The organism is Nonomuraea sp. NPDC005730 (genome assembly GCF_040630865.1).
Lineage (GTDB): Bacteria > Actinomycetota > Actinomycetes > Streptosporangiales > Streptosporangiaceae > Nonomuraea.
In genome coordinates this window covers 1-47,644 of the sequence record NZ_JBEXYK010000075.1, presented here as the reverse complement: position 1 = coordinate 47,644, position 47,644 = coordinate 1, and the positions used below count along the sequence as shown (strand labels likewise).

Here is a 47,644-nt window from a genome sequence, read left to right as displayed (position 1 = left end):
CGCTCGGCCTGCGGGTGGTCGCCGACGACGGCAGCCCAGAACGCTTCCGGCAGGCGCTGTTCCGCGGGCTGGCCGGGCTGGTGGAGTTCTGGATGGGCGGGACGCCGCCGGGGGTCGTCACTTCGACAGGTAGAGGGTCTTCCAGGTGCCGGCGTACAGGCAGTTCAGGGACGGCTTGGAGCCTTTGCCCTCGGCGCAGACCTTCAGCTCGACCTGGTAGACGTCGCGGTACTCGAAGGAGAACCGCTTGGCGGAGCTGGAGGAGCAGTTACGGATGCTGCGCTCCTTGTTGGGCAGGTTGCTCCCGTCGCGGTAGGTGATGCGGAACACCGCCCAGCCGCAGGAGGAGTCCTTGCGGGTGCGGTCGGTCAGCTTGCCGGAGATCCGCACCACGTCGGCGGTCGGCAGGTCGGCGTGGTCCTCGCCGGTCGCGCTCAGCGAGCCGGTCGCCTTGGCGGCGTGCCCAGGGGCGTAGTAGGGACCCCACGGAGCGGCCGAGGCGGCCTGGGCGGGGGAGGAGGCGAGCGCGACCAGGGCTGCGGCGGCGACACCGGTCAGGACGGCGGCGGTACGGGAGGCGGTCATCGAGGGGGTTCCTTCCTCTCTGGGATGACCACACAGTGCATTGGCCCGATTTCAACCGGCTTGCGGGGCCGCTTGCAAGCTAGTTGTATTTGTACTGCCGCGTCGCGACCCGGTGCGAGCCGTTGTAGACCGACGCGCGGAACATGCTGATCGACTGGTCGCCGTGCTCGGCCTTGCCGCAGGTGTTGAGGCCGGCGAGCTGGTGGATCTCGTACCGGGCGGTCGGGTCGCCGGCCACGAAGTACTCGGCGCGCGCCTGGTACTCGTCGGCCCTGGTGTCGCAGGCGAAGACGTACGTGTCGCGCTCGTGGAAGCACACGCTCGCCCCGCCCTTGGTGAACGAGCACAACTCCGAACGGCCCCGCGCGGCGGCCGGGGTGACGCCGGTGTCGCGCTTGACCGGGTATTTGGTGAGGTTACGGACGGTCTTCCAGCGGCCCACCTTGACGCGGTGGTTGCCCTCGTACACGGCGGCCCGGAACGTCACGGTCTTGCCGATCTCGCGGTTGCCCCGGATCTCGCCCTTGCCGCCCAGGTTGTGGATGACGTACTTGGTGCCCAGGTACTCGTTCAGGTGGTACTCGACGGCGGCGTGCAGCTTGTCGTTGCGGGTGTCCTCGACCCAGATGCCCGGCCGGTCGCTGCCGTCCGGGCCCACGCACACCTCGGCGCCCTTGACCCGCATGCAGGTGGGCTCGGCGGCGGCGGGGGTGGTGGCGGTCAAGGCGGTGGTGGTCAAGGCGGTGGTGGTCACGGGGGTCGGCTCCCGGACCGTGGCGGCGGCCGGGCGGGCCTCGCCCCGGGCCACGGCTCCTCCCGTGGTGAGCGCGGCGGCCGTCATCACGGCCATGGCAACGAGTTTGCGACCTGACGCCACTTCGGTCTCTCCAGTCTCGTGGATCACACACCGGGCTGTGCATGAGTGTGACGCGGAAAATGCCGGAGTGGTTCGGAAATATGCGATTTGAGCCTTCGGTAGGTTGGACGGATGGCGGACTGGCATGCGTGACGAACGGCTGCGGGAGATCGCGGCGAAGCTGGCCGAGGTGCCCGGCGTGGTGGCCGTCGCGCTCGGCGGGAGCCGGGCGCGCGGCACGCACCGGCCCGACTCCGACATCGATCTGGGCCTGTACTACCGGGGGCCGCTCGCCGTCGGCGACCTGCGCGCCCTCGCCCTGGAGACGACCGGCGAGCCGACCGAGGTGACCGAGCCCGGCGGCTGGGGCCCGTGGGTCGACGGCGGCGGCTGGCTCACCGTCGAGGGGTGGCGGGTGGACTGGATCTACCGCGACCTCGACCGGGTGCGCCGCGTCTGGCACGACTGCCGCGCCGGACGGTACGAGATCGGCATCCAGCCGGGCCACCCGCTGGGCTTCTACTCCCACGCCTACGCGGGCGAGGTCGCGCTGTGCAAGGTGCTGGCCGACCCGTCCGGCGAGCTGGCGGCCCTGCGCGCCGAGACGGCCGCCTACCCGCCCGCGCTGCGCCAGGCGCTGGTCCAGGGGTTGTGGGAGGCCGGCTTCTCGCTGACGACCGCCAGGTACGGCGCCGCCGGGCGGGACCCGGCGTACGCCGCCGGGGCGCTGTTCCGCGCGATCGGCGTCGCCTGCCACGCCCTGCACGCGGCCGACGGCGCCTGGCTGATCAACGAGAAGGGCATGGTCGCCGCCGCCGACCGGCTGCCCTCGGCGCCCGCCGGGTTCGGCGAGCGGGCCCAGGCGCTGCTCGCCTCCGTCGGCGGCACGCCGGAGGAGATCACCCGTACGGTGACCGCCGCCGAACGGCTCGTCGCCGACGTGCGGGCCGCGTGCGGGGTGTGATCAGACGTTCTCCCTGGCCCTGGCGGGGGCCAGGGTGGTCAGCAGCAGGAGGAGCGCGCTCTGGGCGAGCATGCCGGGCGCGAGCGGCGGGGCCGGGCCGACGGACTTGGTCAGCGCGTACCACCATTGGGTGAGGGGCGAGAGGGTCTGCCAGGTGTCGGCGTAGCGCGGGTCGAAGGCGCCCACGTCATGGTTGGCCGAGATGTGCGCGTACACGCCGTAGGCGGAGGCGAGCAGCACCACCAGCGCGATCCCGCGGACGACCTTGAGCGTCGGGGGCGAGGCGTCCAGGGCGAGCAGCACGAGCGCGGCCCCGAGCGCCAGCAGCGCCACCCACGGGACGAACTGCTGCCAGGACTGCCAGTGGCGTTCGAAGGCCAGCTCCAGGCCGGCGCCCAGGATGCCCAGCGCGACCAGCCCGAAGAGTCCCAGGCGTACCGTGACGGCGCCGAGCCGTCCGATCCGAGTTTGCGCGTTCGTTGGAGGCACGGGCACCACGTTGTGCCCCCGGTCTCAGAGACATCTCAGGAATACATGAACGTTCAATGAGAATCGCGGAAGGCCCGTCGTTACCGGACAACTGTGACTTAAGGGATCATAGGGACGTGAGCGTACTCGCGGTCGGCTCCTCGGTGCTCGCCCTCGTCCTGAACGGGCTGATGGCGGGCGTGTTCTTCGCCTTCTCCACCTCGGTCATGCCTGGCCTCGACGCCGTGGGGGAGGAGGGCGCGGCGGCGGCCATGCGCAGCATGAACAAGAAGATCCTGAACCCGGCGTTCCTGTCGACGTTCATGCTCGCGCCCGTGGCCTCGCTGCTCGCCGGCGTGTTCCTGCTGATCGGCGGGGACGGCGGGCCGGCGATGCTCGCGTTCGCGGCGGCCGTCGTCTACTTCCTGGGCTCGATCGCCGTCACGGCCGCGATCAACGTGCCGATGAACAACGCCCTGGAGGCGGGCGAGCTGGCCTGGCAGGCGTACGCGCCGCGCTGGACCCGGTGGAACACGCTGCGCGGCTGGGCCTCGGCGCTGGCCGTGGCACTGCTGGGCGTCGCCCTGTACGTCTGGGTCTGACCCGGCCGGATGCATCCCGATGGACGAGCACCGGGATGCGCATCCGCGCGACGGGATCACATGTTGATCATGTGGCCCGCGAGGCCGTGGATCGCCTCCTTGACCGCTTCGCCGAGCGTCGGGTGCGCGTGCACGTTGCGCGCGACCTCGTGCACGGTCAGGTCCCACTGCTGGGCCAGCGTGAGCTCGGGCAGCAGCTCGGTGACCTCGGGGCCGATCAGGTGGGCGCCGAGCAGCTCGCCGTGGGTGTTGTCACTGATGATCTTGACGAACCCGGCGGTGTCGCCCAGGCCGTGGGCCTTGCCGTTGGCCGTGAAGGGGAACTTGGCCACCTTGACGTCGTAGCCCAGGTCGCGGGCCTGCGCCTCGGTGTAGCCGAAGCTGGCCACCTGCGGCTGGCAGTACGTGGCCCGCGGGATCATCACATAGTCGAGCTCCATGGTCTCGGCGGCGCCGATGGTCTCGGCGGCGATGATGCCCATCGACTCGGCGGCGTGGGCCAGCATGAGCTTGGCGGTGACGTCGCCGATGGCGAAGATGTGGGGCACGTTCGTGCGGCAGCGGCCGTCGACGGCGATCGCGCCGCGCTCGGTGAGCTGCACGCCGGTCTTCTCCAGGCCGTAGCCGTCGACGCGCGGCTGGAAGCCGATGGCCTGCATGACCTTGTCGGCCTCGAGCACCTGGGTCTGGCCGTCGCGGGTGACGGTGACCTTGACCGAGCCGCCGGTGTCCTCGATGCTGTCGACGCGGGTCGAGGTCAGCACCTCGATGCCGAGCCGCTTGTAGCGCTTGGCCAGCTCGGCCGAGACCTCTTCGTCCTCCAGCGGCACGACCCGGTCGAGGAACTCCACGATCGTCACCTTGACGCCGTAGTTGTGCAGCACGTACGCGAACTCCACGCCGATCGCGCCCGCGCCCGCGATGATGATGCTGCGCGGCAGGTTCTCGGTGAGGATCTGCTCCTCGTACGTCACCACCCGCTCCGACAACTGCGTGCCCGGGATCAGCCTGGTGGTGGCCCCGGCCGCGATGATGCAGTGGTCGAACGTGATCGTCTCATCGTTGACCTGCAGGGTGTTGGCGTCGAGGAAGGTGCCGCGCCCGTCGTACTCGGTGATGGCGTTCTTCTTCATCAGGTAGTGAACGCCCTTGACCCGGCCGTCGGCCACCTTGCGGCTGCGCTGGAAGGCCGCGCCGTAGTCGAAGCTCACCTCGCCGCTGATGCCGAACGTCTTGGCCTCGTTGTGGAAGATGTGGGCCAGCTCGGCGTTGCGCAGCAGCGCCTTGGACGGGATGCAGCCCACGTTCAGGCAGACGCCACCCCAGTACTTCTCCTCGACGACCGCGGTACGCAGCCCGAGCTGGGCGGCGCGGACGGCGGCCGTGTATCCTCCCGGACCCGCGCCGAGAACGACGACGTCATAGTGAGTGCTCATGACTCGGACCATACCGCCCGCCCCAGGCCATCCTTGACGCTAGACCTCCACCTTGTACGACAGCGTCAGTTCGTCGGCCGGGACGCCCCGGATCCCCCAGTTCACCTTGGGCATCTCAATGATCGTGATCTCCACGTCCTCGGGGTCGTATCCCGACTTTTCGTAGATCGACCGGATCAGCGCGCGCTTGGCGTCGTCGCTGCGTCCCGTGAAGCACACGACCTCGATGATCAGGTAGTTCGCGCTGCGCCCGGGGCAGACGAAGTCGTCGGCGTCCAGCAGCAGGAACCGGTGGAACCGCTTCTCCTCGGGCACGCCCCACGCGCTCACCAGGCACGACTGCAGCAGGTCCGAGATCTCCCGCTGCCGTCCGCCCCACACGTCACGACGCCCGTAAACCTTCACTTGTGCCATGTCGGCAATATAGAGGGCGTGATCCGCGTACTTCTTGCCGACGACGAGGCCATGATCCGGGCCGGGGTCAAGGCGATCCTCGACTCCGACCCGTCCCTGGAGGTGGTCGCCGAGGCCGGCGACGGCAGACAGGCCGTCGACCTGGCCATCGGCCACCGTCCCGACGTCGCGCTGCTGGACATCCGCATGCCGCGCCTCGACGGCCTGGCCGCCGCGGCCGAGCTGCGCCGCGTCGCGCCCGCCACGGCCGTGGTGATGTTGACCACGTTCGGCGAGGACGACTACATCGCCAGGGCGCTGGAGGTGGGGGCCGCCGGGTTCCTGCTCAAGTCCGGCGACCCGCGCGAGCTGATCGCCGGCATCCACGCGGTCGCCGACGGCGCGGCGTACCTGTCGCCCAAGGTGGCCCAGCGCGTGATCGCCCAGCTCGCCGGCGGCCGGATGGCCCGCGAGGCCGAGGCCCGCGACCGCGTCGGCGCGCTCACCGACCGCGAGCGGGAGGTCCTCGCCCTGCTCGGCGCGGGCCTGTCGAACGCGGAGATCGCCAAGCGGATGCACATCGTGGAGGGCACGGTGAAGGCGTACGTGAGCACGATCCTGACCCGGCTCGACGTGCGCAACCGCGTCCAGGCCGCGATCATCGCCCACGAGGCGGGATTGGTAGCCTGACCCGTGATGTATCGCCTCGTGTTCACGCAGGTCTTGCGGCGTTTCGACGCCGAGGCCGTGCACCGTCTCACCGTTACGGGCCTGGCCGTGCTCGCCCGGCTGCCCCTGCTCAAGCGGCTGCTCCACCGAGCGTTCGCCCCGCACGACCCGGTCCTGCGGGTGACCGCGTTCGGCGTGCACTTCCCCGGTCCGTTCGGGCTGGCCGCCGGGTTCGACAAGGACGCGGCCTGCGCCGAGGCGATCGCCGCGCTCGGCTTCGGCCACGTCGAGGTCGGCACCATCACCGCGCACGCCCAGCCCGGCAACCCGCGACCGCGGCTGTTCCGGCTGGTGGGGCAGCGGGCGGTGATCAACCGGATGGGCTTCAACAACTCCGGGGCCCGCGCCGCCGCCCGGCGGCTGCGTCGTACGCGCGGGGTGCCGGTCGTGGTCGGGGTGAACATCGGCAAGACCAAGGTGGTGCCGGAGTCCGAGGCGGTGGCCGACTACGTGGCCGGCGCCAGGGAGCTGGCCCCGCTGGCCGACTACCTGGTGGTCAACGTCAGCTCGCCCAACACGCCCGGCCTGCGCAACCTCCAGGCGGTCGAGCTGCTGCGCCCGCTGCTGACCGCGGTCAAGGAGGTCGCCGACGCGACGCCGCGCCGTACGCCGCTGCTGGTGAAGATCGCCCCCGACCTGGCCGACGAAGACGTCGACGCGGTCGCCGACCTGGCCGTGGAGCTGGGCCTCGACGGCATCATCGCGACCAACACCACCATCAGGCACGGCGGCGAGACCGGCGGCCTGTCCGGGCGTCCGCTCAAGGGCCGTTCGCTGGAGGTGCTGCGGCGGCTGCGCGCCAAGGTCGGCGACCGCCTCACACTGGTCTCCGTGGGCGGCGTCGAGGACGTCGACGACGTCTGGGAGCGCCTGCTGGCCGGGGCCACCCTGGTCCAGGGGTACACCGGCTGGATCTACGGCGGCCCGCTGTGGGCCGCCCGCATCCACCGGCAGCTCGCCCGCCGGGTGCGCCGCCACGGCCTGTCCTCCGTCACCGAGGCGATCGGCCGCACCGCCTAGGGCTCCCCCCTATCGTGGAATCGTGATCAATGCCGAGGTGAAGCTCACCGACGACGTCGTTATGCGCGCCGTCGCCAGGTCCGACGCACAGGCGCTGGCCGACGCCTACCGCCGCAACCGCGACTTCCTGCGCCCCTGGGAGCCCCGCAGGCCGGCCGACTTCTTCACCGCCGCGGGCCAGGCCGCACGCCTCGAACGACTGGCCGAGGACCGTGCGGCCGGCTTCGTGATGCCGTGGGTGCTCACGGACGGCGACCGCGTCGTGGGCAGGATGAACCTGAACAGCATCATCCGGGGCGCCGCCCAGAGCGCGTCGCTGGGCTACTGGGTGGACGCCGCGTACAACGGGCGGGGGCTGGCCACCAAGGCGGTGCTGGCGGCGTGCCGGGCCGCCGACGAGGACCTGAGCCTGCACCGCGTCGAGGCCGGCACGCTCCTGCACAACAAGGCCTCGCAGGCGGTCCTGCGCAAGGCCGGTTTCGAGCAGTACGGCCTGGCCCCCAGCGCCGTCAGCATCGACGGCGAGTGGCAGGACCACGTGCTGTTCCAGCGCATACTCAACGACCGCCCCGCGCCCATGTGACCACCGGTCAGACGCTCGGCCTGGTCGACTCCGCGTCGTGCGTCATGGCGTCGATGCGCTCCATCACCTCGTTCACCCGCACGCCGCTCGGCCGGTGCGGACGCCGTCGCTGCCACGGGTGCGGGCCCGCCGCCGGCCGGTACTCCACGCCGATCGCGTCGAGCCGCCGCAGGTGCCCCTCCAGCCGCCCGGCGAACCCGTCGCCGCCCGAGCCGGCCCAGGCCACCTCCGCCAGCGCGCACGACCGCGGCCAGAGCCGGTAGTCGACGGTCCGGGGGTCGGGCACGCGCTCGGTCCAGAGCTGGGCCTGCACGCCCATGACGCGCGCCCGCTCCTCGTCCGTCCAGTCGGCGGGGGCCGGGTCGAACGCGGCCACGTCGGCCACCGTGGTGGTGTCGCCGATGGCCATCGGCTCGTCGGCGGAGGCCGCCTCGGCGTAGTCGAAGTAGAGCGGGAACACCGGAGTGGCGACCACGTCGTGGCCGGCCGCGGCGGCGCGCCGCCCGACGCCCATGCCACGCCACGGCATGACCACGGTGTCCTGGCGCAGCCCGCCGCTGACGAACGCCTCGTCCCACACCACGGCCCGAGCGCCGCGCTCGGCGAGGGCGTCGGCCAGCTCGCGCAGGAACCACGCCTGCAGGTCGGGCACCGTGGACAGCCCCAGCGACTCGCGGTAGGCGGTGATCTGCGCCGACTGCGCCCAGTGGTCGAGCACGACCTCGTCGCCGCCGATGTGGAAGAAGGGCACCTCGCCCAGCGCGCCGATGATCTCGTCGAAGACCGTGATCAGGAACTCGACGGTCGGCGGCAGCGGCGACAGGATCGCCGGCGAGATGCCCCACCGGTCGAGCACGTCGTAGGGCTCGCCGGTGGCGCCGAACGCCGGGTAGGCGGCCAGGATCGCCGAGGCGTGCCCCGGCACGTCGATCTCGGGCACCACCGTGACGAACCTGGACCGCGCGTACGCGCCGATCTCGGCCAGGTCCTCCAGCGTGTAGTAGCCGCCGTGCGGGATGTCGTCGTACGCCTCCGGCTCCCGGTAGTAGTTGGTGGCCGTGCGCGGCCGGTGCGAGGACACCTCGTGCAGCAGCGGGTACGCCCGGCTCTCCACCCGCCAGCCCTGGTCGTCGACCAGGTGGAGGTGCAGCCGGTTCAGCTTGTGCACGGCCATCAGGTCGATCAGCCGGAGCACCTCCCGCTTGGGGGAGAAATGCCGGGCCACGTCGAGGTGCAGCCCCCGCCAGGCGAACCGCGGCGCGTCCTCGACCCGCACCCCGGGAACGGGCCACGACGCGCGGGCGGCGAACCGGTAGGAGGCGTCCGGCAGCAACTGGTGCAACGACTGCGCGGCGTAGAACGCGCCCGCCGCCCCGCCGGCGACGATCTCGACCCCACGTGACCCGGTGGTCAGCCGGTAGGCCTCCTCGCCGAGCGCGGGATCCTGGCGTACCTCGATCTCGCCCGAGTCTCCCGGGCGCAGGTCGAGAAGGGGCAGCGCGCGACGTACCGCGTCCGCGTACGGACCGGCGACGGTCGCGCCCGAGGTCAGCTCGAAGGAGCCGGAAAGATCACTGAGCAGCTCTGGGCGAGGAATCATGCTTCGAGATAGTGCTGCATCCCGTTCGCGAGCGCCAATGCGATCCGCTGCCTGAACTTCGGATCCTGGAACTTGGCCGCGTCGGCCGCGTTGCGCATGTTGCCGCACTCGACGAAGATCTTCGGCACCGTCGAGAGGTTGAGGCCGCCGAGGTCGTTGCGGAAGCTGAGCGCCTTGCTGCCGACGTAGGTGGAGTAGGGCAGGCCCGTGCCCTTGGCGAAGGCGTCGCGAACGGCCAGCCCCAGCTCGGTGGAGGGCGCCACGACCTTGTCCACCGGGCCGTTGATCTTCTTCGGGATGATCACGTGGAACCCGTGGCCCGCCGGGGCGGCGCCGTCGGCGTGCACCGAGATGGCGGCGTCGGCCCCGGCCTTGTTGCCGATCGCGGCCCGCTGGGTGATGCACGGCCCGACGCTGTCGTTGTCGGACCTGGTCAGCTTGACGGTCGCGCCGCGGCCCTTGAGGATCTTGGCCATGCGGTTGGAGACGTCCCAGGTGAAGGCGGCCTCGCTGTAGCCGTTGTTGGTGGCGGTGCCGGTCGTGTCGCAGGCCTTCCACTGCGTCAGCACGTTGACCTTGCGGTTGATGGCCTTCGGGTTGCGGTAGTTGCCGCCGTTGTGCCCCGGGTCGATGACGACGATCTTGCCCTTGAGCGGCTTGGCGTCGGGCGGCGCCTGCTGCGCGGGCGTGCCTTCCGTGGGCCCGTCCTGGGCGGGTGGCTGGGCCGGCGCCTGCGCGGAGGAGGCGGCCTGACCTGCCGCGACGCCACCAGGCTCGGTGCCGCCGCACGCGGAGGCGATCAGGCCGCAGACGACGAGGACGGTGGCTGGTAGAGCACGCATGAGCTCCAACTTACGTGAAGCCACGCGATCAGGCCCGTATCAACAGTAATCCTGCGAGTCGGCCCGCGATCCCACCGAAGTGCCGGTTCCGGACCGCTGCGGCGGTCCGCCTGGCGGTTTCGCCGTCCGCTTCACCACACGTGCTCGCCAACCTCCTGCCGTTCGAGCAGGGCGGCCAGCTCCCGCGCGTCCTCGGCGTCGAGGCCGAGGACGACGCGGGGGCGGCCCCACGGATGGTCGAGGGAATGCGCCACGTAGCTGGCGACGGACTCGGCGCCGACGTCGGTGCCCCGCCCCCTGCCCGCGCGCCAGTGCCCCCAGGCGCGTTCGAGCTCGGCCGCCGCGCGCTGGGCGCAGGACACCAGTTCTGGATCACGCATGACTGTCCCCCGGATCAGATCGTGACCGAACCAGATTCGGCCACAATTAGCATGACCCTGACGAGTAAACCGCCGTCCGGCGACGCTGCCGTACGGCTTGACCCAGGCTTTGGGCGGGCTTGCTGACGAGAGACCTGCGCATTGGCCCGCCGTGCCATTGCGGCGCCCGGTGAAGGCCCGCAACGGCAGCGCAACCGGCAGATATCCCCTCAGACGGGTCCCGTGCTGCGGCGCACGATCAGCTCGGGTTGGATCTCGCGCAGCCGGGCGCCCTTGGCCGGCTCGCCGATCCTGTCGCTCAGCAGTGCGGCCGCCGACCTGCCCATGGCGCGGCGCGGCTGGTCGACCGAGGTGAGCGAGATGTGCCGTGAGGCCGACAGGTGGGTGTTGTCGTAGCCGACCACGGACAGGTCGTCCGGCACCCGCAGCCCCAGCTCGGCCGCGGCGGCCAGCACGCCGAGCGCCACCACGTCGTTGGCCGCGAACACGGCCGTCGGCCGCGGGTCGCGGGTCAGCAGGGCGATCGCCGCCGCCCGGCCGCCCTCCTCGGTCGCGTCCGCCGCCTCGACCATGATGTACGGGGCCAGCGAATGCCTGCGCATCGCCACGAGGTAGCCCTCGCAGCGCGAGGAACGGGGGCCCTCGATGTGCGCGATCCGCTTGTGCCCGAAGTTCACCAGGTGGTCGATGGCGAGCCGGGCGCCGAGTTGGTCGTCGTCGACCACGATGTCGACGCCGTCGAGCTCGATGTCACGTTCCCCTACGACGACGGTCGGGGTGTAGGCGGTGGCCTCGATCAGCGTCTCGCTGGTCGGCGCGATGCCTAAGAGCACCAGCCCGTCGACCCGGAGTTCCAGGAAGGCCTCGACGGCCTCGTCCTCGAACGCCGGGTCCCACTGGCTGTTCCCGATCAGCATGCGCAGCCCGTCGCCGTGCAGGCTCTCCTGCAGGCCGTCGAGGAACTCGGCGTAGAACGGGTTGTGCAGGTCGGCGACGAGCGCCCCGACCAGATGTGTACGTCCTTCCACCAGGCTGCGCGCGACGGCGTTCGGCCGGTAGCCGAGCTCGCGCGCCGCCTGGAGCACTGCCTGCCTCCGGTGCTCGCTCACGTGCGGGGATCCGCGCAGCACGAGTGAGACCAGCGACTTCGAGACGCCGGCTCGCTCGGCGACGTTGCGGATGGTGGGTCGTGGCCGAGGCAATGGGTCTACCTCGCGGAGCTCGGCGATGGTTGAAGTGTTGACGGGCGGTCCTGACATGTGTCTCCCCCGCGATGCGGATATGGGCACCTGTCTCACCAAACGATCGAGTAAGCCACAGGGTACGGCTTCGGGTTAGGGAAGCCTGATATTGACCGATTCGCCACACGTCCGCTATTGGGCACGTCGTCGGATACTGTGCAGGTGTGACACCCGGGAAGTCAGCCGAGACGGCACGCCCCGCACGCCGAAGGTTGAGCGTGGACCGCCGTCGCGAGGAGCTCATGGCGGCTGCGCTGGAGCTGTTCAGCACCCGTGACGCCGAGGACGTCTCGATCGACGACGTCGCCTCCGCGGCAGGCGCCTCGCGGGCGCTCGTCTACCACTACTTCGGCGGCAAGCAGGAGCTCTACGTGGCCGCGCTGAGAAGCGCGGCCGAGCAGCTGGAGTCGCGGTTGCGTCCGGCCGAGGGCGGCAGGCCGCTCGACGAGCTGGCCGCGGGCCTCGGGCGTTACTTCGACTTCGTCGAGGAGCACGCCGCCGGCTTCGCCGCGCTGCTGCGCGGAGGGCCCGCCAACCGGGCGGGCGAGGTGGGGGAGATCGTCGACGGCGTGCGCCGGAGGCTGTTCCGCCTCATCCAGAAGCAGATGCGCGTCGAGGAGCCGAGCCCGGTGCTGCGCACCACGCTGCGCTCGTGGATCGCCTCCGTGGAGACGGCCGGTCTCGACTGGCTGGAGCACCGCGACGTCGAGCGGCCGATCCTGGAGAAGATGCTCGTCGACCACATGGTGGCCCTGCTGGGCGTGGCCGCCGCCTACGACGGCGAGGTCGGCGAGCTGCTCGACGTGCTCACCGGCGAGCAGCTGGCGTAGCGGGGGAAGAGTGGCGCCGGGCGGGCGACGCCAACTTCCCCGTGCGACGTCACGTCGGTGGACCGGGCAAGCGTACCTGGTCCACCCTCAACCCCCCTGAGGTTCGTGACGACCCTTGCGACTACTCGGAACGCTGCTGCGGAATGCCCGCCAGCAGTGCGCGAACCTCGGTCTCCCGGTAACGCCGATGACCGCCGAGGGTACGAATCGACGTCAACTTGCCCGCCTTGGCCCACCGCGTAACGGTCTTGGGGTCGACCCTGAACATGGTCGCGACCTCAGCGGGCGTGAGCAGCGGCTCGGCCTCGGGTGTACGAGCTGACATTTGTGCGGCCTCTCCTCCGTGTGGACCGGCTTAGCGATCCTGTGACTGCCTTTGCGCGTGTCACGGATGTCCCCCTATGGCGCAGAGCGTGCGGCTTTTCTGAGCCATATGCGGCATCACCCGATGTGACCATACCGCCACGCAGAGCGATTGGCGAGCCCTTCTTTGACCCAACTGCCCGCCCCTGTGGCGATGTCACGCTCGGTGATTCTAGCGACACGGTTCGTGGTATCGCAGTGAAAACGGCAAACTACTCAGTTCGCAGAAGAGAGCAGCCGCGAGACGTGACCTACTCATGCAGGTCAGACGGTTGTTTTGGGAATCAGTTGGCAGATTCCAGCTGTTGCATTGACTTCCACCGAAGGATGACGCGCTGGTACATGGCATAGGCAAGTTCTTCTTGACCCGTGTCCAGACCGGTCAAAGCGGCCGAAAGCTCAGCAACCGACTGGTCGGCCTGGAGGGCGTCGTCGTTCATCAGGTGGACCAGGCCGCCGTAGTCGAGCTCGACCAGCGAGTGCGGGTGGAACTCCTCCAGCCAGCGCGCGATGTCCTCCACGTCGAAGTTGGACGACGCGTCGCCGAGGTGCCGGCGCATCACGTTGAGTGCGCGGGCCGCGCGCCTCCTGGCCTGCGCCATGGAGGTGACGTAGATGAGGTTACGGCCCGTAGTGGTCGTCACGTCCTGTCCCGGGGTGGAGGAGCCGAGCACCAGCCAGCGCTCGTTCCCATCAAACGGCACGAACCACGATGACGGCACATGCCACGCCGTGGTGCGAATGTGCGTACGCAAGGCGGACGAACCGGCCCGGCGCTTGAACCGGTCGAAGTCGTCGGCCGTCTGCTCGGCGATGGCCTTGGGCACGAGCCGGTCCATCAGCTTCACGGGAGTGGCGCCACGCAGCCTTGAGAAGGCCAGCCACGACCGCAGACGGGTCTGCCAGGGACATACGTACAAACGGTCCTCAACGCGCCGCAGATAGGCATTGGGGCTCTCCTGGGCGGGGACGGGCTGAGGGGGCATGCCGAGCAGGCGCATGACCGACTCGCTGTGCTCCGCATTGAGCGCGTTCGCCCGGCGCGGACGGTCGCGTGAGTCGGCGTAGTCGGCCCACAGCTTGCGCTCGGACTCGGCGAACGCGGTCAGTGGCTCATAGACGCGGAGGTAGGCGGCATAGGGCAGCACGGAGGCATCGTGTCACGAAGAGCACCTGCGCGCACCGTTGGGCTTACTAGTCTGAGAGTGACCTCCGCCGCGAAGAAGCGGTGGACCGGACAGGGAGTCACTACCGTGACCGACGTCTTCGGCACGTCCCACAAGGACGTCCACGAGCAGGTCGTCTTCTGCGCCGACGAGCAGAGCGGCCTGCGTGCGATCATCGCCGTCCACAGCACGGCCCTCGGGCCCGCGCTCGGCGGCACCAGGTTCTATCCGTACGAGAACGAGCAGGCGGCCCTGGCCGACGTGCTCAATCTGGCCAAGGGCATGTCCTACAAGAACGCCCTGGCCGGCCTCGACCTCGGCGGGGGCAAGGCCGTCATCATCGGCGACCCGGCCAGGGTCAAGAGCGAGGCGCTGCTGCGCGCCTACGGCAGGTTCGTCGAGTCGCTCGGCGGGCGCTACATCACCGCCTGCGACGTCGGCACCTTCAGCGAGGACATGGACGTCGTCGCCCGCGAGTCCCGCCACGTCACCGGCCGCACCCTGGCCCACGGCGGCGCCGGCGACTCCTCCGTCCTGACCTCTTTCGGCGTCTTCCAGGGCATGCGCGCCTCGGCCGAACGGGTCTTCGGCACGCCGTCGCTGCACGGCAGGCGGGTCGGCGTCGAAGGGGTCGGGAAGGTGGGCCACCGCCTGGTCGACCTCCTGCGCGAGGACGGCGCCGAGGTCGTGATCTGCGACGTCGACCCGCGGGCCGTCGAGCGGGTGCGCCAGCGGCATCCGGAGGTCGAGGTGGTCGCCGACGCCCAGGCGCTCACCGCGTCCGACATCGACGTCTTCGCGCCCTGCGCGCTGGGCGGCGCGCTCGACGACGCCACGGTGGCCGGTCTGCGGGCGAAGATCGTCTGTGGCGCGGCCAACAACCAGCTCGCGCATCCCGGCGTCGAGAAGCAGCTGGCCGACCGCGGGATCCTGTACGCGCCCGACTACGTGGTGAACTCCGGCGGCGTCATCCAGGTCGCCGACGAGATCGAGGGCTTCAGCATGGACCGGGCCAGGGCGAAGGCGGCCCAGATCTACGACACGACTCTGAAGATCTTCGGGATCGCGGCGGACGAGGGCGTTCCACCGGCTGTGGCAGCGGATAGGCTAGCTGAGCGCAGAATGTCGGAAGTCGGGCGTATTAGGGCCATTTGGCTGGGCCGCTGACGCCCCACGCCCATACGACGTACCGAGCTGGGCACAAAACAGGTACGGTAATAGGCGAACGATAGGCTGACGTCCAAAGTCAGGCGGCGTCAGTGTGTGGTGCGTTAGCGACGAGGGGTCGGGGACGACCCCACACGAGGGGGTCGAGCCAATGGGGCGCGGCCGAGCAAAGGCCAAGCAGGTCAAGGTTGCTCGCCAGCTGAAGTACAACAGCGGTGGCACGGATCTTGACCGTCTGCGCGACGAACTCGGGGTCAGCGACTCCGGCAACGACGACGCCGACGACCTCAACGATGAGCTGGCGGATCGCTATGCCGATTACGCCGATGACTACGGTTCCGGGGACGACGAAGACGGCCGTCCTTCCGGTCGCCGATAGCCGTTCTTCAGAGTGACGTGGCCGAGGGTCCGGCATGTGCCGGATCCTCGTTCATGAGCGTCGGGCCCCACGGGTAACCGTGGGGCTTTCGTCACGCTTGCGTGCGGTCGAGAAAGCCCGCGACCAGCGGTGCGATCTCGGGGAGCTTGTCCTCCAGCGCGAAGTGCCCGGTGTCGAGCACGTGCAGTTCGGCGTCCGGCAGGTCCCGCAGGTAGGCGTGCGCGCCCGGCTCCGGGAAGAAGGCGTCGTCGCGGCCCCACACGATCAGCGTGGGCGGCCGGTGGCGGCGCAGCCATGCCTGCCAGTCGGCGTAGAGCGCGAGGTTGGAGCGGTAGTCGAGCGCGAGCGCGAGCTGGGCTTCCCGGCGTCCGGGCAGGTCCAGGAAGTGCTGGTCGAGGGTCCATCCGTCGGGGGCGACGCCTGAGACGTCCGACGCGCCGCCCTCGTACTGGCCGCGCGTGACGGGCAGGGTGAACAGGTCGCCCAGGCTCTCCGCGGGCGCGTGGATGGTGGTGCGCGCCAGGTCCGACAGGCCCTCGTCGTAGGCGTTGGCGTTCTGGACGATCAGGCCGGCGATCCATTCCGGGTGCCTGGTGGCCAGGCGGAAGCCGACGGGGCCGCCGAAGTCGAAGGCGTACCAGACGAAGCGGTCGAGCCCGATCTTCTGCACGAAACCCTCGACCACGTCGGCCAGGCGGTCGAAGGAGTAGACGAAGTCGCCGGGGGCCTCGGTGTGGCCGAAGCCGGGATAGTCCGGCGCGATCAGGCGGTAGCGGGTGCCCAGGGCGTCCATCAGGCGCCTGTACTGGTGGGAGGCCGAGGGGAAGCCGTGCAGCAGGAGCACGGGGATGCCGTCGCGCGGGCCCGCCTCCCGGTAGAACACCTGCACGCCTTCCACGTCCACGAAGCCGTGGCGGATCTGCGGGATCTCCATGCCTAATGCCTTTCTTGCGCAATGATACGTTAGTTATAGCGAGCAGGCTTCTAACGCGTCAAGGGGGAGATGTAGCATTAGGACTCATGGAGTTCCTGATCGGTGAGCCGCTCGCGCTGGACCTGGTGAACACCCGGGCCCAGGACTTCGACGTCCTCGACACGCCCGAGATGTTCGGGAAGTGGCTCGATCGTCAGGCGGGCCGGCTGGCCTCGGTCCGGGGGCCGTTCACTGCGGACGACCTGGGCGTGCTCCGGCAGCTGCGGGCGCACGTGGAGGCCGCGGTCGACGCCGTGCGCCGGGGGGAGAGGCCGCCCGGCGAGGCGGTCGGGGCGATCAACGACGCGATGCGCGCCGCGCCCGCGTACGGGCATCTGGACGTCACGGACGGGGGGCTCACCAAGGGCGCGCGCAGGGACGGCGACCGGCTCGCCCGTCTGCTGGCGCAGCTCGCCGAGGCCGCGGCCGACCTGCTCACCGATCCGGCGGCGAGCCGGATCCGGGCCTGCGAGGGGCCCCGGTGCCGCATGATCTTCCTGCCCGCCCACCCCCGGCGGCGCTGGTGCTCACCGGAGCTGTGCGGCAACCGGGTGCGCGTCGCCCGCCACTACCAGCGGCACAAGCCTGCCTGAACGGGGGCCGGGCCGAGCCGGCCCCCTTCCGGGTCAGCGGTAGCGGGCCTGGCCCGAGCCCTGGACGATCTCGCCCAGCACCCACGCGTCGAGACCGCGCTCGCCGAGCAGCCGGATCGCCTCGTCGGCCGAGCCGGGCGCCACCACGGCCGCCATGCCCACGCCGAGGTTGAACGTACGGTCCATGTCCTGCTGGGCGATCTGCCCGTGCCCGGCCAGCACGCCGAAGATCGCCGGCGGGGTCCAGGACGACCGGTCGAGCAGCGCGTCGAGGTGGCCGGGCAGCGACCGCGACAGGTTGGCCTCCAGGCCGCCGCCCGTGATGTGCGCGAAGGCGTGCACCTCGGTCGTGCGGGCCAGGTGGAGGCAGTCGAGCGAGTAGACGCGGGTCGGCTCCAGCAGTTCCTCGCCGAGCGGACGGCCCAGCTCGGGCAGCACCACGTCGAGCGACAGCGACGCCTCGCGCAGCACGTGCCGCACCAGCGAGTAGCCGTTGGAGTGGATGCCGGAGGAGGCCAGCGCGAGGACCACGTCGCCCTCCCGGACCCGGTCGGGGCCCAGCATGGCGTCGGCCTCGACCACGCCGGTGCCGGCTCCGGCCAGGTCGTACTCGTCGGGGCCCATGGCGCCGGGGTGCTCGGCGGTCTCGCCGCCGACCAGCGCCGCGCCGGCCAGCCGGCAGCCCTCGGCCACGCCGCCGACGATCTCGGCGACGCGCTCGGGCACGACCTTGCCCACGGCGATGTAGTCGGTCATGAACAGCGGCTCGGCGCCGCAGACCACGAGGTCGTCGAGGACCATGCCGACCAGGTCGATGCCGATCGTGTCGTGCTTGCCGTAGCGCTGGGCGATCATGACCTTGGTGCCCACGCCGTCGGTGGAGGAGGCGAGCAGCGGACGCCGGTAACGCAGCAGCGCCGAGGCGTCGAAGAGCCCGGCGAAGCCGCTGGCGTCGTCGACCACCTCCGGCCGGCGGGCCCGCGCCACCTTGTCCTTCATCAGGGTGACGGCGCGCTCGCCCGCCTCGATGTCGACGCCGGCGGCCTCGTAGGTACTCACGCTTTGCTCTCCAACACGAACTTGCCCACGTTGTCCTGGTCGATGGGGATCGGGTACGAGCCGTCGAAGCAGGCCCGGCAGAGCCGTCCGGCGGGGATGGTGGTGGCCTTGGTCAGGCCCTCCAGGGAGATGTACCCCAGCGAGTCGGCGCCCAGCGAGGCCCGGATCTCCTCGACCGACAGCGAACCGGCGATCAGCTCGGCGCGGGTCGCGAAGTCGATGCCGTAGAAGCACGGCCAGGCCACGGGCGGCGAGGAGATGCGGACGTGCACCTCACGCGCCCCCGCCTCGCGCAGCATCTTGACGATGGCCCGCTGGGTGTTGCCGCGCACGATCGAGTCGTCGACGACCACCAGGCGCTTGCCCGCGACGACCTCGCGCAGCGGGTTGAGCTTGAGCCGGATGCCGAGCTGGCGGATGGTCTGCGAGGGCTGGATGAACGTGCGGCCCACGTAGGAGTTCTTCACCAGGCCCTGGCCGTAGGGGATGCCGCTCTCCTCGGCGTAGCCGACGGCGGCCGGGGTGCCGGACTCGGGCGTGGGGATGACCAGGTCGGCCTCGACCGGGTGCTCGCGGGCCAGCACGCGGCCGACCTCGACCCGGGTGACCTGCACGCCGCGGCCCGCGATCGTGGTGTCGGGGCGGGCGAGGTAGACGTACTCGAACAGGCAGCCCTTGGGGTCGGGCAGGGCGAAGCGGCGGGACCGGACGCCGTCCTCGTCGATGGTGAGCAGCTCGCCGGGCTCGATCTCGCGGACGAACGTGGCGCCCACGATGTCGAGGGCCGCCGTCTCCGAGGCCACCACCCAGCCGCGCTCCAGGCGGCCCAGGACCAGCGGGCGGATGCCCTGCGGGTCGCGGGCCGCGTAGAGCGTCTTCTCGTCCATGAACACCAGCGAGTACGCGCCCTTGACCTGCGGCAGCAGCTCGGCCGCGGAGTCTTCGATGGAACGCGTGCGATCCTGGGCGAGCAGCGAGGCGAGGACCTCGGTGTCGGTGGTCGCCCGGGTGGAGCCGGGGGCCAGGCGCTCGGCCAGCTCCGGCGTGTTGATCAGGTTGCCGTTGTGGGCGAGCGCGAGCCCGCCGACCTCGGTGGAGCTGAGGGTCGGCTGCGCGTTCTCCCACACGCTCGAACCCGTGGTGGAGTATCGGCAGTGGCCGATCGCCAGGTGGCCGCGGAGGGTGCCCAGCACCGACTCGTCGAAGACCTGGGCCACCAGGCCCATGTCCTTGTAGACGAGGATGCGGCTGCCCTCGCTGACCGCGATGCCCGCGGACTCCTGGCCGCGGTGCTGCAACGCGTACAGCCCGTAGTAGGTGAGTTTGGAAACTTCCTCGCCTGGTGCCCAGACGCCGAAGACACCACAAGCGTCTTTGGGTGCGCGGTCGTGGGGGTCCAGGTCATGGCCGAGCCGGCCGTCGCCCTTCAGCACATGCCTCAGTTTAGGTTGCGGGCCTCCGTGCTCGCACACCCGGGTGCTTGATCAGCCGGCGTGGGAGGATCTGCCGGCGTTGGATCCGTCGCGGACGAACTCTCCGGTGACGTTGCGGTTCGCCGCCGATCCGAGGAAATGGATCAGCGCCGCCATGTCGTCGGCGGTCGAGAGCCGGCGGCTCGGCGTGCGGGCCGCGATCCGGTCGAGGGCCTCCTGGGTGACCGGGCGCTCGGCCTCGGTGATCGTGAGCCCGGCCACGGCCACGTTGACCAGCACGCCGTCCCGGCCGGCCTCCCAGGCCAGGGCGCGGGCCATGCCGTGCAGGGCCATCTTGGCGGTGCCGTACGGGCCGGGGCCCGGCTGGCCCTCCTCGGCGGCGCCCGAGGAGACGAAGACGATCCGCCCGAAGCCGTTCTGTCGCATTCCTGGCAGTACGGCCTGGACGAGCAGGGCGTTGCCGACGACGTTCGCGTGCAGGGCGGCCGTCCATTCGGCGGCGGGGACGTCCTCGAAGCTCATGCTGTTGGGCATTATCGTGCCCCAGCGGACGGCGTTGAGCACGAGGGCGTCCACCGGGCCCGCCTGGGCGGCGGCGGGCGCGATGGTGGCGTGGTCCTCCAGGTCCAGGTGGACGGCCGCCGCCTGGCCGCCCGCCTCCTCGATGCGCTTGACGACCTCTGCGGCGCGGCCGGGACCGGTGTTGTAGGTGATGGTGACCCGCGCGCCGGCCCTGGCGTAGGCGAGCGCGGTGGCGGCGCCGATGCCGGAGGAGCCGCCGGTGATGAACGCGTGCATGGGTGTGCCTCTCTTGATTAGCCGACTAATTAGCCAGCTAAGTCCCTACGGGTGTCTGGAGGCAAGGGGGTTTCGCTCTTGGTGAAGAGGATTACTGGGGGATGGCGCGTACGAGGCGGGACAGCAGGGCGCGTTCGGTGTCGTCCAGGCCGTGCTGGAGTTCTTCGTCGGTCCTGGCCCAGATCGCCTCGACCGGTTCGCGCAGCGCCCTGCCTGCCTCCGTCAGGTGGACGCGGCCCACCCGCGGGCGGTCGGGGTCGGGGGAGCGGTGGACGAGGCCGGCGCGTTCGAGGCGCTGGAGGGTCTTGGTGACGGTCGGCGGCTCCACGCCCAGCCGGGCGATCAGCTCGCCCTGGGTCAGGCCGTCCTGCCGCCACAGCTGGTTGAGCAGCAACTCCTGGCCCACGTGCAGGCCCAGTGGCGCCAGGGCGGCGGCCATCCGGTTGCGGTGGGTCTTCATGACCATGATCAGGGCGTACGTCAGGGTCTCGTCCAGCATGCACTCATCTTGCCCGCCGCCTGCCGCTTTGGCGCATGGAGACCCAAGGATGGCGCCCGTCTTACCGTGTCGTGCGCTTTAGCCGATGCCCTCCGCGAAAAGGTGAAGTATCCGGCATGCAGACCCGTCGGGAGACGCAGACGTGACCACACCTGGGGACCCCAACGAACCCCGCGAGGGGCAGGACCCGCAGCACCGCGAAGGCCACCCCCACGAGGGCCGGCCCGAATCCGCGCCGCCGCGGCACACGCCCGAATGGTGGCGGGAGGGGACGGCCGAGGAGGAGCCGGCGGCGCCCGAGGAGGAGCCGCCGGAGATCGGGCCGTACGAGGGCGGGCCGACGAGCAACGAGTGGAGCCCGAGCGAGTGGGCCGTCGGCGGCCCGCCAGGCGCGGGGCCGACCGGCGGCGCGGGAACCCCGGAGGGATGGACCGCTCCCGACCACGAGCACGCCCCTGGCCACGCGGGCACGTCTGGGCACGCGGACACGCCGAAGGGCGCGGCCCCCGGCGAAGGCGCCGGTCCCGGAGGGGGAGGCCGACCGGGCGGCGGGCGGCACGAGGGTGAACGGCCCGGTGAGCGGCCCGGTGAACAGTCTGGTGAGCCGGCCGGGGGTGGGCGGTGGGCGGATGAGTGGCCGTTCGAGGAGGAGCGGGAGGGCGAGGAGCCGATCGCGCCCGCGCCGCCCGTGGTGCCACCGCCGCCACCGGACGTGCCACCGTCGCACGAGCCCAGGCCCGGCGGCCGTCCCGACCATCCGGACCTGCCCACCTCGCCCGAGACGCCGGGACCGGCCGAGGGCGGCGCGGGCAGGACGCGGTGGTCCGGCGGGGACGCCGAGGAGACGCAGGTCTATCCGGTGCCCGGCGGCACCCCGGCCTATCCGGGCTGGGGCACGCAGCCGGACGAGGAACCGAGCCGCCCCGCGCCCTCCCGGTACGAATACGGCGACGTGCCCACCTTCGAGCCCCCGGCCACCGGCACCCACGCGGCCAGGGGCCCCGAGGAGCCGGGCGCCCGGCCGGGCGGTGCGGAGGGCGGTACGGAGGGTGCTGAGGGGGCCGGGGGCACCGGAGGCGCGCCGGGCTTCCGGAGCCCGGCGGGCGAGGGCATGCCGGGCGAGGCAGGCGCCCCTGCCCCAGGAGGCACCGAAGGCCCAGGAGGCGCCGCCGGCACAGGCCGTTCCGCGGGCGCGGGAGGCGTGACGCCGGGCGCCGGGGGCGCGGGCGTGCCACCAGGACGGCCTGGAGCGCCGTACGGCGACGAGGGAGCCTATGGCGGGCCTGGAACGCGGCACGGGGGTGAGGGGGCCTATGGCGGGCCTGGAGCGCCGTACGGGGGCGAGGGGGCCTACGGCGGTCCCACGGCGTCCGGTGGCGAGGGAGCCTACGGCGGTCCCACGGCGTCCGCTGGCGGTCCCACGGCACCCGGTGGGGCCTATGGCGGGCCGGCGTCCGGCGGCGGGGGTGAAGGGGCCTATGGGGGGCCGGCGGCGTCGGGGGTGCCCTTTGAGGCGCCTCCCGGCCCGTACGAGACCGGCGGCCGGGACGCGTCCGTCCCCGGCACCACCCCCTCCAGCCCCTACGGCGGCCCGCCCGGTTACGGCCCGCCACCGGGAGCCCCCGCCTACGGTCAGTACGGCCCCTACGGCGCCCAGCCGCCCACGCAGCCGGGCAGCGGCCTCGCCACCGCCTCGCTGGTGCTGGGCGTGGCCAGCCCGTTCCTGGTGTTCGTCTGCTTCACCGGCGTGCTCACCGCGATCCTGTCGATCGTCTTCGGCTGTGTGGCGCTCGCCAAGCGCGTGGGCAGGGGCCGGGCCATCGCCGGGATCGTGATCAGCGCGCTGTCGCTGGTGTTGTTCGCGATCGTCGCGATCTGGTTCTGGAAGGTGGTCCAGGAATGCGGCCAGCTTCCCGGCCAGCTCGCCGACCAGTGCTTCGAGAGCAAGTTCCCCTGGATGGGCAGGGGCCGCTAGAGCGGCAGGTGGGCTGACAGGTCGGCGCGGGAGCCGCTGGCCGCGACCGAGCCCCTGGCCACGGCCTCGTCCCAGGTCAGCCGGCCGAGCGCGAGCTCCAGCCAGGTGCGGGCATCGGTCTCCACCACGTTCGGCGGCGTGCCGCGGGTGTGGCGGGGGCCGGGGACGGCCTGGACGGCCGCGTAAGGAGGCACGCGCACCTCGACCGTACGGCCGGGAGCCGCGGTGGCCAGCTTCTCCAGCAGGTGGCGCACCGCCTGCCTGGCCGCGTCGCGCTCGGGGGCGAGCCCGCGGTCGTAGGCGGTCAGCACCGCGGCGACCAGGGCGTCGGGCAGGGCCGAGGCGGGGCCGTCGTAGGGCGGTTCGTCGAGGGCGACGAGCTGGCCGTCGAGGGCGGCGCGCAGCTTCTCCGGGTCCATCTTGCGTGGTGGCACGGGCCCATTGTCTCGCGGCAAGCGTTCATCGGGACGGAGGTCGTCGTTCACCCCGGGTTTCGTTGACGACCGTAACGTCCCCGCCGTACGAACGCGCACATATCTGGAGGACCTGTGGCGAACCCTGAGGCGGGGCGGCTGCTGCCGCTGCTTTCCACCCCGCACAAAGGTGGCCGATCCGCTCTGACCTGTCAGTTCCGTTGCGGGAACGCGTGCGCGCACGACGTGGCCAACACGACGGGCAACGCCTACTTCGGCGACGTGGTGAAGGAGGCGATGTCGCGCCGCGGCGTGCTGCGCGCGGGCGCGCTCGGCGCGCTGGTGGCGGGCGTGGGCGTGGCGGGCGCGGTCCCGGCGTTCGCCGACGAGCCCGCGGCCGAGACCGCGGCCGAGACCGCCGCCGCGCCGGTCGCGGAGGGCCTGCGCGGCCGGAGCGGGATCGCCTTCACCCCGGTGCCGCCGAACAAGGACGACGCGCTGCGCATCCCCGACGGCTACAACTCCTCCGTGGTCGTGCGCTGGGGTGACCCGGTGCTGCCCGACGCGCCGGCCTTCGACTTCGGCAACCAGACGGCCGACGCCCAGAACAAGCAGTTCGGCTACAACTGCGACTACGTGACGTTCTTCCCGATGGGCCACAACCGCGGCCTGCTGTGGGTGAACCACGAGTACACCGACGAGAACCTGATGTTCCGCGGGTACACGGGCGGCGCGGCCGCGACCGAGGAGCAGATCAAGATCGCGCTGGCCGCGCACGGCGGTTCGGTCGTGGAGATCGAGCGGGCGCACGGCACCGGCGAGTGGAAGCTCACCACCAAGGGCCGCCGCCGCTACAACCGGCGCGTCACCGCGCAGACGCCGATGCGCTTCTCCGGCCCCGCCGCCGGTCACGCCCTGCTCAGGACGGCCGCCGACCCCAAGGGCCTGGCGCCGGTCGGCATGCTGAACAACTGCTCGGGCGGTTCCACCCCGTGGGGCACGGTCCTGACCGCCGAGGAGAACTTCGACCAGTACTTCGTCAACGGCGACAAGGTCCCCGAGGCGCAGCGGCCGTACATCTCGCGTTACACGATCACGACGGGCACCCCGGCGAGCAGCCGCCGTTTCGACCGGGTCGAGGAGCGCTTCGACCTGGCCAAGCACCCGAACGAGGCCAACAGGTTCGGGTGGATCGTGGAGATCGACCCGTTCGACCCCGACTCCACGCCGATCAAGCGCACCGCGCTCGGCAGGTTCAAGCACGAGGCCGCCAACACCACCCTGGCCAGGGACGGCCGCCTGGTCGTCTACATGGGTGACGACTCGCGCTTCGAGTACATCTACAAGTTCGTCTCCAAGAACCGGTACATCCCCGGCTTCGACCGCCACAACCGCACCCTGCTGGACGAGGGCACCCTGTACGTCGCCAAGTTCACCGGCGACAGCCCGGCCGCCGAGATCGACGGCTCCGGCAAGCTGCCCTCCGACGGGCTGTTCGACGGCTCCGGCGAGTGGCTCCCGCTGGTGTCGGGCGACAGGTCGTACGTGGACGGCATGACCGCCGCCGAGGTGCTGATCTACACGCGAACGGCGGCCGACAGGGTCAAGGGCGGCGCGACCAAGATGGACCGTCCGGAGGACATGGAGCGCAACCCGGTCACCGGCGGCGTCTACATGGCTCTGACCAACAACTCCAACCGCACCGCCGCCCAGGTGGACGAGGCCAACCCGCGCCCGTCCAACAAGCACGGTCACATCCTGGAGGTGGCCGAGCGGCGCAACGACGCGGGCGAGACCACCTTCGCCTGGTCGCTCCCGCTCATCTGCGGCGACCCGAACGACCCCGCGACCTACTTCGCCGGCTTCGACAAGACCAAGGTCTCGCCGATCTCGTGCCCGGACAACGTGACGTTCGACGCCGACGGCAACCTGTGGATCTCCACCGACGGCAACCAGCTCGGCAGCAACGACGGCCTGTTCGTCATGCCGGTACGCGGCTCCGACCGCGGCCACCTGCGCCAGTTCCTCACGGTCCCGCTCGGCGCGGAGACCTGCGGCCCGCTGGTGACCGAGGACCAGAAGAGCGTGTTCGTGGCCGTGCAGCACCCGGGCGAGATCGACGGCGCGACCCCGGACAACCCGGCCAGCCGCTGGCCCGACGGCGACCAGCCGCGCCCGTCGGTCGCGGTGGTCTGGCACGGCAGGGGGAGGAAGATCGGCAGCTGATCACCGGCGGAAACCAGTTGACCTCAAGTTAACTTGAGGAAATAGTCTCCCACGCATGAGCATGGAAGTGACCGCCTGGCATCAGCTTTACTCGATGAACAACCGGCCGGAGCGTCGCCCGCTGAACAGGGCGACGCTTCGGCGTATCGGCGGGTTCGCCCGTCCCCACCGCCGCAGGATCGTGCTGTTCCTGCTGCTCAGCGTGGTGCTGGCAGGTTTGGCCGTGGTGTCGCCGCTGCTCGCGGGGCGGGTGGTCGACGCGATCTTCAACAGTGAGCCGCTCGGCGTGGTGGTCGTGGTCGCGCTGCTGATCGCCGGCCTGGCGCTCGCCGAGGCCGGGCTCGGCCTGCTGAACCGCTGGCAGTCGGCCACCATCGGCGAAGGGCTGATCCTCGACCTGCGCACTTCGGTCTTCGACCATGTGCAGCGGATGCCGGTCGCGTTCTTCATGCGCACGCGTACCGGGGCGCTGGTGAGCCGGTTGAACAACGACGTGATCGGCGCGCAGCGGGCCTTCACCGACACCTTGTCCAGCGTGGCGGGCAACCTGGTGCAGCTCGTGCTGACGCTCACCGTGATGATCGGCATCTCGTGGCAGATCACGCTGCTCGCGCTGCTGCTCCTGCCGGTGTTCGTGCTGCCCGCGCGGCGGATGGGCGTCCGGATCGCGCGGCTGCGTCGCGAGGCCGCCGACCACAACGCCGCCATGGGCACCCAGATGACCGAGCGGTTCTCGGCGCCGGGCGCGACGCTGGTGAAGCTGTTCGGCCGTCCGGCGCGCGAGTCCGCCGAGTTCGCCGCGCGGGCGCGGCGGGTGCGTGACATCGGCGTGCGCTCGGCCATGAACCAGTCGGTGTTCGTCACGGCCCTGACCCTGGTCTCGGCGCTCGCACTGGCCCTCGTCTACGGCCTCGGCGGCTTCTACGCCCTGCGCGACCAGCTCGAACCCGGCGCGGTGGTCTCGCTGGCCCTCCTGCTGACCCGCCTGTACGCGCCCCTGACCGCCCTGGCCAGCGCCCGGGTGGACGTGATGAGCGCCCTGGTCAGCTTCGAGCGCGTCTTCGAGGTGCTCGACCTCAAGCCGCTGATCCAGGAGCGCGCGGACGCCCGCGAGGTCCCCGAGGGCCCGGTCACGGTCGAGTTCGACGACGTGCGCTTCGCCTACCCCGCCGCCGACAAGGTGTCGCTGGCCTCGCTGGAGGAGGTCGCCACGCTGGACTCGCGGGGCGGCGAGGAGGTGCTGCACGGGATCTCGTTCACGGCCCTGCCGGGCCAGATGGTGGCGCTGGTGGGCTCCTCGGGGGCCGGCAAGTCCACGATCGCCCAGCTGCTGCCCAGGCTGTACGACGTCGACTCCGGCGCGGTCCGCATCGGCGGCGTGGACGTACGGGACCTGACCTTCGACGCCGTCCGCGACACCCTCGGCATGGTCACCCAGGACGGCCACCTCTTCCACGAGACGATCAGGGAGAACCTGCTGCTGGCCAGGCCCGCGGCGAGCGAGGAGGAGATCTGGGACGCCCTGACCAGGGCCCGGCTGCGGACGCTGATCGAGTCGCTGCCCGACGGCCTGGACACGGTGGTCGGCGAGCGCGGCTACCGGTTGTCCGGCGGCGAGCGCCAGCGGCTGACGATCGCCCGGCTCCTGCTGGCCAGGCCGCGCGTGGTGATCCTGGACGAGGCCACCGCCGCGCTCGACTCCACCTCCGAGGCCGCCGTGCAGGAGGCCCTGGGGGAGGCGCTGGCGGGCCGGACCGCCGTGGTGATCGCGCACCGGCTGTCCACCGTACGGGCGGCCGACCAGATCCTGGTGATCGAGGACGGCCGCGTGGCCGAACGGGGCACGCACGCCGAACTGCTGGCCATGGGCGGCCGCTACGAGGAGCTGTACCGCACTCAGTTCGACGAGCCGACGGTCGCGGGGGCGGTGGCCTGAGGCTCGTCCGTCACCGGCGGGCGGCGGGACGGGCGCAGCGCGTACAGGCCGAGCGGGACGGCGGCCAGCACGATCACCGCCGCGATGACGAGCGTGAACTGGTAGGCGTCCAGGAAGGCGGCCAGCGGGGGCCGGTCGCTCCCGCTCTGGCGGGAACTGAGGATCGCGCCCAGCACGGTGATGCCGAGCAGCCCGAACACCTCGCGCGAGACGTTCAGCACGCCCGAGGCCACGCCGGCCCTGTCCTTGGGCAGGCCGCCGAGGATCGCCGAGGTCAGCGGCACCAGCAGGCCGCCGCCGAGGCCGTAGAGCAGGAACCAGGGGGCGACGTCGGCGTAGTCGCCGTCGGCCCCGACGCCGGAGATCAGGTAGATCGCCGCGCCCATGAGCGCCATGCCGAGCGCCACCGTGCGGCCGGTGCCGAGCCGCGCGGAGATCCGCTGCGACGTGATGGCGACGACCGCCATGACCAGCGCCATCGGCACGAACGCCAGGCCGGCCTGCGTGGGGGAGAAGCCGAGCACGTTCTGCAGCCACAGGGCGCTGAAGAAGTAGATGCCGAACACGCCGAACGACCAGATGCCCATGGTCAGCGCGCCGCCGCTGAACACCCGTGAGCGGAAGAGCGACAGGTCGATCATCGGGCGCTCGGACCGCGTCTCGACCAGCGCGAACGCCACGGCGGCCGCCGCCGCGAGCCCGAACGCGGCCAGGATCTCGGCCGACGTCCATCCGGCGCGGTCGCCCTCGATGAGCGCGTAGGTGAGGGAGACCAGCGCGAGCGCCGAGGTGGCCAGGCCGGGCAGGTCGAGCCGGTGCCGCCGGCGGGTGAAGGCGGGCCGGACCGCCCACAGGGCCAGGCCGAAGGTGGCGATCCCGATCGGCACGTTGATCAGGTAGATCCAGCCCCAGTGCAGGTGCTCGCTGATGAAACCGCCGGCCGCCGGGCCGAGCGCCATGGACAGGGCCCCGGACGCGCTCCAGATGCCCACGGCCCTGCCGCGCTCACCGGGCTCGGGGAAGATCTGGCTGATCAGCGTGAGCGACGTGGGCGTGAGCAGCGCCGCCCCCACGCCCTGGACGGCCCGCGCCGCGATCAGCGCGCCGCCCGAGGTGGCCAGCCCGGCGCCCAGCGAGGCCGCGGTGAAGACGGAGAGCCCGGCGAGGAACACCACACGGGCCCCGAACAGGTCCGCGAGCCGGCCGCCGACCAGCATGAGCCCGGCGAAGACCAGGATGTACGAGCTCACGATCCACTCCAGCCCGGAGATGGTCAGCCCGAGCTCCCGCTGGATCGTCGGCAACGCGACGTTCCCCACGTTGTTGTCGAGATAGGTCATGAAGGTGCCCAATGTCACGGCACCCAGCGCCCACCATCGCATGTCGCAACCCTCCTATACGCCGTACTTGTACGTCGTATAGTTCAACTTGTACGACGTATAGTTGTCAACCGTGATGGGAAAACTGGCCGCGCGGGCCATCGCCGAGCGGGCGCTGGAGATCGGCGACACCGAGGGGCTCGACGCCGTGACGATCCGTCGTCTGGCGACCGACCTGGGCGTGACACCGATGGCCCTCTACTGGCACTTCAAGAACAAGGACCAGCTCCTGGTCGGCATGGCCGACCACCTGATCGGCGGCTTCGTGCCGCCGCCGGCCGACGAGCGGCCCTGGCAGGAGCAGCTCCGCGACCTGACCCAGGGGCTCATCAGGACCCTGCGCACCCATCCCTGCGCCAAGAACGTCATCGAGCAGATCGACCCGATCTCCGTCCCCAACTTCCTGGTCGTCTGGGACAAGGCGCTGGGCCTGGCCCGTACGGCCGGGTTCGACGTGGAGGAGAGCTGCCTGATCACCAAGTACCTGCTGCAGAGCGCCCTGTCGATCGCGGACGCGCCCGTGCACTTCAAGGCCGGCCGGACCGGCGAGGAGATCGCCGAGATGGTCAGGGTCAAGCGGGCCGGCCTCCAGTCGCTGCCGCCCGAGAGGTACCCGCACCTGGTCGAGATGGCCTCACCGCTGGTCGCGGGCGCCGACCCGGCCTTCTACGACTCCTTCGGCGTCGATCTCGTGCTGCGCGGCATCGAGGCGCTGGCCGCCGGACGTTAAGGTCGAGATCATGCCTTTCGAGCTGGTCTGTGAGATCGAACCGCCCACCAAGCCCGATCTGAAGCGCGTACGTCACCAGATCGGCACGCTCAGCCAGGTCGCCCATTCCTTCCTGATCCCCGACAACCACATCGGCCGGGCCACCGTGTCCAGCGTGGCCGTGGCCCACGAGGTCGAGGCGATGGGCGGGCGCAGCATCGCCTGTCTCAACTCCCGCGACCGCAACCTGCTCGGCTTCCACCGCGACCTGCTGACGGCCGCGGCGTACGGCGTCGACCAGTTCCTGTTCGTCCACGGCGACAAGCCGGTCAGCGGCAGCCGGACCAGCGACCTGACGGTCCGCTCGATGATCGAGGAGGCCAGGGGTTTCTCGCCGGCCTTCCGCGTCGGCGCGGCGGCCGGGCTGCGCCCGCTGCCCGCCTGGAAGCGCGCGGCCGACTTCCTGTTCGCCCAGGTCAGCTTCTCGGTCGAGGCGCAGGTCCGGTGGCGCGAGGCCAACCAGGTCGACGTGCCGGTCTACGCGGGCGTCATGGTGCTGGCCAGCGAGCGCCACGCCCGTACGCTGGCCGCCGCCATCCCCGACATCGCCCTGCCCGGCGAGCTGGTCGAGCGGGTGGCCGCCGACCGCATGGCGGGCGTCGAGGCGGCCTGCGAGCAGGTGTTCGCGCTGCGCGACTCGGGCGCGTTCGACGGCGTGCACCTCATCCCGGTCTCGCGCTACCGCGACGTGGAGTCGAGGCTCGCCGGAACCCTCTGAGACCTGGCGAGCGCGGCCAGCACCGCCCCGGCCAGCGCCACGGCGAACAGCACCGCGTACGCGCGCTGGAAGCCGTCCATGAGCTGCCCGACGGCCACCGGGGAGAGCGTGGACAGCGTGCCCGCGTACACCTGGGCGCGCAGCGCCGGGCCCACGGAGCTGGTCACGACGCTGAGCGACAGGCCCACGCTGATCACGATGCCGACGTTCATGATCATGACGCGGAAGCCGTTGACCACGCCCAGGCTGCCGCTCGGCAGGGCGGCCATGACCTGGGTGGTGTTGCCGGTCAGGAACGTCCCGCTGCCGCAGCCGGCCACGAACAGGGCGATCCCCGTCACCCAGTACGGCGTCGCCGGGTCGGCCGTCAGCATGAGCGCGCCGAGCCCCAGCGCGCTCATCGCCGCGCCGCCGATCGACAGCCCGTACGGCGAGACCCGCGGCCCGAGCAGGCCCGCGATCGGCGAGGCCAGCCCGATGCCCACCGGCACCGGCAGCACGCTCAGCCCGGCCGAGAACGCGTCGAGCCCGCGCGCCGCCTGGAAGTAGAGCGCGACCACCAGGATCAGCGCGGAACGCGCGAGCGCGTTGCAGAAGGAGGCCAGGTTCGCGTAGGCCAGCAGCCGCCCGCCGAACAGCCGCAGGTCCAGCACCGGGTTGGTCGAGCGCCGCTCGGCCAGCACGATCAGCGGCACCAGCAGCACGAACAGCGCCACCCCCGTCAGGACGACCGGGCTGGTCAGGCCGCCCGACCCGGCCTCGTTGACCGCCAGCAGCACGGCCGACAGCGCGGCGAACACCAGCACGTTGCCGAGCGCGTCCACCGGTTGCCTGGGCCTCTTCGGCATCTTGCGTAAGATCACCGCGCCCCAGCCGAGCGCGATCAGCCCCGCGGGCACGTTCACCCAGAAGATCCACTGCCAGCCGGCGGTCTCGGCGATCAGGCCGCCGAGCGTCGGACCGGCGAGCTGGGCCACCGACAGCGTGCCGATGTAGACGCCCATGCCCTGGCTGAGCCGTTCGGGCGGGAACGCGTCGGTGATGATCACCGTGCCGTTGGCCAGGATCATGGCCGAGCCGATCGCCTGGAGCACGCGCATGCCGACCAGGAACCAGACGTCCGGCGACAGCCCGGCCAGCAGCGAGGCCACCGTGAACAGGGCGAAGCCCGCCAGATAGACCTCGCGCCTGCCGAGCAGGTCGGCGACCCGGCCGAAGAACACCAGGCTCGCGGTGTTGACCAGCAGGAACGCCAGCAGGATCCATCCCGACTGCGTCGCGTCGGCCCGGAAGTGCCGCACGACGGTCGGCAGCGCGACGTTGAGCGTGCTGCCGGCGATGCCGATGAGGACGAGGCCCAGGCTGGTGACCGAGCACACGCGCCAGGCGTAGCGCATGCGGGTGCCGGCTTCGGGGGTGACCGCGACCATGCCTCCCACTATGACGTACGTCGTACGTCCGTTTTGTGTCAGGGGTCACCTGGCTCGCTTGCGTAACCCCTCGACGTCGTGGATGACCACCCGCCGCCGGCCGGTCTCGATGAGGCCGCGGTCGCGCAGGGTGCGCAGCGCCTTGCTGACCGCCTCCCGCGAGGAGCCGGTCCAGCCGGCCAGCTCGTCCTGGCTGAGCGGCAGGGCCACCCGCACGCCGGTGCTGGTGGGCTCGCCGTACCGGTCGGCCAGTTCGAGCAGCCGGGTCGCCACCCGGCCGGTGGTGTCGAACGCGCCGTACTCGATGCGCTTGCGGTCGGCGTCGCGCAGCCGGCCGACGACCAGTTGCAGGAGCAGGACGGCGATGCGGCCGTGCGCGGCCAGGAAGCCGCTGAAGTCGCGGACCACGATGCCCTCGATGGGCTCCAGCGCGGTCACGGTGGTCGAACGCGGCAAGCCGTCCACGGCCGACATGTCGCCCAGCAGCGCCCCCGGGCCGCGGACCGCGAGGACCACCTCGGTGCCGCTGCTCGTGTGCGAGGACACCTTGACCCGGCCCTGCGTCAGCACGAGCACCCAGTCGGCCGCGTCGCCCTCGGTGATCACCGTCGTGCCGCGGTCCCATCGGCGCGGGCGCCCGGCGGCTCGCAGCGCCTCGACCTCCTCGGCGGTGAGCAGGGAAAGGAACTCGCCGGGCTCTGGATCCATGCGCCGATTATGTACGTACGGCTATTGCCGTTCTATGGCATTCCAGTCAGAACGTACGCGGCCACGAGTTCTTCCTTGCCTTTCAGGCTGAGCCGTCCGAGGGCGTTCACCGAGGCGTCGCGGCCGAGCTGCCTGAGGGTCGTCTCGCCGATCACCACCGTCCCCGGCTCGGCCAGGGCCTGGAGCCTGGCGGCCACGTTGACGCAGTCGCCCATCGCGTTGAAGCCGCGTAACTCGGGGCTGCCGATGTTGCCGACCAGCGCGGGGCCGGTGTTGACGCCCACCCGGAAGGTCGGCCACTCCACCTCGCCGACGCGCTTCCAGGCCATCTCCTCGGCCACCTCGGCCGCGGCCCGCTGCATCTCCAGCGCGGCCCGGCAGGCCGCCCTGGCGTGGCCGGCCTGCGTGGCCGGCGCGTTGAACAGGGCCAGCATCGCGTCGCCGACGAACTGCACGATCGTGCCGCCGTTGTTCAGCACGCAGGGGACGGCCGCCGTGTGGTAGCGGTTGAGCATCTCGACGATCTCGCCGGGCGCGACCTGCTCGGAGAACGAGGTGAACCCCTTGAGGTCGGCGAAGAGCGCGGTCAGCTCCTTCAGCTCGCCGCCGAGCGCCGCCCGCGCCGGGTCGGCGAGCAGCGCGTTGGCCACGTCGGGGGACATGTACTGGCGGAAGAGGGTGTCCAGTTCCTGGTAGAGGCGGGCGTTCTCCAGCGAGATGGACAACTGGCCGGCGAGGGTGGCGGCCAGCGCCTCGTCGTGGCCGCTGCGGCCCGTCGGCACCTCCAGCACGCCGGCGAGGTGGCCCCTGACCGTGAGCGGGTAGGCCAGCCGGTGGTCGCGGCGGATCGGGCCGTCGCCCTCGAACTCGTACGCGCGGGAGCCGATCTGGGTCTTCCCCTCCGACACCAGCGCGATCTTGACGTCTCCGTACGCCTGCCTGACCCGGTCGAGCGCGGTGGTCAGCAACTCGCCCTCCGGCAGGCCCACGCGGGTCTGGGCGCTCACCGCCACCAGCGCGGCCAGCCGCTCCGACAGCTCCCGCTCGTGGGCCAGCGCCGCCCCGGCCCGGTCGAGCACGGCGGTCTGGCTCTCGTTCAGCCGGAACTTGCCCGACAACCGGGCCGCGGCCAGCGGCTCGCCCCGGCGTACGTGCTCGACCAGCTCCTCCAGGGCCTGGTCGTAGTCCTGCTGGAGACGGGCGACGGTCGCCGCCAGCGTCACCGAGTCGAACAGCCCCGCGCTCGACCCCTCGCGCCTGAACTGCAGGTAGGCGCTGTAGGCCACGAACACGAAGGCGAGGGTGAGCAGCGCGTGCCACTCCCACCACGTCAGGTGCCAGTTGAGCTGCGACGTCCCGGCGACCATCGCCTCGGCCAGCAGCGCGTACGCGGTGATCAGGCTGACCAGCATGGCCGAGGGGCGGCGGCGGTGAAGCAGGAACATCATCACGCCGGCCGCGCCGTACAGCAGGACGCCGGGGATCGAGGCCGGGCCCAGCCAGCTCACGGGCGCGACCGGCGGCGGCCGACTGAGCTCGGTCAGCTCGGGCACCAGCGAGACCAGCGCCCACAGCAGCATGAACCCGAACAACATCGCCCGGACGAAGTGCTGCGCCGCGAGGACGCTGCCGGCGGCCCGCCGGCCCAGCGGCAGCGCCGAGGCGAACGCGAACATCGAGGCGATCGTGAGCCCCACCTGCTGCCCCAGGTCAAACCCCAGCGAACCGGTCGGCAGGATGACCCCCGGCGTGGCCAGGCCGTGCAGGAGGAAGAAGCCCGCGCTGCTGAGGAACACCATGGAGACCAGGAACAGCCGGGCGTCCTGACGGCGGCGCGCGGCCTCGGTGATCAGCCCGCCGAGCACCACGTTGATCCCGGCCACTGCGAGGATCATCCAGAAGTGGCTCGCATTGTGCTGCCAGACGACGTTGAGGTGGGGCTGGGCGAGCAGCAACCAGAGCCCCAGCAGGGGAAGGGCGAGGTGAATGACCCAGACCACGCCTCGGACGGGCTGCGTGGCCGGCGGCAGGTAGGGGCTGGGCACAGACCCGATTATGCACGCGGGATCGCCGCTGCCAATGCGTCCTTTTACCCACTGCAACAGCGACAGTCGGTCAATCCGGTCAGTAACCCTCTGTTTCGTGACAAATGCGTTATGTAGTTACTGTCAACCTTTGGAACGGTCGAAACGTGAATCTCATGCACCACATGAGCATCACTTGTTCCCTGGAAGGAAAGCCGTGGCTATCAAGGTTCGAGGTGGGCGTACGCTCACCCTCGCCACTGTCGGAGCGCTCGCCGCCTCGCTCCTCGCCGTCGGTGGCGTGGCCACCGCCTCGTCGGCGGCGAGCGAGGTGTACGCCTGCGTGCACAAGAAGACCCGGTACGTCCGCATCGTCAACCCCACCACGCCGTGCCGCAAGACCGAGGAGCGCGTCGTGATCGGCGGCAGCACGACGCAGCTGAACGGCGGCACGTCCGGCCCCAAGGGAGACCAGGGCCCCCAGGGCCCCCAGGGCAAGCAGGGCCCGCAGGGCCCGCGGGGCGAGACGGGGCCGGTGGGCCCCCAGGGCAAGCCCGGCCTCCCTGGCAAGGACGGCCAGGACGGCAAGCAGGGCCTTCCCGGCAAGGATGGCCAGGACGGTAAGCAGGGCCTTCCCGGCAAGGATGGCCAGGACGGTAAGCAGGGCCTTCCCGGCAAGGACGGCCAGGACGGCAAGCAGGGCCTTCCCGGCAAGGACGGCGAGCGCGGCCCGGCGGGTCCCCAGGGCCCCAAGGGCGACGACGGCAAGCAGGGCCCGCAGGGTGAGCCCGGCAAGGACGGCGCCGGCGCCACCTACGCCACCTACACCAACAGCGCGTCCATCAACGGCCTCGGCTCGGTGACCGCCACCTGCAACAACGGCGGCACCCCCACCGGCGGCGGCTTCTCCTTCGGCACCCTGAAGAACGCCGAAGTCCTGGGCAGCTACCCCGGCGCCGGCGGCTGGACGGTCACCGTCGCCAAGGACGACAACGGCGGCGGCAACAACCTCACCGCCGACACCCAGACCCAGACCCACGGTGGCGGCAACAACGGCACCAGCGTCTCCGGCAAGGTGTACGTCGTCTGCATCAAGAAGGTCTGACAACGCTGAAAGGGCCGGTGCGGGGTCCCCCGCACCGGCCCTTCTCGTTCAACGTCAGCCGAACAGCGCGGGCAGCGTCGCCGAGTGGGTCTCGCGGAGCTCCTCGACCCCCACCTCGAACGCGCCCTCGACCACCAGCGACGCCCCGCCGGTGACCCCGAGCCCGTAGCACGGCACCTCGTGCCGCCCGCACAGCGCCGCGAACTCCTCGAACGCCTCCGGCCGCACCACGACCAGGGCCCGCGCCGCCGACTCGCTGAACAGGTCGGTGAACGGCTCGCCGCTCAGCGCCACCGTGGCCCCGATGCCGCGGGCCAGGCACGACTCGGCCAGCGCCACGGCCAGCCCGCCGTCGGACAGGTCGTGCGACCCCTCCAGCAGCCCGCGGGCCGCCGCCTCGACCAGCACGGTCGCCAGCGCCTGCTCGGCCTCCAGGTCGGCGTGCGGCGGCAGGCCGCCCAGGTGGCGGTGGGCCACGTGCGCCCACTCCGAGCCGCCGAACTCCTCGGCGGTGTCGCCGAGCAGCACCACCCGCAGCCCCTCGGCGGTGAACCCGGACGGAACCCGCTTGGCCACGTCGTCGATGACGCCGAGCACGCCCACGACCGGCGTGGGGTTGATGGCCGTCGAGCCCGTCTGGTTGTAGAAGGAGACGTTCCCGCCGGTCACCGGCACGCCGAGGGTGCGGCAGGCGTCGGCGAGCCCGCGTACGGCCTCGGCGAACTGCCACATCACCTCGGGGTCCTCCGGCGAGCCGAAGTTGAGGCAGTTGGTGACGGCGAGCGGCTTGGCGCCGGTCACGGCCACGTTCCGGTACGCCTCGGCCAGCGCCAGCTGCGCCCCCGCATAGGGGTCGAGCTTGGCGTAACGGCCGTTGCCGTCGGTGGACAGCGCGATGCCCCGGGTCGTCGGCTCGGCTCCGGCGATGACCTCGGAGATGCGCAGCATCCCGGCGTCGGCGGGCTGGGCCAGCACGGTGTTGGAGCGGACGTAGCGGTCGTACTGGGAGGTCACCCACTCCTTGGAGGCCAGGTTGGGCGAGCCGAGGAGCTGCAGCAGGGTGGCCCGCAGGTCGTCGGGGCGCGCCAGCCGGTCGGGGGTGTCGGTGTTGAGCGCGGCCTGACCGGCCGGCTCGTGGAAGGGACGCTCGTAGACCGGGCCCTCGTCGGCGGCGGTGCCCGGCGGGATGTCCACGATGACCTCGCCGTCCCAGGTCATCACCAGGCGGCCGGTGTCGGTGACCTCGCCGATGACGGTGGCCGGGACGTCCCACTTGGCGCAGATCGCCATGAACGCGGGGATGTCGTCGGGCCGGACCACGGCCATCATCCGCTCCTGGGACTCGCTCATCAGGATCTCCTCGGGCCTGAGGGAGGAGTCGCGGAGCGGGACCAGGTTGAGGTCGACCTTCATGCCGCCGGTGCCCTTGGCGGCCAGCTCGGTCGTGGCGCAGGAGACGCCGGCCGCGCCGAGGTCCTGGATGCCGACGACCACGTCGGCCGCGTAGAGCTCCAGGCAGCACTCGATGAGCAGCTTCTCCATGAACGGGTCGCCCACCTGCACGGCGGGCCGCTTGGCCTGCGACTCGTCCTCGAACGTCGCCGAGGCCAGCACGGACGCGCCGCCGATGCCGTCGGGACCCGTGGACGCGCCGAACAGCACGACCTGGTTGCCCGGCCCCGGCGCGGTGGCCAGCTTGATCTGGTCCTTGCGCAGCAGGCCGACGCACAGCGCGTTGACCAGGGGGTTGCCGATGTAGCAGGGGTCGAAGACGACCTCGCCGCCGATGTTGGGCAGGCCCAGGCAGTTGCCGTAGTGGCTGATGCCCTCGACCACGCCGGGCAGCACCCGCCGGGTGTCCACGGCGTCGGCGCCGCCGAAGCGCAGCGCGTCCATGACGGCGATCGGGCGGGCGCCCATCGACATGATGTCGCGCACGATCCCGCCGACGCCGGTGGCCGCGCCCTGGTGCGGCTCGACGTAGGACGGGTGGTTGTGCGACTCGATCTTGAACGTGGCCGCCCAGCCGTCGCCGATGTCGACGACGCCCGCGTTCTCGCCCATGCCCACCAGGAGCGCCTCGGACTTGGGCGCCTTGGTGGCGAACTGCCGCAGATGCACCTTGGACGACTTGTACGAGCAGTGCTCGGACCACATGACGCTGTAGATGGCCAGCTCGGAGCCGGTGGGACGGCGACCCAGGATCTCCTTGACCCGGTCGTACTCGTCCTGCTTCATCCCCAGCTCGGCGAAGGGCATCGGCTCGTCGGGGGTCTCGGCGGCCCGCTTGACGCTGTCGGTGCTCATGCGTTCACCAGATTCTTCAGGATGGACGTGAAGAAGCCGAGCCCGTCGGTGCTCGGCGCGCCGACCAGCTCCTCCACGGCGTGCTCCGGGTGCGGCATGAGGCCGACCACGTTGCCCGCCTCGTTGCGGATGCCGGCGATGTCGTTGAGCGAGCCGTTGGGGTTGCCCCCGGCGTAGCGCACCACGACGTGGCCGCCGGACTCCAGCGCGGCCAGCGTCTCCGTGGAGGCCACGTAACGGCCCTCGCCGTGCTTGACGGGCAGCACGATCTCCTGGCCCTGCTCGAAGGAGCGGGTCCAGGCGGTGGCGGTCTGCTCCACCGTGAGCCGCTGGTCGCGGCAGACGTAGTGGAGCGAGGCGTTGCGGGTGAGCGCGCCGGGCAGCAGGTGGGCCTCGCAGAGGATCTGGAAGCCGTTGCAGGTGCCGATGACCGGCAGTCCGGCCCTGGCGGCCGGGACGAGCTCGTCCATCAGCGGGGCGAACTTGGAGATCGCGCCGCAACGCAGGTAGTCGCCGTAGGAGAAGCCGCCGGGCAGGAAGACGGCGTCGACTCCCTTCAGGTCGTGGTCGGCGTGCCACAGCGGGACCGCCTGTGCGCCCACGAGGCGCACGGCTCTGGCGGCGTCCTGGTCGTCGAGAGTTCCTGGAAACGTGACTACGCCCACACGGGCAGCGCTCATGACAGTCGTCCCCTCCGAGGAATGCGCACGCGCGTGCCACCGTCTCTTTGGGGGCGGACGGCGGTCTACGGCGGTGTACTCAGATTATCGGGTGCGCGGCTGTGTTCCGGGCAGCGGGTCGGACCGTGGTCGGACAGCCGTCAGACAGCGGCCAGCTCGCGGTGACGGGCGCCCTCGGCCTCGTCGTCCCAGGCGAGCATCTTGCGCAGGTGGACCGTCGTGCCACGGTCGGGCGTGGTGCCGAAGGAGATCTCGTCCACCACGGACCGCATGATGAGCAGGCCGCGGCCGTTCTCGGTGTCGGGCGGAGGGAAGTGCAGCGGCATCGACGGGAGGCCGTCGCCGTTGTCGGCGACGCGCACGTCGCAGCGGCCGTAGCCGATCGACGCCGAGACCTCGTAACGGTTGGCGGGGCCGCCGTGTCGCACCGCGTTGGAGCACGCCTCGGAGACGGCGAGCAGCATGTCGGCGATGCAGGTCTCACTCACGTTGAGTGAGCGCATCGCGTCGCCAAGCACTCGCCTGACCATCGGTATGCCGATCGCATCCCGAGGCAGCGCCAACGAGAACTCAATATCCACCGGACTCCTCCGGGCTCCGGAATGTCACCTGGAGTAGGTTTCCCTGTGAAATCGGGGCTAACCGCAAAATCACGTTGTTGTTATTTAGTGTTGGCACGCCCGTGGCATTGTGGCATGCCCGAACGCGACTTTAACTCACCAGGGGTAAAACCAGGCATCAAATGTGCCTTCTACCCCTCAACCCGGACGCTGTAGTCCTCGATCACGGTGTTGGCCAGGAGTGTCTCGGCCATCTTCCGTACCTCGTCGAGGGCCGCCTCGTCGGCCGGACCCTCCAGGTCGACCTCGAACCGCTTGCCCTGACGGACGGCCGAGACGCCGGAGAAACCGAGCCTGGGCAGCGCCCTTGCGATGGCCTGGCCCTGCGGGTCGAGGATCTCGGGCTTGAGCATGACGTCGACGATGACGCGCGCCACTACGTTCCTCCTGGGTGGAGTGGGTGCTTGGGAAAGCAAGCCTACCGGCGCGCATGGCCGTCAACACAACGGGAACGGGGAGGACATGGGGCTTGCGCGGAGGGCTGTGACGTCTGCCACGATGTCCCCAAACGCGTATGAACCACCACCACATGGTTCGCACGCACACACGGCTGGCCTCAGGTGGCGACCCCATCGACACCGGCCCCGATCGCACAGGAGCGGCACGTGACAGTCGACGCCTCTCGTGGTGCCGAAGCACCCCCTGAGCTCGTGCAGTTGCTCACCCCCGAAGGAGTACGGGTCGAGCATCCCGACTACGACATAGACCTGACGCCCGAGGAGGTCAGGTCGCTCTACCGCGACCTGGTGCTCGTCCGGCGCATCGACCTGGAGGCCGTGGCGCTGCAGCGTCAGGGCGAGCTGGGCATCTGGGCCTCGCTGCTCGGCCAGGAGGCCGCCCAGATCGGCTCGGGCCGCGCGCTCACCGACTCGGACATGGCCTTCCCCACCTACCGCGAGCACGGCGTCGCCTGGTGCCGCGACGTCGACCCGGTGAAGCTGCTCGGCCTGTTCAGGGGCGTCAACCACGGGGGCTGGGACCCCGAGGAGCACAACTTCCACCTGTACACGATCGTGATCGGCAGCCAGACCCTGCACGCGGTCGGCTACGCCATGGGCATCCAGCGCGACGACGCCTCCGCCGCCACGATCGTCTACTTCGGCGACGGCGCCACCAGCCAGGGCGACGTGAACGAGTCGTTCATCTGGGCCAGCGTGTTCAACGCGCCCATCGTCTTCTTCTGCCAGAACAACCAGTGGGCCATCTCCGAGCCGCTGGAGAAGCAGAGCCGCATCCCCCTCTACCGCCGGGCCTCCGGCTTCGGCTTCCCGGGCATCAGGGTCGACGGCAACGACGTGTTCGCCTGCCTCGCGGTGACCAGAAAAGCGCTCGAAGCCGCCCGTACGGGCCAGGGGCCGACGCTGATCGAGGCGTTCACGTACCGGATGGGCGCCCACACCACGACCGACGACCCGACCCGCTACCGGGTGGCCAGCGAGCTGGAGGCGTGGAAGCTGAAGGACCCGATCGAGCGGGTCAAGTCGTACCTGTTCCGCAACGAGCTGGCCGACCAGGGCTTCTTCGACGCCGTGACCGCCGAGGCCGACCAGCTCGGCGCCGACCTGCGCAGGCGGTGCCTGGCGATGCCCGACCCCGAGCCGCTCGATATGTTCGACCACGTCTATCGCGAGCCCCACGCGCTCATCGACGGGGAGCGCGCTCAGTTCGCCGCCTACTTGGAGGGCTTCGAGAAATGACGGTGTTGAGCCTGTCCAAGGCGCTTAACGAGGGCATGCGCCGCGCCATGGAGGACGACCCCAAGGTCCTCATCATGGGCGAGGACGTCGGCAAGCTCGGCGGCGTGTTCCGCGTCACCGACGGCCTGCAGAAGGACTTCGGCGAAGACCGGGTCATCGACACGCCGCTCGCCGAGTCCGGCATCATCGGCACCGCGATCGGCCTGGCGCTGCGCGGCTACCGGCCGGTGTGCGAGATCCAGTTCGACGGGTTCGTGTTCCCGGCGGCCGACCAGATCATCACGCAGCTCGCCAAGATGCCGATGCGCTCGCTCGGCGCGATCAAGCTGCCCGTCGTCGTGCGCATCCCGTGCGGCGGCGGCATCGGCGCGGTCGAGCACCACAGCGAGTCGCCCGAGGCGTACTTCGCGCACACGGCCGGCCTGCGGGTGGTGGCCTGTTCCAACCCGGCCGACGCCTACACCATGATCCAGCAGGCCATCCGGAGCGACGACCCGGTCATCTTCTTCGAGCCCAAGCGCCGCTACTGGGAGAAGGCCGACATCGACACGGCCTCGACCGACTGGTGGACGCCGTTCGACAAGGCCACGGTCGTACGGCCCGGCTCCGACGTCACGCTGCTGGCCTACGGCCCGATGGTCAAGACCTGCCTGGAGGCCGCCACGGCCGCCGAGGACGACGGCCGCTCGCTGGAGGTGATCGACCTGCGCTCGCTCAACCCGCTGGACGAGCCGCTGGTCATGGAGTCCGTACGCCGTACCGGCCGGGTGGTCGTGGTCCACGAGGCGCCCGTCTACAGCGGCTTCGGCGCCGAGCTGGCGGCCCGGATCACCGAGCAGTGCTTCTACCACCTGGAGTCGCCCGTGCTGCGGGTCGGCGGCTTCTCCACCCCCTACCCGCCGTCGAAGCTCGAAGACCACTACCTGCCCGACCTGGACCGCGTGCTCCACGCCGTCGACCGCGCCTTCGGGTTCTGAAAGGGGGACGTGCTTCCATGCGACGCGAGTTCAAGCTTCCCGACGTCGGGGAGGGGCTGACCGAGGCCGAGATCGTCCGCTGGCACGTGCGGCCGGGCGACGAGGTCAAGGTCAACCAGATCGTGGTGGAGATCGAGACCGCCAAGTCCATCGTCGAGCTGCCGATCCCCTGGGACGGCGTGGTCGCGGGCGTGCTGGTCGAGGAGGGCCGCACGGTCGACGTCGGCACGCCGATCGTCTCCGTGGACACCGGCGGCGAGGCGGGCGGCGCCGACCAGGGCCCCGCTGACCAGGACCGCGCCGACCAGGGCCTCAAGGCGCTGGCCGACGACATGGTCCCCAAGCCGCCGGAGGAGGGCGCCGTCGAGCCCGGCGCCCACGGCAGCCCCGCGCCCAAGGAGGAGCGGCAGGCGGTCCTGGTGGGCTACGGCGTCAAGACCGGCGCCTCCAAGCGCCGTCCCCGCAAGCAGCCGGCGGAGCCGATCCCGGCCGCGCCCGTGGCCAACCCGGCCCGCGTGGAGGTCCCCGGCCCGGCCCCGACGGCCCGCCCGGCCGAGCCCGTCCCCGCCGCCGCGCCGGCCGGCCCGGTCGCCGGTTCTGGCCGCGTGGCCGTGCTGGCCAAGCCGCCGGTCCGCAAGCTGGCCAAGGACCTGGGCGTCGATCTCGCCACGCTCACCGGCACCGGCCCCCAGGGGTCCATCACCCGCGACGACGTGCACGCCGCCGCGCAGGGCGGCCTCCAGGCGGCGCCCGAGCCCGTCCGGCAGGGCCGGCCCCAGCGGCGGGAGGAGCGCGTCCCCGTCAAGGGCGTGCGCAAGATGACCGCCCAGGCGATGGTGGCCAGCGCCTTCACGGCCCCCCACGTCACCGAGTTCCTCCAGGTGGACGTGACGGAGACCATGGAGGCGGTCCGGCGGCTGCGGGCCCTGCCCGACTTCGCCGAGGTCAAGGTCTCCCCGCTGCTCCTGGTCTGCCGGGCCCTGCTCACCGGGGTCAGGCGCCACCCGATGATCAACTCGTCCTGGGACGAGGCGGCCCAGGAGATCGTGGTCAAGCACTACGTGAACCTGGGCATCGCCGCCGCCACCCCGCGCGGCCTGGTGGTGCCCAACATCAAGGACGCCCACGCCCTCCCGCTCCCCGAACTGGCCAGGCAGCTGGGCGCGCTGGCGGAGACGGCCAGGGCCGGCCGCACCCAGCCGGCCGAGATGGCGGGCGGGACGATCACCATCACCAACGTGGGCGTGTTCGGCGTCGACGCCGGCACCCCCATCCTCAACCCGGGCGAGTCGGCCATCCTGGCCTTCGGCCAGGTCAGGGACATGCCGTGGGTGGTGGACGGAGAGCTGGCGGTGCGCAAGGTGACCACCCTCGCGCTCAGCTTCGACCACCGGATCGTCGACGGCGAGCTGGGCTCGATGTTCCTGCGCGACGTCGGCGCGATGCTGGAGGACCCCCTCCGCATGCTGGCCTGGGGCTGAAGCCAGGCGGCGACCGCCGGGAGGACCCCTCTCCCCGGCGGTCACCGCAGGCTCGGCCAGGGCGCCTTCTTGTCCCGCGCGCGGGGGCCGTACGACTCCAGCCACACGGGCGCGCCCACGACATGAGAGACCGCCGAGGGCCAGTCTGATACACCCTCTTCGTAGACCGGCGCGGCCCCCAGCAGCCGGGCCGTACGGTCCGGCTCGGCGAACGTGACGGGCCGGTCGTAGCGCACGCACATGCGGGAGACGTCCGCGTCGAGATGGGTGAGCGCGAGACCGTCCACGCCGCCGGCCGCCTCGGCGGCGTACCGGTGGGCGACCGCGTCGAAGTGCCCGCGGCGGAAGGCCCCCTGCCACGGCCCGGTCACGTTGTGCGGCTCGGGCAGCTCCAGGGCGGGGTCCTCGGTCACCAGCGGGCCGGGGCCGTGCCGGGTGGTGTAGGTCCGCAACACCCCGAGCCGCGCCGCCCCCGCCCCCTCCAGCAGCTCCAGCGCGTTGGCGAAGGTCGTCGTGCTCCACGTCGTGTACGGGTCGAACCCCCACCGCTCGTCCAGCAGCACGCCCTGCGCCCCCTCGAACACCACCGGCCCCCGCCCGACCAGCCCGGCGGTGTACGACGCGTCCACCAGCCGCACGCGCTCGGCGAACGCCCGGTAGACGGCCACGCAGTCGGCCACCGGCGGCCCCTCGACCCCCAGCGCCTCCCGCAACGCCTCCTGCAACACGGTCAGCTTGCGCGTCAGCTCGCGCGGCGAGTCGCCGGCCCGGGGCGCGAGCGCGCCGTGCTCCAGGTGGTACGCCATCGTCTCCCCGACGCCCATCCCGCAGGACCCGTGCCGCGTTGCCCCGCGCGCCAGCTCCCGCCTGCGCCCGGCCTCGACGTGGTACGGCGTCGCCAGCAGGCAGTCCCGGTCCACCGTGAGCAGCCCGAAGGGGTCGGGCACGCCGAGCCGGGCCAGGTGCTCCGCCTCGGCCGACAACGCCAGTGGATCGACCACCACGAACCGCGACAGATGCGTGCGAACCCCTCGGAACGTCCCGGCGCCGAACTGCGCGAACGAGTGGTGCCGCCCGTCGTCCAGGACGACGTTGTGCCCCGCCTGGGCGCCCCCGTTGAACCGGACCACGGCGTGGACGGGCAGCGTGGCGCACGCCCAGTCCACGACCGTGCCCTTGCCGGCGTCGCCGTACCCGAGGTCGACGACGACGAGGTGCTCGTTCACGCCCGGAGCCCGTCCAGCCCGTCCAGCCCGTCGAGCGGCTCGGCGGTGACCACCGTGCCGCGGTCGAGCCTGGCCAGGGCCCGCGACACCGACGCGCCGGCCGTCGAGCCCAGCTCGGCCAGGTCCTCAAGGCCCTCGTCCAGGCCGATCGCGTCCTCGCCGAGCCCGACGGTGAGCGCGATCGTCTCGCACACGGCGTCGAGGTCGTCCAGCTCCAGCACGTTCTGGCCGAGCAGGCGGCGCCAGGAGTCCAGCACCTCGGGGTCGCCGGCGTAGCTGGCTCCCTGCGGGAGGATGAAGTAGACGTCGTACTTACGGGTCAGCTCGGCCACGACGTCGGCCACCCCGAGCGGCGCGGTCAGGCGGTCGCCGACGAGGTCCTTGACGTGGTTCCTGGACACCCGCTGGTAGGGCATCTCGTCGCCGATGACGAACAGGTAGCCGCGCTTGCCGCGCTTCTCGTGGCAGTCGATGGAGGTGTGCCTGGCCATGTAGTACATGGCCAGCTCGTAGGACTCGCGCTTCTGCCCGCCGCCACCGCCCTCCAGCAGGATCAGGCCGAGCTGGTCGTCCATGCGGTTGTCGGACTCGAACTGGCCGACCTGCAGCGGCGCCCGGTCGCAGGTGGCGTCGCCGATCGCGCCGAACATGATCTGCGGATCGGTGGCGTACCCCTTGCGCAGCAGCAGCCCGAGCAGGTCCGGCAGGCGGGTCTGCAGCGTGCGGGGGACCGCGCGCATCGAGCCGGTCACGTCGAAGAGCACGGCGATGGCCAGCGAGTCGGGGTGCTCGGCCGAGTCGCGGCTCTCCCGCGTCACGCCGAAGGGGTCGAGGTCGGGGTGGACGCGCCGGGCTCCGCCGTCGCTGTAGGCGAAGGCGCTGGAGCCGGCGGCCGCGCGGTAGCGCGCGGCGGAGTCGTAGACGTTCGTGGACCAGATTCCGCTGCCCATGGCAGCCTCCCTCAAAGGTGGAGCGGACGGTACGTACGGGGCCCGTAGAGGTCGTCGAGCAGGCCGTCGAGCTCGCGCAGCAGCTCCCACGCGTCGGACGGCGGGCGCAGCAGACAGCCGCGGACGAAGGCGCTCATCCGGCGCGGGCACTCGCCCAGCAGGCGTTCGACGCACCGGGTGAGGGCGGCGATGTCGGCGCGCTCGTCGAGCCGGTCGCCGTGGCACCAGTCGACCAGCACGAGCCCGTGGTCGAGGGGATGGATGAGGACGTGGCGGGGGAGCACGGCGCCGTGCGCGACGCCGGCCCGGTGGGCGAGCCCGGCGGCCACGAGCAGCCGCCGCCAGATCCAGGCCACGTCGCGGGGGTCGAGGCCGGTGCCGGCGCGGTCGAGGGTGACGAACCCGCCGGGCGCCCGGCTGACCACGTTCGCCTGCCGGACCACCTCGCCGGCGCGGTAGCGGAAACTCGCGACGAGGCGGGGGACGTACGGCAGGAAGCGCGGGTCGCCGTCCGCCGCGATCTTCCGCAGCGCGGCGGCCTCGCGGACCAGCAGCCGGTCGGCGGCCGGGTCGCGGGCCACCTTGAGCAGCGAGTCGCGCTCGGCGCCGCGCCCGGCCGGGTAGAGCACGGCGGTGCCGCCCTTGTGCAGCGGCGGCCCGACCAGGAAGTCGCCGACCCGCTGACCCCGGTGGTAGGTCTCCCAGAGCGAGACCAGCCGCTTGAACGCCTCCTCGCCGCCCGGCGCGAGGTCGGGATGCAGCGCCCTGGCCAGCCGCCGGTAGACGCGGGCCGCGGACCCGCCGGCGAAGAGCTCCTGGGCCGATCGCGCCCCCATGACGATCGCCGCCGCCCGCTCGGTGTTCATCGCACCTCCTCCTCCCGTGCGGGCCGCAGCAGCGCGGGGTGGAGCAGCCGGGCGTCGCCCGCGCGGTAGAGCTTGGCCCGCGGCCCGCCCCTGGGGCCGCCGGTCTCGGTGGTCTGTCCGGTGCTCTCGACGAATCCGGGGACGGACAGGATCTTGCGGTGGAAGTTGCCCGCGTGCAGCGGCGTGCCCCACACGGTCTCGTAGATCAGCCGCAGCTCGGAGACGGTGAACTCGGCGCCGGCGAATGCGGTGGCCAGCGGCGTGTACTCCAGCTTCGACCGGGCCCGCTCGACGCCGTCGGCCAGGATGCGGGCGTGGTCGAAGGCGAGCGGCGGCACGTCGTCGACCGGGTGCCAGACGGCCGCGGCGGCGTCCGTGCCGGGCTGGGGGTCGGGCAGGTCGGGGGCGAAGGCGAGGTAGGAGATCGACACCACCCGCATGCGGGGGTCGCGGCCGGGGCCGCCGTAGCTGGCGAGCTGCTCGATGTGCGCCGGGCGGGTGGCCACGCCGGTCTCCTCGGCCAGCTCGCGCACCGCCGCCTCGGCCAGGTCCTCGTCCGGCTTGATGAAGCCCCCGGGCAGCGCCCAGCGGCCCGCGTACGGCTCCACGCCGCGCTCGACGATCAGGACGTGCAGCCGCCGGTCGCGGACGGTCAGCGCCACCACGTCGACGGTGACCGCGACCGGCGCGTAGAGCCGGGGGTTGTAGCCGGCCAGGAACTCTTCCATCCCCAAGTCCTTCTCAGTTCGAGTCAATCTCGATCTGAGAGTAACGCCGCTGACGGGTGTGTGTCGATAGGGTTGGCGCATGATCCGTCACATTGTGCTGTTCACCTGGGCCGACGACGCCACCGACGAGCAGAAGGCCGCGGTCGCGACCGAGCTGCGCAAGCTGCCGGGCGAGATCCCGCAGCTACGGGCGTACACCGTGGGGCCCGACGCGGGCATCACCCAGGGCAACCACGAGTTCGCCGTGGTCGCCGACCTCGACAGCGTGGACGACTTCGTGATCTACCGCGACCATCCCCGGCACCAGGCCGTGATCGCGGAGTACATCAAGCCGATCCTGGCGACGCGCGCCGCCGTGCAGCTCAGCCTCTAGAACCAACGCCGTTCAGTTAGCGTCCGGGCGGTGGTGTCAAGGGCTGGCCGGGATCATGTTGATGCTGATGGCAGCCTTGTAGGTGGTCCGGTCGATT

The 47,644-nt window shown here is 71.3% G+C and carries 48 protein-coding genes and 1 pseudogene; 20 read left to right on the top strand and 29 right to left on the bottom strand.

Annotated features, from left to right (window positions below):
- Window positions 1–95: pseudogene (locus tag ABZ444_RS45455) on the top strand (RDD family protein); the annotation flags it as partial.
- 22 nt (window positions 96–117) lie between these two features.
- On the opposite strand, the gene ABZ444_RS45450 reads toward ABZ444_RS45455, so the two are convergent.
- Both ABZ444_RS45450 and ABZ444_RS45445 read right to left on the bottom strand, forming a co-directional pair.
- Window positions 118–585: a hypothetical protein gene (locus ABZ444_RS45450; RefSeq protein WP_358010461.1), complete on the bottom strand. Its 468-nt coding sequence runs from the start codon at window positions 583–585 to the stop codon at window positions 118–120.
- A gap of 79 nt (window positions 586–664) precedes the next feature.
- Window positions 665–1,435, bottom strand: coding sequence for a hypothetical protein (locus ABZ444_RS45445; protein WP_358010460.1), 771 nt, complete (start codon window positions 1,433–1,435; stop codon window positions 665–667).
- Between the two features lie 151 nt (window positions 1,436–1,586).
- Here ABZ444_RS45445 and ABZ444_RS45440 point away from each other — a divergent pair, with 151 nt between their 5' ends.
- Window positions 1,587–2,405: a nucleotidyltransferase domain-containing protein gene (locus ABZ444_RS45440; RefSeq protein WP_358010458.1), complete on the top strand. Its 819-nt coding sequence runs from the start codon at window positions 1,587–1,589 to the stop codon at window positions 2,403–2,405.
- On the opposite strand, the gene ABZ444_RS45435 is transcribed toward ABZ444_RS45440, so the two are convergent.
- Complete coding sequence (locus ABZ444_RS45435; protein ID WP_358010457.1) at window positions 2,406–2,894, bottom strand: hypothetical protein; 489 nt, start codon at window positions 2,892–2,894, stop codon at window positions 2,406–2,408.
- 116 nt (window positions 2,895–3,010) lie between these two features.
- Here ABZ444_RS45435 and ABZ444_RS45430 point away from each other — a divergent pair, with 116 nt between their 5' ends.
- The gene (locus ABZ444_RS45430; protein ID WP_358010456.1) at window positions 3,011–3,475 is read left to right on the top strand and encodes an anthrone oxygenase family protein; all 465 of its coding nucleotides are present in this window, start codon (window positions 3,011–3,013) and stop codon (window positions 3,473–3,475) included.
- Window positions 3,476–3,531: 56 nt separating this feature from the next.
- On the opposite strand, the gene lpdA is transcribed toward ABZ444_RS45430, so the two are convergent.
- On the bottom strand, window positions 3,532–4,911 hold the full coding sequence (gene lpdA / locus ABZ444_RS45425; protein ID WP_358010455.1) for a dihydrolipoyl dehydrogenase: 1,380 nt from the start codon (window positions 4,909–4,911) through the stop codon (window positions 3,532–3,534).
- Between the two features lie 39 nt (window positions 4,912–4,950).
- On the bottom strand, window positions 4,951–5,325 hold the full coding sequence (locus tag ABZ444_RS45420; protein ID WP_352361002.1) for a tautomerase family protein: 375 nt from the start codon (window positions 5,323–5,325) through the stop codon (window positions 4,951–4,953).
- 18 nt (window positions 5,326–5,343) lie between these two features.
- Here ABZ444_RS45420 and ABZ444_RS45415 point away from each other — a divergent pair, with 18 nt between their 5' ends.
- From ABZ444_RS45415 to ABZ444_RS45405, 3 genes are read left to right on the top strand one after another with little or no spacing between them, the layout of a single operon-like run.
- Entirely contained in the window at window positions 5,344–5,994 is a 651-nt protein-coding gene (locus tag ABZ444_RS45415; RefSeq protein WP_358010454.1) for a response regulator transcription factor, read from the top strand.
- 6 nt (window positions 5,995–6,000) lie between these two features.
- On the top strand, window positions 6,001–7,053 hold the full coding sequence (locus ABZ444_RS45410) for a quinone-dependent dihydroorotate dehydrogenase (RefSeq protein WP_358010453.1): 1,053 nt from the start codon (window positions 6,001–6,003) through the stop codon (window positions 7,051–7,053).
- A gap of 22 nt (window positions 7,054–7,075) precedes the next feature.
- Window positions 7,076–7,636 carry a GNAT family N-acetyltransferase gene (locus ABZ444_RS45405; protein WP_358010451.1) on the top strand — a complete coding sequence of 187 codons (561 nt, stop codon included), beginning with the start codon at window positions 7,076–7,078 and terminating at the stop codon, window positions 7,634–7,636.
- 7 nt (window positions 7,637–7,643) lie between these two features.
- Here the strand turns inward: ABZ444_RS45405 and ABZ444_RS45400 are convergent, their stop codons facing one another.
- The 4 genes from ABZ444_RS45400 to ABZ444_RS45385 all read right to left on the bottom strand — a co-directional run bounded on the left by ABZ444_RS45400 (window position 7,644) and on the right by ABZ444_RS45385 (window position 11,660).
- Complete coding sequence (locus ABZ444_RS45400; protein WP_358010450.1) at window positions 7,644–9,236, bottom strand: beta-N-acetylhexosaminidase; 1,593 nt, start codon at window positions 9,234–9,236, stop codon at window positions 7,644–7,646.
- Window positions 9,233–10,078: an N-acetylmuramoyl-L-alanine amidase gene (locus ABZ444_RS45395; RefSeq protein ID WP_358010449.1), complete on the bottom strand. Its 846-nt coding sequence runs from the start codon at window positions 10,076–10,078 to the stop codon at window positions 9,233–9,235. Before ABZ444_RS45395 ends, ABZ444_RS45400 begins: the two co-directional genes overlap by 4 nt.
- 131 nt (window positions 10,079–10,209) lie before the next feature.
- Window positions 10,210–10,458 (bottom strand): hypothetical protein, encoded by a 249-nt coding sequence (locus ABZ444_RS45390; RefSeq protein WP_125645653.1) that lies wholly within the window; start codon window positions 10,456–10,458, stop codon window positions 10,210–10,212.
- A gap of 209 nt (window positions 10,459–10,667) precedes the next feature.
- Window positions 10,668–11,660, bottom strand: a complete 993-nt coding sequence (locus tag ABZ444_RS45385; RefSeq protein WP_358010448.1) for a LacI family DNA-binding transcriptional regulator — start codon at window positions 11,658–11,660, stop codon at window positions 10,668–10,670.
- Between the two features lie 257 nt (window positions 11,661–11,917).
- Here ABZ444_RS45385 and ABZ444_RS45380 point away from each other — a divergent pair, with 257 nt between their 5' ends.
- Window positions 11,918–12,529, top strand: coding sequence for a TetR/AcrR family transcriptional regulator (locus tag ABZ444_RS45380; protein WP_352320454.1), 612 nt, complete (start codon window positions 11,918–11,920; stop codon window positions 12,527–12,529).
- Between the two features lie 121 nt (window positions 12,530–12,650).
- Here the strand turns inward: ABZ444_RS45380 and bldC are convergent, their stop codons facing one another.
- The gene (gene bldC, locus ABZ444_RS45375) at window positions 12,651–12,854 is read right to left on the bottom strand and encodes a developmental transcriptional regulator BldC (protein ID WP_013133571.1); all 204 of its coding nucleotides are present in this window, start codon (window positions 12,852–12,854) and stop codon (window positions 12,651–12,653) included.
- Between the two features lie 322 nt (window positions 12,855–13,176).
- The gene (locus ABZ444_RS45370; protein WP_358010446.1) at window positions 13,177–14,040 is read right to left on the bottom strand and encodes a hypothetical protein; all 864 of its coding nucleotides are present in this window, start codon (window positions 14,038–14,040) and stop codon (window positions 13,177–13,179) included.
- Window positions 14,041–14,145: 105 nt separating this feature from the next.
- Here ABZ444_RS45370 and ABZ444_RS45365 point away from each other — a divergent pair, with 105 nt between their 5' ends.
- Together ABZ444_RS45365 and ABZ444_RS45360 are read left to right on the top strand one after the other, a co-directional pair.
- The gene (locus tag ABZ444_RS45365) at window positions 14,146–15,225 is read left to right on the top strand and encodes a Glu/Leu/Phe/Val dehydrogenase dimerization domain-containing protein (protein ID WP_358010445.1); all 1,080 of its coding nucleotides are present in this window, start codon (window positions 14,146–14,148) and stop codon (window positions 15,223–15,225) included.
- Between the two features lie 151 nt (window positions 15,226–15,376).
- Window positions 15,377–15,604, top strand: coding sequence for a DUF3073 domain-containing protein (locus ABZ444_RS45360; protein WP_358010444.1), 228 nt, complete (start codon window positions 15,377–15,379; stop codon window positions 15,602–15,604).
- Window positions 15,605–15,695: 91 nt separating this feature from the next.
- Here the strand turns inward: ABZ444_RS45360 and ABZ444_RS45355 are convergent, their stop codons facing one another.
- The gene (locus ABZ444_RS45355; protein ID WP_358010443.1) at window positions 15,696–16,538 is read right to left on the bottom strand and encodes an alpha/beta hydrolase; all 843 of its coding nucleotides are present in this window, start codon (window positions 16,536–16,538) and stop codon (window positions 15,696–15,698) included.
- An 86-nt stretch (window positions 16,539–16,624) separates the two neighbouring features.
- Here ABZ444_RS45355 and ABZ444_RS45350 point away from each other — a divergent pair, with 86 nt between their 5' ends.
- Window positions 16,625–17,170 carry a CGNR zinc finger domain-containing protein gene (locus ABZ444_RS45350; protein ID WP_358010442.1) on the top strand — a complete coding sequence of 182 codons (546 nt, stop codon included), beginning with the start codon at window positions 16,625–16,627 and terminating at the stop codon, window positions 17,168–17,170.
- A gap of 33 nt (window positions 17,171–17,203) precedes the next feature.
- On the opposite strand, the gene purM is transcribed toward ABZ444_RS45350, so the two are convergent.
- From purM to ABZ444_RS45330, 4 genes are all read right to left on the bottom strand, one after another.
- On the bottom strand, window positions 17,204–18,229 hold the full coding sequence (gene purM, locus ABZ444_RS45345; protein ID WP_358010441.1) for a phosphoribosylformylglycinamidine cyclo-ligase: 1,026 nt from the start codon (window positions 18,227–18,229) through the stop codon (window positions 17,204–17,206).
- The gene (gene purF / locus ABZ444_RS45340) at window positions 18,226–19,662 is read right to left on the bottom strand and encodes an amidophosphoribosyltransferase (protein ID WP_352320467.1); all 1,437 of its coding nucleotides are present in this window, start codon (window positions 19,660–19,662) and stop codon (window positions 18,226–18,228) included. Before purF ends, purM begins: the two co-directional genes overlap by 4 nt.
- A gap of 51 nt (window positions 19,663–19,713) precedes the next feature.
- On the bottom strand, window positions 19,714–20,460 hold the full coding sequence (locus ABZ444_RS45335) for an SDR family NAD(P)-dependent oxidoreductase (RefSeq protein WP_358010440.1): 747 nt from the start codon (window positions 20,458–20,460) through the stop codon (window positions 19,714–19,716).
- Window positions 20,461–20,551: 91 nt separating this feature from the next.
- The gene (locus ABZ444_RS45330) at window positions 20,552–20,959 is read right to left on the bottom strand and encodes a MarR family transcriptional regulator (protein ID WP_358010439.1); all 408 of its coding nucleotides are present in this window, start codon (window positions 20,957–20,959) and stop codon (window positions 20,552–20,554) included.
- A 142-nt stretch (window positions 20,960–21,101) separates the two neighbouring features.
- On the opposite strand from ABZ444_RS45330, the gene ABZ444_RS45325 reads away from it, so the two are divergent.
- Window positions 21,102–22,934: a DUF4190 domain-containing protein gene (locus ABZ444_RS45325; protein ID WP_358010438.1), complete on the top strand. Its 1,833-nt coding sequence runs from the start codon at window positions 21,102–21,104 to the stop codon at window positions 22,932–22,934.
- On the opposite strand, the gene ABZ444_RS45320 is transcribed toward ABZ444_RS45325, so the two are convergent.
- Window positions 22,931–23,353, bottom strand: coding sequence for a sterol carrier family protein (locus ABZ444_RS45320; protein WP_357986936.1), 423 nt, complete (start codon window positions 23,351–23,353; stop codon window positions 22,931–22,933). The genes ABZ444_RS45325 and ABZ444_RS45320 overlap by 4 nt on opposite strands.
- Before the next feature lie 240 nt (window positions 23,354–23,593).
- Here ABZ444_RS45320 and ABZ444_RS45315 point away from each other — a divergent pair, with 240 nt between their 5' ends.
- A complete protein-coding gene (locus tag ABZ444_RS45315) occupies window positions 23,594–25,573 on the top strand; it encodes a PhoX family phosphatase (protein ID WP_358010437.1) in 1,980 nt (659 codons plus the stop codon).
- A gap of 55 nt (window positions 25,574–25,628) precedes the next feature.
- The gene (locus ABZ444_RS45310) at window positions 25,629–27,509 is read left to right on the top strand and encodes an ABC transporter ATP-binding protein (RefSeq protein WP_358010436.1); all 1,881 of its coding nucleotides are present in this window, start codon (window positions 25,629–25,631) and stop codon (window positions 27,507–27,509) included.
- On the opposite strand, the gene ABZ444_RS45305 is transcribed toward ABZ444_RS45310, so the two are convergent.
- A complete protein-coding gene (locus ABZ444_RS45305; protein WP_358010435.1) occupies window positions 27,470–28,891 on the bottom strand; it encodes an MFS transporter in 1,422 nt (473 codons plus the stop codon). The two genes, ABZ444_RS45310 and ABZ444_RS45305, sit on opposite strands and share 40 nt — an antisense overlap.
- A gap of 73 nt (window positions 28,892–28,964) precedes the next feature.
- On the opposite strand from ABZ444_RS45305, the gene ABZ444_RS45300 reads away from it, so the two are divergent.
- Both ABZ444_RS45300 and ABZ444_RS45295 read left to right on the top strand, forming a co-directional pair.
- Entirely contained in the window at window positions 28,965–29,618 is a 654-nt protein-coding gene (locus tag ABZ444_RS45300) for a TetR family transcriptional regulator (protein WP_358010462.1), read from the top strand.
- Between the two features lie 10 nt (window positions 29,619–29,628).
- On the top strand, window positions 29,629–30,375 hold the full coding sequence (locus ABZ444_RS45295; RefSeq protein ID WP_358010434.1) for a methylenetetrahydrofolate reductase: 747 nt from the start codon (window positions 29,629–29,631) through the stop codon (window positions 30,373–30,375).
- Here the strand turns inward: ABZ444_RS45295 and ABZ444_RS45290 are convergent.
- From ABZ444_RS45290 to ABZ444_RS45280, 3 genes are read right to left on the bottom strand one after another with little or no spacing between them, the layout of a single operon-like run.
- The gene (locus ABZ444_RS45290; RefSeq protein WP_358010432.1) at window positions 30,336–31,805 is read right to left on the bottom strand and encodes an MFS transporter; all 1,470 of its coding nucleotides are present in this window, start codon (window positions 31,803–31,805) and stop codon (window positions 30,336–30,338) included. The two genes, ABZ444_RS45295 and ABZ444_RS45290, sit on opposite strands and share 40 nt — an antisense overlap.
- A 45-nt stretch (window positions 31,806–31,850) precedes the next feature.
- Window positions 31,851–32,513 carry a Crp/Fnr family transcriptional regulator gene (locus ABZ444_RS45285; protein WP_358010430.1) on the bottom strand — a complete coding sequence of 221 codons (663 nt, stop codon included), beginning with the start codon at window positions 32,511–32,513 and terminating at the stop codon, window positions 31,851–31,853.
- 32 nt (window positions 32,514–32,545) lie between these two features.
- Window positions 32,546–34,558: an adenylate/guanylate cyclase domain-containing protein gene (locus tag ABZ444_RS45280; RefSeq protein ID WP_358010429.1), complete on the bottom strand. Its 2,013-nt coding sequence runs from the start codon at window positions 34,556–34,558 to the stop codon at window positions 32,546–32,548.
- Between the two features lie 196 nt (window positions 34,559–34,754).
- Between ABZ444_RS45280 and ABZ444_RS45275 the strand changes: the two genes are divergently transcribed.
- Window positions 34,755–35,642, top strand: coding sequence for a hypothetical protein (locus ABZ444_RS45275; protein WP_358010428.1), 888 nt, complete (start codon window positions 34,755–34,757; stop codon window positions 35,640–35,642).
- 54 nt (window positions 35,643–35,696) lie between these two features.
- On the opposite strand, the gene purL is transcribed toward ABZ444_RS45275, so the two are convergent.
- The 4 genes from purL to purS form a co-directional block, all read right to left on the bottom strand.
- On the bottom strand, window positions 35,697–37,949 hold the full coding sequence (gene purL / locus ABZ444_RS45270; protein WP_358010427.1) for a phosphoribosylformylglycinamidine synthase subunit PurL: 2,253 nt from the start codon (window positions 37,947–37,949) through the stop codon (window positions 35,697–35,699).
- The gene (gene purQ, locus ABZ444_RS45265) at window positions 37,946–38,629 is read right to left on the bottom strand and encodes a phosphoribosylformylglycinamidine synthase subunit PurQ (protein WP_358010426.1); all 684 of its coding nucleotides are present in this window, start codon (window positions 38,627–38,629) and stop codon (window positions 37,946–37,948) included. The genes purL and purQ overlap by 4 nt, the downstream gene beginning before the upstream one ends.
- Before the next feature lie 140 nt (window positions 38,630–38,769).
- Window positions 38,770–39,159 carry an ATP-binding protein gene (locus tag ABZ444_RS45260; protein ID WP_358010424.1) on the bottom strand — a complete coding sequence of 130 codons (390 nt, stop codon included), beginning with the start codon at window positions 39,157–39,159 and terminating at the stop codon, window positions 38,770–38,772.
- A 221-nt stretch (window positions 39,160–39,380) separates the two neighbouring features.
- A complete protein-coding gene (gene purS / locus ABZ444_RS45255) occupies window positions 39,381–39,626 on the bottom strand; it encodes a phosphoribosylformylglycinamidine synthase subunit PurS (RefSeq protein ID WP_358010423.1) in 246 nt (81 codons plus the stop codon).
- 228 nt (window positions 39,627–39,854) lie between these two features.
- On the opposite strand from purS, the gene pdhA reads away from it, so the two are divergent.
- Genes pdhA through ABZ444_RS45240 form a run of 3 tightly spaced genes read left to right on the top strand, consistent with a single transcriptional unit; the run spans window position 39,855 to window position 43,404 of the window.
- On the top strand, window positions 39,855–40,946 hold the full coding sequence (gene pdhA / locus ABZ444_RS45250) for a pyruvate dehydrogenase (acetyl-transferring) E1 component subunit alpha (protein ID WP_358010422.1): 1,092 nt from the start codon (window positions 39,855–39,857) through the stop codon (window positions 40,944–40,946).
- A complete protein-coding gene (locus ABZ444_RS45245; RefSeq protein ID WP_358010421.1) occupies window positions 40,943–41,923 on the top strand; it encodes an alpha-ketoacid dehydrogenase subunit beta in 981 nt (326 codons plus the stop codon). Before pdhA ends, ABZ444_RS45245 begins: the two co-directional genes overlap by 4 nt.
- Window positions 41,924–41,940: 17 nt before the next feature.
- Entirely contained in the window at window positions 41,941–43,404 is a 1,464-nt protein-coding gene (locus ABZ444_RS45240; RefSeq protein WP_358010419.1) for a dihydrolipoamide acetyltransferase family protein, read from the top strand.
- A 41-nt stretch (window positions 43,405–43,445) separates the two neighbouring features.
- Here ABZ444_RS45240 and ABZ444_RS45235 read toward each other — a convergent pair whose 3' ends face one another.
- From ABZ444_RS45235 to ABZ444_RS45220, 4 genes are read right to left on the bottom strand one after another with little or no spacing between them, the layout of a single operon-like run.
- Window positions 43,446–44,630: an adenylosuccinate synthetase gene (locus ABZ444_RS45235; RefSeq protein WP_358010418.1), complete on the bottom strand. Its 1,185-nt coding sequence runs from the start codon at window positions 44,628–44,630 to the stop codon at window positions 43,446–43,448.
- Window positions 44,627–45,580: a hypothetical protein gene (locus ABZ444_RS45230; protein WP_358010417.1), complete on the bottom strand. Its 954-nt coding sequence runs from the start codon at window positions 45,578–45,580 to the stop codon at window positions 44,627–44,629. Before ABZ444_RS45230 ends, ABZ444_RS45235 begins: the two co-directional genes overlap by 4 nt.
- Window positions 45,581–45,591: 11 nt before the next feature.
- A complete protein-coding gene (locus tag ABZ444_RS45225) occupies window positions 45,592–46,446 on the bottom strand; it encodes a molecular chaperone DnaJ (RefSeq protein WP_358010415.1) in 855 nt (284 codons plus the stop codon).
- The gene (locus ABZ444_RS45220) at window positions 46,443–47,174 is read right to left on the bottom strand and encodes an NUDIX hydrolase (protein ID WP_358010414.1); all 732 of its coding nucleotides are present in this window, start codon (window positions 47,172–47,174) and stop codon (window positions 46,443–46,445) included. The genes ABZ444_RS45225 and ABZ444_RS45220 overlap by 4 nt, the downstream gene beginning before the upstream one ends.
- Window positions 47,175–47,253: 79 nt before the next feature.
- Here ABZ444_RS45220 and ABZ444_RS45215 point away from each other — a divergent pair, with 79 nt between their 5' ends.
- A complete protein-coding gene (locus ABZ444_RS45215) occupies window positions 47,254–47,547 on the top strand; it encodes a Dabb family protein (protein ID WP_357986816.1) in 294 nt (97 codons plus the stop codon).
- Window positions 47,548–47,644: the final 97 nt, after the last annotated feature.

Bases quoted from the DNA above. Each gene is read 5' to 3' on its own strand.
- ABZ444_RS45450 (WP_358010461.1), bottom strand. From the start codon at position 585: ATGACCGCCTCCCGTACCGCCGCCGTCCTGACCGGTGTCGCCGCCGCA.
- ABZ444_RS45445 (WP_358010460.1), bottom strand. From the start codon at position 1,435: ATGGCCGTGATGACGGCCGCCGCGCTCACCACGGGAGGAGCCGTGGCC.
- ABZ444_RS45440 (WP_358010458.1), top strand. From the start codon at position 1,587: ATGCGTGACGAACGGCTGCGGGAGATCGCGGCGAAGCTGGCCGAGGTG.
- lpdA (WP_358010455.1), bottom strand. From the start codon at position 4,911: ATGAGCACTCACTATGACGTCGTCGTTCTCGGCGCGGGTCCGGGAGGA.
- ABZ444_RS45420 (WP_352361002.1), bottom strand. From the start codon at position 5,325: ATGGCACAAGTGAAGGTTTACGGGCGTCGTGACGTGTGGGGCGGACGG.
- ABZ444_RS45410 (WP_358010453.1), top strand. From the start codon at position 6,001: ATGTATCGCCTCGTGTTCACGCAGGTCTTGCGGCGTTTCGACGCCGAG.
- ABZ444_RS45400 (WP_358010450.1), bottom strand. From the start codon at position 9,236: ATGATTCCTCGCCCAGAGCTGCTCAGTGATCTTTCCGGCTCCTTCGAG.
- ABZ444_RS45395 (WP_358010449.1), bottom strand. From the start codon at position 10,078: ATGCGTGCTCTACCAGCCACCGTCCTCGTCGTCTGCGGCCTGATCGCC.
- ABZ444_RS45390 (WP_125645653.1), bottom strand. From the start codon at position 10,458: ATGCGTGATCCAGAACTGGTGTCCTGCGCCCAGCGCGCGGCGGCCGAG.
- bldC (WP_013133571.1), bottom strand. From the start codon at position 12,854: ATGTCAGCTCGTACACCCGAGGCCGAGCCGCTGCTCACGCCCGCTGAG.
- ABZ444_RS45360 (WP_358010444.1), top strand. From the start codon at position 15,377: ATGGGGCGCGGCCGAGCAAAGGCCAAGCAGGTCAAGGTTGCTCGCCAG.
- ABZ444_RS45355 (WP_358010443.1), bottom strand. From the start codon at position 16,538: ATGGAGATCCCGCAGATCCGCCACGGCTTCGTGGACGTGGAAGGCGTG.
- ABZ444_RS45350 (WP_358010442.1), top strand. From the start codon at position 16,625: ATGGAGTTCCTGATCGGTGAGCCGCTCGCGCTGGACCTGGTGAACACC.
- ABZ444_RS45335 (WP_358010440.1), bottom strand. From the start codon at position 20,460: ATGCACGCGTTCATCACCGGCGGCTCCTCCGGCATCGGCGCCGCCACC.
- ABZ444_RS45330 (WP_358010439.1), bottom strand. From the start codon at position 20,959: ATGCTGGACGAGACCCTGACGTACGCCCTGATCATGGTCATGAAGACC.
- ABZ444_RS45320 (WP_357986936.1), bottom strand. From the start codon at position 23,353: ATGGACCCGGAGAAGCTGCGCGCCGCCCTCGACGGCCAGCTCGTCGCC.
- ABZ444_RS45310 (WP_358010436.1), top strand. From the start codon at position 25,629: ATGAGCATGGAAGTGACCGCCTGGCATCAGCTTTACTCGATGAACAAC.
- ABZ444_RS45305 (WP_358010435.1), bottom strand. From the start codon at position 28,891: ATGCGATGGTGGGCGCTGGGTGCCGTGACATTGGGCACCTTCATGACC.
- ABZ444_RS45300 (WP_358010462.1), top strand. From the start codon at position 28,965: ATGGGAAAACTGGCCGCGCGGGCCATCGCCGAGCGGGCGCTGGAGATC.
- ABZ444_RS45295 (WP_358010434.1), top strand. From the start codon at position 29,629: ATGCCTTTCGAGCTGGTCTGTGAGATCGAACCGCCCACCAAGCCCGAT.
- ABZ444_RS45290 (WP_358010432.1), bottom strand. From the start codon at position 31,805: ATGGTCGCGGTCACCCCCGAAGCCGGCACCCGCATGCGCTACGCCTGG.
- ABZ444_RS45285 (WP_358010430.1), bottom strand. From the start codon at position 32,513: ATGGATCCAGAGCCCGGCGAGTTCCTTTCCCTGCTCACCGCCGAGGAG.
- purL (WP_358010427.1), bottom strand. From the start codon at position 37,949: ATGAGCACCGACAGCGTCAAGCGGGCCGCCGAGACCCCCGACGAGCCG.
- purQ (WP_358010426.1), bottom strand. From the start codon at position 38,629: ATGAGCGCTGCCCGTGTGGGCGTAGTCACGTTTCCAGGAACTCTCGAC.
- ABZ444_RS45260 (WP_358010424.1), bottom strand. From the start codon at position 39,159: ATGGTCAGGCGAGTGCTTGGCGACGCGATGCGCTCACTCAACGTGAGT.
- ABZ444_RS45245 (WP_358010421.1), top strand. From the start codon at position 40,943: ATGACGGTGTTGAGCCTGTCCAAGGCGCTTAACGAGGGCATGCGCCGC.
- ABZ444_RS45240 (WP_358010419.1), top strand. From the start codon at position 41,941: ATGCGACGCGAGTTCAAGCTTCCCGACGTCGGGGAGGGGCTGACCGAG.
- ABZ444_RS45230 (WP_358010417.1), bottom strand. From the start codon at position 45,580: ATGGGCAGCGGAATCTGGTCCACGAACGTCTACGACTCCGCCGCGCGC.
- ABZ444_RS45225 (WP_358010415.1), bottom strand. From the start codon at position 46,446: ATGAACACCGAGCGGGCGGCGGCGATCGTCATGGGGGCGCGATCGGCC.
- ABZ444_RS45220 (WP_358010414.1), bottom strand. From the start codon at position 47,174: ATGGAAGAGTTCCTGGCCGGCTACAACCCCCGGCTCTACGCGCCGGTC.
- ABZ444_RS45215 (WP_357986816.1), top strand. From the start codon at position 47,254: ATGATCCGTCACATTGTGCTGTTCACCTGGGCCGACGACGCCACCGAC.